We start from the raw sequence: 56,083 nt of genomic DNA on the forward strand, positions 1-56,083 counted from the left end.
GGGCCCCGGCGCGCCCGTCTCCCGGCCGCCGGACCACCGCGGGCCCGCGCGCCCCGGGTCCGCGGCCGCGTACGGCCCGGGACGTCCGAACCCGTCGCCGTCCCCGGCCGCCGGAACACCGGCGGACGACACCCCGCCCGCACCCAGCACCCCCACCGCCACCAGCAGTCCCGTCGCCCCCGCGTCACGCACCCATCGAGTCACGTGACCAGCGTCACACCGCGGCGTCCGCCCGGCATTCCGGAATCCGCCAAACAAACAGAACTCGCTGCACAATCCGGGTATGTCGATACGTCACGGGCTCCTGGCGCTCCTGGAACGCGGCCCCCGCTACGGCTCGCGGCTGCGGACCGAGTTCGAGGAGCGCACGGGGGCGACCTGGCCGCTCAACATCGGGCAGGTCTACACGACGCTCGGCCGGCTGGAGCGGGACGGCATGGTCGTGCAGGAGGGCGAGGACGAGGCCGGGCGGGTGCTGTACGCGCTCACACCGGCCGGGCGGGCCGAGCTGCGGGCCTGGTTCGCCCGGCCCGTGGAGCGGGCCAGTCCGCCGCGCGACGAGCTGGCGATCAAGCTGGCCATGGCGGTGGGGACGCCCGGCGTCGACGTACGGCAGGTCGTCGAGGCGCAGCGCCGGCACGTGACGGACGCGCTGCACGAGTACGTGCGGCAGCGGGCCCATGTGCTGTCGCAGGCGCCCGCCCGGACGGACGAGGTGGCCCGGCTGCTGGTGCTGGAGCAGCTGATCTGCCACACGGAGGCCGAGATCCGCTGGCTGGAGCACTGCGAGACCCGGCTGCTGCGGCTGACGGTCACCAAGGAGGGCGGTGGCCGAACGGAATCCCGCGCACCGTAAACGGTGGATCACCCTTCACGGGGGGCACCACGGTGATGAGATGCACGGGTGCGAGAGAATGGCGGCATGGAGATGCCGAGGAACGAACGGTCGCCGGAGAATCCACAGATCCTGGTCGTGGGCCAGGACGGCATGGCGATTGGCGGCGGAGGCGACGACGACTCCCGCGAGATTCCGGTGACGGAGCAGGTCGAGCAGCCGGCCAAGGTGATGCGGATCGGCAGCATGATCAAGCAGCTCCTGGAGGAGGTGCGCGCGGCTCCTCTGGACGAGGCGAGCCGGGCCCGGCTCAAGGACATCCACCGCAGCTCGGTCAAGGAGTTGGAGGACGGTCTGGCGCCGGAACTCGTCGAGGAGCTGGAGCGGCTGTCCCTGCCGTTCCAGGACGAGGGCACCCCGAGCGACGCCGAACTGCGGATCGCGCAGGCCCAGTTGGTGGGCTGGCTGGAGGGCCTCTTCCACGGCATCCAGACCACGCTGTTCGCCCAGCAGATGGCCGCGCGGGCCCAGCTGGAGCAGATGCGCCGCGCCCTCCCGCCGGGCGTCGGCGGTCAGGAGATGGGCGAGGACGGCCACGCGGGAGGCCGTTCGGGCGGACCGTACCTGTAGGGACGCGCGCGCTGGTTCGGACGTGAAGGAACAGGGCCCGGCAGCCGGTTGGCTGCCGGGCCCCTCGTCCGTACGGGGTCAGGAGGGGTTGCCGGTCGAGACCTGGAGCGTGATCGTCGGCATGTTGTCCGGGTCGACGTCCGAGTCGGCCGCCGGGTCCTGGTCGATGACCGCGCCCTCGCCGAAGGTGTTCTCGTCGTAGTTCTCGATCTTGTACGACCAGCCCGCCGCGTCCAGGCAGGCCTTCACCGAGTCGACGTACTTGAACCGGAAGTCCGGGATCTGGATCTTGTTCTCGTCGGTGTACGACTCCTGCGGGTCCGTGCACTCCGTCTTGTCGATCACCTTGGTCTTGTCCGGTCCGCGGTAGTCCGCCGCGTGCGTGGTCGACGTGGTCGGTTCGGCGCTGGAACCGCCGCTGCCGCCCGTGTTGCCGTGGTTGCCCCCGCCGCTGTTGAGCAGCAGGGCCGCCAGAAGACCGGTGACGGCGACGATCCCGACGATGATCGAGATGACGATCACCGGCTTGTTGCCCCGGTCGCCCGACACGGGGACGTTCGTCGTCGGCTGGGGCGTCAGGTTGTACGGCGGCGGGGTCTGCGGGTGCTGGGCGTAGGGCGCCGGGGTCTGGTAGCCGCCCTGCTGCGGATAGCCGTAGGACGGGGTCGGCGCGGGCGTGCCGTACGGGTTCGGGACCGGCGTCGGCTGGTACGGCGTCTGGACCGGGCCGGGCGGCGGGGTCGCCTGGCTGACCGGCGGGAACACCGCGGCCCCGACACCGGCGCCGCTCGCGCTCGGCGTGCCGGTGACGATGCTCGGCGGGGCGGCCTGGAAGGAGGCGGCCACGCGCAGGCACTCGTCGCGCATGGCGACGGCGTTCGGGAAGCGTTCGTTCGGGTTCTTCTTCAGCGCGCGGGCGATCAGCGCGTCCACCGCGGGCGGCAGGGAGCGGTTGATCGAGGAGGGCGCGACCGGCTCCTCCTGCACGTGCGCGTAGGCGATGGCGAGCGGCGAGTCCGCGTCGAACGGCAGCCGCCCGGTGACCAGTTGGAAGAGCATGATGCCGACCGAGTAAAGGTCGGAGCGGGCGTCGACGCCGCGGCCGAGGGCCTGCTCGGGCGAGAGGTACTGCGGGGTGCCGACGACCATGCCGGTCTGCGTCATGGAGGTGACGCCGGACTGCATGGCGCGGGCGATGCCGAAGTCCATCACCTTGACCACGCCGCGCTTGGTCACCATCACGTTGCCCGGCTTGATGTCCCGGTGGACCAGGCCCATCTCGTGGCTGATCTCCAGCGCGGCCAGCACGTCCGCGGTGACCTTGAGCGCCTTGTCGGCGGGCATCGCGCCGTGCTGCCGTACGTCCTCGTCGAGCACGGAGCCGAGCGGGCGGCCCTCGACGTACTCCATGACGATGTACGGCGTGGTGGCGTCGGAGACGGTGTCCTCGCCGGTGTCGAAGACGGAGACGATGTTGGTGTGCGTGAGCTTGGCCACCGCCTGCGCCTCACGGCGGAAGCGCTCGCGGAAGGCCTGTTCGCGGCCCAGCTCGGTGTGCAGGGTCTTGATCGCGACCTGCCGGTCGAGCACCGAGTCGTAGGCGAGATGCACGGAGGCCATGCCGCCCTGGCCGAGCAAGTCGCGCAGCTGATAGCGGCCGCCGGCGAGCGACTGACCCGCGTACCGGTCCTGTGCGCCGTCCTGGCTCATGTGTCCGTGTCCCCCATCGGCCTTCCGGCGCCGGCCCGCTCGTTGTTGATCGAATGGCTCATTCCCGGCCAAGTCTGCCCCAGGGCACTGACACGTCAAGCGCGGTGCCCGATCCGTGACCGTACGCGAAAGAAGCGTCGCGCGAGCGTTACAGAGGCTGTACGGCCGGTACACAGGATTTGCACGCAGGCATCGGGTGACGGTTTGATGGCCGGTCCGTCTCGTGCCGGTTCCGGTCCCCTTCTCGGACCGGCGGCTTGCGTCGAGGCTGTAGCGTGGCCGACGGAGACCGTAACAACACCGCGCGCACCGCGGGCAGAAACGACGGCGAGGACTGATGGAGCAGCAGCAGCGCGCTCAGGGCCCGTCCGACCCCGAGGCGACTGGCGGCGGTATGTCAGATGCGCCGGAGATGTGGGGCAACGGCGGGCTGGTCGGCGACGGCCGATATCGGCTGACCCGCAGACTCGGGCGGGGCGGCATGGCGGAGGTGTTCGCCGCCGAGGACGTGCGTCTGGGACGCACCGTCGCGGTGAAGCTGCTGCGCGCCGACCTCGCCGAGGATCCGGTCTCCAAGGCCCGCTTCACGCGTGAGGCGCAGTCGGTCGCCGGTCTCAACCACCACTCCATCGTCGCCGTGTACGACTCCGGCGAGGACTACGTGGGCGGGCAGAGCGTCCCCTACATCGTCATGGAGATCGTCGAGGGCCGCACCATCCGCGACCTGCTGCTCAACGCCGAGGCTCCGGGCCCCGAGCAGGCGCTGATCATCGTCTCCGGTGTCCTGGAGGCGCTGGCCTACTCGCACCAGCACGGCATCGTGCACCGCGACATCAAGCCGGCGAACGTCATCATCACCAACAACGGCGCCGTCAAGGTGATGGACTTCGGCATCGCCCGCGCCCTGCACGGCGCCTCGACGACGATGACGCAGACCGGCATGGTCATGGGCACCCCGCAGTACCTCTCCCCGGAGCAGGCGCTCGGCAAGGCCGTCGACCACCGCTCCGACCTGTACGCGACCGGCTGCCTGCTCTATGAACTCCTCGCGCTGCGGCCCCCGTTCGTCGGCGAGACGCCGCTGTCGGTGGTCTACCAGCACGTCCAGGACATCCCGGTGCCGCCGTCGCAGGTCTCCAACGGCGGCTGCCCGCCGGAGCTGGACGGCCTGGTCATGCGCTCCCTCGCCAAGGAGCCCGACGACCGCTTCCAGACCGCGGAGGAGATGCGCGGGCTGGTCCAGTACGGCCTGCAGATGCTCTACGACCAGGGCGGGCACACCGGCACCTGGAACACCGGCCCGGTGGGCATGCACGAGGGCCGCCACACCCCGGCCGCGGGCTTCGCCGGTACGACCGTGATGCCCCACCCCGCCGACTCCGGCGCGGGCACCACGCAGATCCCGCAGCAGATCCTGCCCCAGGGCTACGGCGGCGGGGACGACGGCGGCTTCGAGGGGCACGGCAACCGGGGCAGCGGGCGCGGCAAGCTGTGGATCCTGGCCGTCCTCGCGGTGATCGCGATCGCCGCGGGCGTCGCGCTGGCCCTGCAGAACACCGGCGGCTCGGGCGGCGCGAAGCCCACGAAGTCGCCGACCACCTCGCAGTCCACCAAGGACGACACGGCCTCCGAGACGCCGAGCGACGACTCGACCGACCAGCCCACGGACACGTCCACGGACAACGGCACCTCGGGCAACGGGTCGGGCGACTACACGCCGTCCTACACCCCGTCGTCCACGCCGTCCGCCACCAAGAGCGACGAGCCGACGAACGAGCCGACGACGAGCGACCCGACGCCCTCCGCGCCGACGTCGAGCGCACCTCCGGCGCCGTCCGACACGCCGACGGGTCCGACGGCCGGCACCGACAACGGCGGCACCTCCGGCCTCGGGGGCGGTCTCTGACCGGGGGTCACCCCGCGAACGCCTCGCACACCGCGTCGTACTCCCGCGTCCACCACACGGCGAGCGCCGAAGCCGCCGGGAACTGGGGGTCGGCGCGGGTGTCGCCGCGTTCGTAGTGCCAGCGCAGCATCCAGAAGTCGTTCAGCCGCTCCCACCACACGCGGTGCACGGCCGCCGCGAGCTGGGAGGGCGTGGCCCCGGCGGTGCGCCGGTACGCGCGCGCGTACGCCCGCACCTTCGGCAGGTCGAGCGCGCCGACGGGCCGCACGAAGAAGATCGCGGCGGCCCGTACCGCCTCCTCGGCGCGCGGGCGCAGGCCCAGCCGGTCCCAGTCCACGATCGCGGCGGGGGCGTCACCCTTGTAGAGCAGGTTGAAGGGGTGGAAGTCGCCGTGCACCCAGCCCACCGAGCCGCCGCGCGGGGGACGCCGGTCGGCGTGCTGCTCCAGCAGCGCGCGCCGCTCCAGCAGCCGGTGGCGGGCCAGTTCGTCGAAGGTGTCCGCGGGGCGGTGGCGCCGGACCCGGCCGAGCAGGTCGTCGATGAGGGTGAAGGTGTCCGCGGGATCGGCGCTGTCGGCCGCCGCCTTCTCGCCCGCCCGGGCGGGCGCCGGCATCACCCGCTCCAGGCTCGCGTGCACGACCCCCAGGAGCGACCCCAGCCGCTCGCACTGGCCGGTGGTGAGCTGGCCGCCGTGCCGGTGCCGGCCGTCGATCCACGGGTGCAGGGCGTAGGCGTGCCCGCCGATCACGGCGACCGTGCGCCCGTCCCGGCCGGGCAGCGGGGGCGCGACCGGGACGCCGAGGCCGGCCAGGCGCTCGGTGGCCCGGTGCTGGCGGGCAATGGCGGCCGGGTCGGCGGTTTCGGGGTCGAAGTGGTGCTTGAGGAAGTAGCGGCCGCGGGTCGTGCACAGGCGGTAGCCGCGGTTCAGCAGGCCCTGGTCGACGGGCTCGCAGGCGACGGCGCTGCCGGCGGCGTACTGGCGCAGCAGGGCGCCCAGCGGGGGCGCGTGAGGCACGAGGGGTGGTACATGGGAGCGCGGCACGCGCCAGATGCTAGGGCACGAGCCGGGCCCGTGAGCTGGGCATTGTCACAGGCAGTCGCAATCGGTCACGGGATGTGCTCGAAGTGGCGATCCAGGGCACCGTCGGTGGTGTGCACGGTCCCGAACTGCGGCTCCACGCTCAGGAAGACGGGCTCGTACGGCTCGCCGTCGACGGTGCTCGGTGCGGGCCCGAACCGCCGCAGTTCCTCGGCGGTGGGCTCGTACGCCGCGCACCGGCCGACGACCTGCGCCGACCACACGCCCTCGCCCGGTGCGGCCGAGCCGAGGTTGTCCGAGCCGTACGCGACGACGCCGCCGGCGCACGCCCGGTGGTAGCCGCAGTTCCCGGGCAGCCGCAGCAGCAGCCGGCCGTCGGCCACGATGTGCCGGGCGAAGGCCAGGAAGGGCAGGGCGCGCATGCTGGTGGCGACGCGGCCGTGGTCGGCGCGGGCGAGCAGCGCGACGGCGAGTCGTTCGTCGGAGGGCATGTACTCACTGTGCGTGAGGGAAGCGGGCGGCAACAGAGGCGTTGGTCCCGGTCCGTGGTGACACTCAGTTCTTCTCCGCCTGCATACGGGCCACGAAGACCGCGGCCTGGGAGCGCCGCTGCATACCGAGTTTGGACAGCAGGCTCGACACGTAGTTCTTGACCGTCTTCTCGGCCAGCCCCATGTGCTCGCCGATCTGGCGGTTGGTGAGCCCCTCGCCGACGAGGTCGAGGATTCTGCGCTCCTGGCCGGTGAGGTGCGCCAGCGCGTCGTCCGGCCGCGCGCCGCCTCCGTCGCGCAGCCGCTGCAGCACGCGCGTGGTGGCGACCGGGTCCAGCAGGGACCTGCCGGCCGCCACGTCCCGTACGGCGGACAGCAGCTCGGCGCCGCGGATCGCCTTCAGGACGTAGCCGGCGGCGCCCGCCATGATCGCGTCGAACAGGGCCTCGTCGTCGGCGAACGACGTCAGCATGAGGCACTTGACGTTCTCGTCGCGGGAGCGGATCTCCCGGCACACCTCGACGCCGCTGCCGTCCGGGAGCCGTACGTCGAGCACCGCGACGTCAGGCCGGGCGGCCGGCAGACGCGCCAGCGCGTCGGCCGCCGTACCGGCCTCGCCGACGACCTCGAGGTCGCCCTCCACCGACAGCAGCTCGTGGACGCCACGCCGGACCACTTCGTGGTCGTCGACCAGGAATACCCGGATTTTTCCCTCTTCGCGCACGTTGGCAGTCTCACACAGGGGCGGACGACCCGCTCGAAGTCGGCTCTTCCCGTGACCTGGGTCACCGGGATAACGTGCCGTTGTTCCGGCCCCCTGCAAGGCTGTGACCAGGACTTGTTCCCGCCTTCTGCGATTTACTTGGAAATCCAAGCAAAATCCCAGGTCAGGAGGGGTTTCACAGAAATGTGGAGCACTGGGTAACGTGCCTTTTGCAGGGCGCTCGCCGGGGCACCTGTCACGCCTGTACCCGACCGGGCGCACCCACCCTGTGCGTCCCTGGGCTTCAGGTGAGCCGCTCCCCCGGGCTCCTGAACGGAGCTGGGGGGACCCCAGGCACCCGGCGAACCCGGGTGGCCGGACCGACGGAGGAGCACACGTGACCGTGGAGAGCACTGCCGCGCGCAAGCCGCGACGCAGCGCCGGGACCAAGAGCACGGCCGGCAAGCGAACGACCGCGAGCACCGCGCCGGGCGCCGAGCCCGAGCTGGTACAGCTGCTGACGCCCGAGGGCGAGCGCGTCAAGAACGCCGAGTACGACAAGTACGTCGCCGGCATCACCCCCGATGAGCTGCGCGGGCTGTACCGCGACATGGTGCTCACCCGCCGCTTCGACGCCGAGGCCACCTCGCTGCAGCGCCAGGGCGAGCTCGGGCTGTGGGCCTCGCTGCTCGGCCAGGAGGCCGCCCAGATCGGCTCCGGCCGCGCCACCCGCGAGGACGACTACGTCTTCCCGACCTACCGCGAGCACGGCGTCGCCTGGTGCCGCGGGGTCGACCCGGCCAACCTGCTCGGCATGTTCCGCGGCGTCAACAACGGCGGCTGGGATCCCAACAGCAACAACTTCCAGCTCTACACGATCGTCATCGGCTCCCAGACGCTGCACGCCACCGGCTACGCCATGGGCGTCGCCAAGGACGGCGCGGACAGCGCGGTGATCGCCTACTTCGGCGACGGCGCCTCCAGCCAGGGCGACGTCGCGGAGTCCTTCACCTTCTCCGCGGTCTACAACGCCCCGGTGGTGTTCTTCTGCCAGAACAACCAGTGGGCGATCTCCGAGCCGACCGAGAAGCAGACCCGCGTCCCGCTCTACCAGCGCGCGCAGGGCTACGGCTTCCCGGGCGTGCGCGTCGACGGCAACGACGTCCTGGCCGTCCTGGCCGTCACCAAGTGGGCGCTGGAGCGGGCCCGCAGCGGTGAGGGGCCGACGCTGGTGGAGGCCTACACCTACCGCATGGGCGCCCACACCACCTCCGACGACCCCACCCGCTACCGGGGCGACGAGGAGCGTCTGTCCTGGGAGGCGAAGGACCCGATCCTGCGCCTGCGCCGGTACCTGGAGGCCTCGAACCACACGGACGAGGGATTCTTCACGGAACTGGAGGAGGAGTCCGAGGCGTTGGGCAAGCGAGTGCGCGAGGCGGTCCGTGCCATGCCCGACCCGGACCACTTCGCCATCTTCGAGAACGTGTACGCGGACGGGCACGCGCTCGTCGACGAGGAACGAGCCCAGTTCGCCGCCTACCAGGCGTCGTTCGCCGACGGAGAGGGGGCCTGACATGGCAGCCGAGAAGATGGCTCTGGCCAAGGCGATCAACGAGTCGCTGCGCCGCGCCCTGGAGTCCGACCCCAAGGTCCTCGTCATGGGTGAGGACGTCGGCAAGCTCGGCGGCGTCTTCCGCGTGACGGACGGGCTGCAGAAGGACTTCGGCGAGAGCCGGGTGATCGACACTCCGCTGGCCGAGTCCGGCATCGTCGGCACCGCGATCGGCCTCGCCCTGCGCGGCTACCGCCCGGTCGTGGAGATCCAGTTCGACGGCTTCGTCTTTCCCGCCTACGACCAGATCGTCACCCAGCTCGCGAAGATGCACGCGCGCTCGCTGGGCAAGGTCAAGCTCCCGGTCGTCATCCGCATCCCCTACGGCGGCGGCATCGGCGCGGTCGAGCACCACTCCGAGTCCCCCGAGTCGCTGTTCGCGCACGTGGCGGGCCTGAAGGTGGTCTCGCCCTCGAACGCCTCCGACGCGTACTGGATGATGCAGCAGGCCATCCAGAGCGACGACCCGGTGATCTTCTTCGAGCCCAAGCGGCGCTACTGGGACAAGGCCGAGGTCAACCCCGAGGCGATCCCCGGCCCGCTGCACAGGGCGCAGGTCGTCCGTGCGGGCACGGACCTCACGCTGGTGGCCTACGGCCCCATGGTGAAGCTCTGCCAGGAGGTCGCCGACGCGGCCGCCGAGGAGGGCAAGTCCCTGGAGGTGCTGGACCTGCGCTCGGTCTCGCCGCTGGACTTCGACGCCATCCAGGCGTCGGTGGAGAAGACCCGCCGGCTGGTGGTCGTGCACGAGGCGCCGGTGTTCTTCGGCTCGGGCGCGGAGATCGCCGCCCGGATCACCGAGCGCTGCTTCTACCACCTGGAGGCCCCGGTGCTGCGGGTGGGCGGCTATCACGCCCCGTACCCGCCGGCCCGTCTGGAAGAGGAGTACCTGCCGGGCCTGGACCGGGTACTCGACGCCGTCGACCGCGCCCTGGCGTACTGAGGAGAGGGTCGTGACGACGATGACGGAAGCATCCGTGCGCGAGTTCAAGATGCCGGACGTGGGCGAGGGGCTCACCGAGGCCGAGATCCTCAAGTGGTACGTCCAGGTCGGTGACACGGTCACCGACGGGCAGGTGGTGTGCGAGGTCGAGACCGCCAAGGCGGCCGTCGAACTGCCCATCCCCTACGACGGGGTGGTCAGGGAGCTGCGCTTCCCCGAGGGCACCACGGTCGACGTGGGCACGGCGATCATCACGGTCGACGTGTCCGGCGGTGCCGCGCCCGCGCAGGCGGCTCCGGCCCAGAGCGCCGAGCCCGTCGCCGAGGAGGAGAAGAAGCCCGAGGGCCGCCAGCCGGTCCTCGTCGGCTACGGCGTCGCCACCTCCTCCACCAAGCGCCGCCCGCGCAAGGGCCCGGAGGTCGCGGTCGCCCAGGCGTCCACGGCGATCCAGACCGAGCTGAACGGCCACGGCCCGGCCCCCGTCGCGCCGGCGGTGCCGGACGAGCGGCCGCGCCCGCTGGCCAAGCCGCCGGTGCGCAAGCTGGCCAAGGACCTGGGCGTGGACCTCGCCACGGTGATCCCGTCCGGCCCGGACGGCATCATCACGCGCGACGACGTGCACGCCGCGGTGGCACCGCCGGCTCCCGCGGCCGCGCCCGCCCCGGTGGAGACGCCGGCCGCGGCGGCGCCCGCGCCGGCCGCCTCGTACGACACGGCCCGGGAGACCCGGGTGCCGATCAAGGGCGTGCGCAAGGCGACGGCCCAGGCGATGGTCGGTTCGGCGTTCACGGCGCCGCACGTCACGGAGTTCGTGACGGTGGACGTCACGCGCACCATGAAGCTGGTCGAGGAGCTCAAGCAGGACAAGGAGTTCGCGGGCCTGCGCGTGAACCCCCTGCTGCTGATCGCCAAGGCCCTGCTGGTCGCGGTCAAGCGCAACCCGGACATCAACGCGTCCTGGGACGAGGCGGCCCAGGAGATCGTGGTCAAGCACTACGTCAACCTGGGTATCGCGGCGGCCACCCCCCGTGGGCTGATCGTGCCGAACGTCAAGGACGCCCACGCCAAGACGCTGCCGCAGCTGGCGCAGTCCCTGGGTGAACTGGTGTCGACGGCGCGCGAGGGCAAGACCTCGCCCGCCGCGATGCAGGGCGGCACGGTGACCATCACCAACGTCGGCGTCTTCGGCGTCGACACGGGAACCCCGCTGCTCAACCCCGGTGAGTCCGCGATCCTCGCGGTCGGCGCGATCAAGCTCCAGCCGTGGGTGCACAAGGGCAAGGTGAAGCCGCGTCAGGTCACCACCCTGGCCCTGTCCTTCGACCACCGCCTGGTCGACGGCGAGCTCGGCTCCAAGGTCCTGGCCGACGTGGCGGCGGTCCTGGAACAGCCGAAGCGACTGATCACCTGGGCGTGACACACCGCCCCGCTATACGGTGAACGATGAAGGGACGGCCGCAAGTTACAGTTGCGGCCGCCCCTTCATCTGTCTGTGCTGCCCCCCGGCTCAGGGCCGGTCGAGCACGTACACCGGCGCACCGTCCTCACTCGCACCCCGGGGATGGATGCACGCGTGCTTGCGCAGCAGACGCAGGCACTCGTTGACCCGCTGAACCGTGAGCCCGGTCCGGGCCGCGATCGACTCGAGCGGCTGCCGCAGTTCGCCCTGTTCCACGAGTACCGGTGCGATGACCACGGCCACCGCCCAGACGTCCGACGTCACGGACAGCCGCTGCCGCCAGTCGGCCAGGACGGATTCCGTGGTCGGGTGTGCCGAGAGGCTCGGCGTGGGCGCCGGACGGTCGAGCGTCAGGACGTCGAGCCGGTCGGCGATGCGCTCGATCGCCTGGGCGATGGCCTGCTGGGCGACGAGGTTCTGCCGCTGCATCTCCGCCATCTCCTGCTGCAGGGCGAGGGATTGCTGTTGCACATCGGCGAGCCGTTCGTCCAGCTGGAGATTGTGTGCCTCGAGCCGGACGATGGCCTCCACGACCTGCTCGGGCATCACGTACGCGGTCGGCGCGCCCGGGTCGGACGGCTGCACCTCGGCTTCCTCGAGACTGTACGAACCCTCTCGCTGCACGGTCTCGATCACTTCGGCGACCCACTGCTTGAAGGGCGCACACTCTGGCTTGGTGCAGGCGCTGACGAGAAGGATCAGCCCCTGCAGATCGATGAGATTCAGGTCTCGCCGCCACTCCCTACCTGCGGGAACGCTGAGACCGTAACCTCCAGTTACGGTCTCGAGAATCTCTCGGTGTGCTTCGGGGACATGGTCGGCCAGAGCCTTCCGAGCGTTGGTGTGGCCGAGTTCCTTGCAGACGTCCACTGCCGGGAACCAGTGCGTCCCGTCCGGCATCGTCAGCCTCCGGACGCGGGCTCCGGTGGCCGCGTAGACGAAGTCACTGACGTCGATGGCGTCCTGCTGCGCCCGAGGACTGGGCTGGTGCTTGCTGGGTTCGATCATGTGAACCACCTCCGCTGCGGAACCTAGGGCGGAGGAATTCGAATATGCCAGTCGGCGCAATGATGTTCACTTATGCGAGCGAAGTTCGCCTGTCCGGCTTGAACAGTCGCGGGTTTTCGTGCCAGCAGCGTCACGTATGTGCGCCCGCTGGCCTTTCCCGGGTCCTGTTCGATCCGGGCGGTGACCGTCAGGCCGGCGCGTTGCAGTAGCTCCGTGAGGCGTTCGGCGGGGAGCAGGTGGGACTCGTACGAGACCGGGTGTCCGCCGTAGGCGTGGGTGGGGCGGGTGCGTTCGTTGTCGCCCGCGTGGCCCGACAGCATCAGCAGGCCGCCGGGGGCGAGGGTGCGGTGGAACTCGGCGTAGAGGACGGGGAGTTCCCGCGGCGGGGTGTGGTGGGTGGAGTAGTGGACCAGGATGCCGGCCAGGGCGGCCAGATGGGCCGTCACGTGGCCGGGGCCGCAGCCGAGGTCGGCGAGCGGTCCGAGGCCGGCCTCCCGCACCGTCTCGGCGAACATGCCGAGCACGGCGCGGGACAGCGGATCCAGGTCCGCAGGCCGCGGTACCTGCTCGGCATACGCGTCGGCGACGGTGTCGTAGGACTCCCGGACGGCGGCGAGATAGGAAGGCTCGCTCACTTCGGGGTCCCGCACCGTCGCCGTCGCGGTCACAGCGAAGGGTCAGCTGATCTTGGCGTAGCCGTAGTTGATGAGCTTCTTCACGTCCGACGTGCGGTCGGTCGCGTTGGGGGCGGTCATGACGGCGCCGATGACCGACTCGCCGTTCAGCGTGGCGGCGAAGACCAGGCAGTAGTGGGCGTCGGGGCCCGAGCCGGTCTTGATGCCGAGCGTGCCGTTCCAGCCGAGCAGCGTGTTGGTGTTCGTCCACGCGCCCATCGTCCGGGTGGACCCGGAGCTCGTGATCGTCTTCGCCGTGTACGACTTGGTCTTCACGACGGTCTTGAACGTGGTGCTCTTCATCACGCTGCGGGCGACCTTCGTCAGGTCCCGCGGCGTCGAGTAGTTGTTGCCGTTGCTCAGGCCGTCGAACGAGTCGAAGTGCGTGTTCGTCATGCCGAGGCTCTTGGCCATCGTGTTCATCTTGCCGATGAAGTTCTTGGTGCGGGCCGAGGACGTCGTGCCCGAACCGAACTTGTCGGCCAGGGCGAACGCGGCGTCGCAGCCGGACGGCAGCATCATCCCGTACAGCAGCTGACGGACGGTGACCTTGTCACCGACGATCAGGTGGGCCGAGGAGGGGTAGCCCTTGGCGACCATGTAGTCGCTGACGGCCTTCTTGATCGTGACCTTGGTGTCCAGGTTCAGGTTCGACTGCGAGAGCACGACCTTGGCGGTCATGATCTTCGTCGTGGAGGCCGTGAGCCGCTTCGTGTCGGCGGACTTGGTGAAGAGGGTCTTGCCGGTGGCGCTGTTCATCAGGTAACCGCCCTTGGCGGTGATGGTGGGCGTCGTGACAGCCTGCGCCGGTGCCGCGGTGAGAGCTCCGGTGGCGAGCACTGCGCCGGCCGTGACGGCGACGGCTGCGGCTCTGCGGACGCGGAAGCCCTTGATGGCGGTTTTCAACTCAAATACCCCGATTACGTCGAATGCCCATGAAATGCGGCCGAGTTGGAGGGGGGAGCGGGGCCGCACATGTGTGACACGTAATTAGCACAGATGGTTGTGCGCTTGCTGAGTCGGCTTTGCCTTCTGTGACGACCTTGGTACAGACGGGTCCGCATAATGGACGGAGATCCTCATGCGTACGTGTTGTATCTATGCTGTTCGCATGACCAGCCCGGGGACTCTGACCACCAAGCGACCACCCGCCGCCGACCGCGTGTACGCCCACGTCAAGCAGGGCGTGCTGGAGCGCCGTTACGAGGGCGGGACCCTGCTGACCGAGGGCGAACTCGCCGAGGCCGTGGGGGTCTCGCGCACCCCGGTGCGCGAGGCGCTGCTGCGCCTGGAGGTGGAGGGGCTGATCAGGCTCTACCCGAAGAAGGGCGCGCTGGTCCTGCCCGTCTCCGCCCAGGAGATCGCGGACGTGGTCGAGACCCGGCTGCTGGTCGAGGAGCACGCGGCCCGCAAGGCCGTACCGGCGCCCGCCGGGCTGATCGAACGGCTGGAGGGGCTGCTGGCCCGGCAGAAGGAGCAGGCCGCCGCCGGCGACCTGGCGGGGGCCGCCGTCACCGACCGCTGCTTCCACGCCGAGATCGTCCGCAGCGGCGGCAACGAGATCCTCTCCCGCCTCTACGACCAGCTCCGCGACCGCCAGTTGCGCATGGGCGTGGCGATCATGTACTCCCACCCGGACCGGATCGCCAAGAGCCTCACCGAGCACGAGGAGATCCTCCAGGCCCTGCGGTCGGGGGACCCCGAGGCCGCGGTCGCCGTGGTCCACCGGCACGTCGGCTGGTTCTCGCACCTCGCCCGGGGTGAGGTCCGATGAGCCGCTCCTCCTCGTCCGCCACGATCACCCTCCCGGGTGATCCGCCGGGCGGCCGGCGCGCGATGGCCGTCTGGGCGGTCGGCGTCTCCGTGTACTTCGTCGCCGTCATCTTCCGTACGTCGCTGGGCGTGGCCGGCCTCGACGCCGCCGACCGCTTCCATGTGAACGCCTCCGCGCTGTCGACCTTCTCGATCCTGCAGCTGCTTGTCTACGCGGGCATGCAGATACCGGTCGGCCTGCTGGTGGACCGGCTCGGCACCAAGAAGGTGCTGACCATCGGGGTCGTGCTGTTCACCGCGGGCCAGCTCGGCTTCGCCTTCTCCCCCTCCTACGGCACCGCCCTCGCCTCCCGCGCCCTGCTCGGCTGCGGCGACGCGATGACGTTCATCAGCGTGCTGCGGCTGGGCACCCGCTGGTTCCCGGCCCGGCGCGGCCCGTTGGTCGCCCAGCTCGCGGGCCTGGTCGGCATGGCGGGCAACCTCGTCTCGACCCTGGTCATCGCCCGGCTGCTGCACGGCGTGGGCTGGACCGCGGCCTTCGCGGGCAGCGCCCTCGCCGGCGTCGTCGTCCTCGTGCTGATGCTGCTGTTCCTGAAGGACCACCCCGAGGGCCACGAGCCGGAGCCGGTCCCGCACCAGGGAGCGGCCTACGTCCGCCGTCAGATCGCCGCCTCCTGGCGGGAGCCGGGCACCCGCCTCGGCCTGTGGGTGCACTTCACCACCCAGTTCCCGGCGATGGTGTTCCTGCTGCTGTGGGGCCTGCCGTTCCTGGTCCAGGCGCAGGGCCTGTCCCGGGCCACGGCGGGCGAACTGCTCACCCTGGTCGTGCTGTCGAACATGCTGATCGGGCTCGTCTACGGCCAGGTCGTCGCCCGGCACCACACGGCCCGGCTGCCGCTGGCGCTCGGCACGGTCGGCGCCACGGCGCTGATGTGGGCGGTGACGCTGGCCTGGCCCGGCGAGCACGCCCCGATGTGGCTGCTGGTCGCGCTGTGCACGGTGCTGGGGGCCTGCGGTCCGGCGTCGATGATCGGCTTCGACTTCGCCCGCCCGGCCAACCCGCCCGAGCGGCAGGGCACGGCCTCCGGCATCACCAACATGGGCGGTTTCGTGGCCTCGATGACCACGCTGTTCCTGATCGGCGTCCTGCTGGACGCGACCGGCGACGACTACACCGTCGCCTTCTCCGCGGTGTTCGTGCTCCAGGCGCTGGGGGTCGGTCAGATCCTGCGGCTGCGCGGGCGGGTGGCCCGGCGGGAGCGGGAGCGGCTGGTGGCCAGCCGCGTGGAGACGGTGCACGTGCCCGCCTGACCCGCAACGGTCCACCCGCGGGGTCCTGCCCCCACCGGCCCGGGGAGCGCCCGTGCCGGTGGAGCCGGGCCCCGCGCGCCGTCCTACCGCGTCACCGCGAAGTTCCGCAGGATCGCCGCCGTCAGCTGGGGGTCGCCCTCCGTCTTCACCCGGTCCGCCACCGCGTCCGCCGTCACCCGGCCGCAGGCCAGGCGCACATACGTCTCCCAGTCCAGGGTGAGCGAGGCGGCGGGCCCGAGCGCGGGGGCCGTCTCCAGGGTGCCGCGGCCCTGGATGTCGACCCGGATGGTGCGCAGGAACTCGATGGGACCGTGCACGTCGAAGACGATCGCCGAACTGCGCGGCGCGTCCGCCCGTTCGGCCACGACCGCGGGCAGCTCGCCGAGGAGCCAGTCCCGCGCGATGTGCGCGCCGGGGGAGTCCAGGTTGCCCGGCCGGCCGAGGGCCGCGCGCAGGTCCTGCTCGTGCACCCACACGTTGAACGCGTGGGACCGCATGGACTCCTCCAGCGTCAGCTCGGTGCCGAGCGGACCGCGCACCTTGGTCCCCGGGTCCCGGGACTCGTTGCGCAGCTGGCGGTTGCGGCGGATGATCACGTACTCCAGCTCGGAGGTCATCTCCGGCGCCGTGTGGTGGCGGCGCACGTCGACCTGCATCTCCATGTAGCGCTGGTGGTCGTTGGTGACGTGGAACAGGTCGCGCGGCAGCGTGTGGATGGGCCGGGGGTCGCCGAGCATCTCGCAGTCCAGTCCCATGACATGGGAGACGATGTCGCGGACCGACCAGCCGGGGCACGGCGTCCGCCGGTTCCACTCTCCCTCCACAAGTGGCCCCACCAGCTCGGATATCGCTTCGATGGAATGGGTCCAGGCGTCGGCGTAGGGCTGGAGGGTGGGATGCAGACTCACGGAACGGGACCCCTCGGCGGTCGGTACACGGGCGGTTGGTGGCGGCTTTGCCAGTGGGAGGTGGCTGCACTCGGCGCGGTCTTGAGACTCCCCCCGTTCTCGGCTGCGCTCGAACCGGGGGGACCCCCAAGTTACGCTGCTGTGAGGCACCCCGGCAGTGCTTTCGTGTGACGATCGTAGGCCCGTATCAGCGGCTCGAATGCCAGGACGGTGGTAGTGTGCGCGCCTCTCTCATCCAGATCGCCGTAGAAGAGGGCGAATCGGTCGAAGTACGTCGCAGGCGTGTGGCGTCCCTGGTGCGGGAACAGGCCGGGGCCGACCTGGTCGTGCTGCCGGAGCTGTGGACCACGGGCGCCTTCGCCTACGAGGAGTTCGGCACCGAGGCCGAGCCGCTGGAGGGGCCCACTTGTGAGGCCATGGCCAAGGCGGCGAGCGACGCGGGCGTGTGGCTGCACGCCGGCTCGATCCCCGAACGGGACCCCGAGGGGCCGCTCTACAACACCTCGCTGGTCTTCTCGCCGTCCGGGGACCTGGCCGCCGCCTACCGCAAGATCCACCGGTTCGGCTTCGACAAGGGCGAGGCCGTGCTGATGGGCGCGGGGCGCGAACCGGTGACGGTCCGGCTGCCCGGGACGACGCTCGGCGTCGCCACCTGCTACGACCTCCGTTTCCCCGAGCTGTTCCGTGCCCTCGTCGACGCCGGCGCCGAGACCCTGGTGATCCCGGCGGGCTGGCCGGAGCGCCGCCGGGCGCACTGGACGCTGCTGGCCCGGGCGCGGGCGGTGGAGAACCAGGCGTTCGTGCTCGCCTGCGGGACGGCCGGGACCCACGCGGGAGTTCCGCAGGCGGGTCACTCGATCGTGGTGGACCCCTGGGGCGAGGTGCTGGCCGAGGCCGGAGCCGGCGAGGAGGTCCTCACCGTGGACTTCGACCCCGCGAAGGTCGCCACGACCCGGGAGCTGTTCCCGGCCCTGAAGGACCGCGTGCTGGGCCTGGCGCCCCCGCGCCGGGCCTGACCCGGCCCTTCGGCCGTCAGTCGTCCCGTTCCTTCTCCGCCAGGTGGATCACGCACACCGCCACCGCGATCAGCAGCGCCGGATCGGCGTCGTCGCGGACGATGTCGACGCCGTAGGTCTCCCGGACGTGCAGCCAGCGCCGGGAGACGACCGCGAGCAGCTCACCGTCGTACTCGACGGCGAACTCGCGGTCGAGGATCTTGCCGCTGACGTCGAGTTCGGAGCCGTCGGCCAGGGACACCCGGTAGTGGTTGCGCAGCAGGGACAGGCGCTTGCGCTTGATGGTGGCCAGGGCCTGACCGTCCCGTTCGATCACCATCGTGTCGCGGATGGCCAACATCTTCTGGTGGATGTCGATCAGGACCCGCCCCCGGGTGTCCTTCAGCTCGAAGGTGTCCCGCAGGCGCATGGCCTTGCCGTCGACGAGGAACGCCTTGTCGCCGCGCTCGTCCTCGATCCAGTAGTCCTCGCCGAAGCCGAGGAGCCGGTCGCGTACCTGGAATCTCATGTCCTCACCCCTTCCCCGGCCGCGGGCCCGGAACGCCGGCGGTAGGCCGACGGGCTGACGCCCCCTCGGCGCCGCACGCGGCCGCGCCGGCACCTGACCGGGCCCCGTACCCGACCGGGACGGGGAGTGTCCGGCAGATGAACTTCGCTCGCATGCGCGGCAGTTGTCCAACCAAAGGCAGGATCTCCGAGTCGGACCAGAGGCAGGGCGCACAGCGCCGCACTTTCCTCACGGAGGTCCCGACATGCTCTCTCGTCCCGTCCGCCGCCGGGTGACCCGCACCGTCCCGGCGGCGGCCCTCGTCCTCGGCACGGCCCTGGCCGTCCCGCTGGCCCTCCCCGGCACCGCCGGCGCCGCGGCCGCGTCGGCCGGCGCCTCGGTCAACCAGTACGACTGGCAGCTCACCTACCGGGCCGCCGCCGGCCAGGCGAACAAGGCCGCCGTCACCGCGTCGCTCACCGCCGACAGGACGGGCATCACGTACCTGATCGACGACGTCGTCCCGATCGCCGCGGGCCACGACTGCGTCCACCCCGCCGCCTCGGACCTCACCAAGGTCTCCTGCACCGTCACCTTCGTGGACAGCCAGGACCCCTACCCGGGCGTGATCGTGGACCTCGGCGACGGCAACGACACGCTCAGGTACGCCAACGGCACCGACCAGATCTACACCTACGCCGAGGTCACGCTGGGCGCCGGCAACGACCGCGCGACCGACTCCGGCCGCCTCGACGGGGCGTACGTCTCCGGCGGCACCGGCAACGACACGATCACCGTGGGAGCGGAGGGCCTGGCCTGGGGCGGGGACGGCAAGGACACGATCACCGCGAGCGGCGGCGACAACATCGTGCAGGGCGGCCGCGGTGACGACGTGCTGCACGGCGGGAACGGCGCCCAGTACCTCTCCGGCGACGACGGCAACGACACCGTCACCGGCGGAACCGACGCCGACAGCCTCTACGGCGGCAAGGGCAACGACGCCCTGTACGGAAACAGCGGCAACGACAAGCTGTACGGCAACAGCGGCAACGACCGGCTGTACGGCGGCCCCGGCAACGACGCCCTCTCCGGCGGCCCGGGCAGGGACGTCATCCGGCAGGGCTGAGCGGGGTCCGGTCGGCTGCCCCGGCCGACCGGACCCCTGTCAGACGCCGTGACGGTCGTTCGTCAGACGCCGTAGCCGTCGCTGTAGCCGTCGCGCCGGTGCGTGGCGCGCTCCTCGTCGATGACCGGCGTCGTGGGCGGTACCACCACTCGGCGCCGCCGGGCGATGCTGCTGAAGGTGCTCACGCCGATCAGACCGACGATCATGAGGATGATGCCGACCAGGTCGAGGTTCACCCCCTGCATGTGCCAGTCGGTCGCGAAAGTGAGGATGGCTCCCGCGGCGATGAGGATGATGCATCCGCCGAGGCCCATGAGTGTCGCCTCCCTGTCCGGTCCGGTGGTTCCGGACTTCCGGTCAACTCCGTGTACCCGGACACGCCCTGACCATGCGGAGGCCGTCGTTCACGTCGGGTCTATCCCTCCAGGAACGCCACGAGCGCGTTGGCCAGCAGGAACGGGTCGTCCGCGCCGCACAGTTCGCGCACGCTGTGCATCGACAGGATCGCGACGCCGATGTCGACGGTCCGGATGCCGTGCCGGGCCGCGGTGATCGGGCCGATGGTGGTGCCGCACGGCATGGAGTTGTTGGAGACGAACGACTGGAACGGCACGCCCGCCTTCTCGCAGGCCGCGGCGAACACCGCGCGGCCCGAACCGTCCGTGGCGTAGCGGTTGTTGACGTTGACCTTGAGGATGGGGCCCCCGTTGACCCGCGGGTGGTGCGTCGGGTCGTGCCGCTCCGCGTAGTTGGGGTGCACGGCGTGGCCGGTGTCGGACGACAGGCAGACCGTGCCGGCGAAGGCTCTCGCCCGGTCCTCGAAGGAGCCGCCGCGCGCGAACACCGAGCGCTCCAGCACGTTCCCGAGCAGCGGCCCGTCCGCGCCGGTGTCCGACTGCGAGCCGTTCTCCTCGTGGTCGAAGGCGGCCAGCACGGGCACGAAGGGGAGTTCGGCGCCCTGGGCGGACACGGCGGCAAGCGCGGCGACGCCCGCGTGCACGGACAGCAGGTTGTCCATGCGGGGCCCGGCGAGCAGCTCCTGGTCGCGGCCCAGGTAGGCGGGCGGCTCCACGGAGTGCGTCATCAGGTCCCAGCCGGTGACCTCGCCGGCGCCGAGTCCGGACTCCTCCTCCAGGAAGGCGATCAGGTCCCCGTCGCGCACGTCTCGGCCGAGCCCCCACACGGGCTGCAGATGACGCTGCTTGTCGAGCTTGAGGCCCTCCGCCGAGACCGAACGGTCCAGGTGGATGGCGAGCTGGGGCACCCGCAGCAGCGGGCGGTCGACGTTCACCAGGCGGGTCGAGCCGTCCCGCAGGGTGAGCCGGCCGGCCAGGCCCAGGTCGCGGTCGAGCCAGGAGTTGAGCAGGGGGCCGCCGTAGATCTCCACGGCCACCTGGCGCCAGCCGTGCGCCCCGGTGTCCGGCAGCGGCTTGACCCGCAGGTTGGGGGAGTCGGTGTGGGCGCCGACGATACGGAACGGCGTGTGGGGCGCCGCGCCTTCGGGGACGTACCAGGCGACGATCGCGCCGCCGCGCACCACGTACTTGCCGCCGGTCGTCCCGTCCCAGGCGTCCGTCTCCGCGACCTGCCGGAAACCCGCCTTCTCCAGCCGTTCGGCGGCGCTCGCCACGGCGTGGTACGGCGAGGGGCTCGCCGTCAGGAAGGACATGAGGTCGTCGGTGTGGCCGCGGTCGAAGCGGGGGGATTCGCTCATGGGGTTCACCTTAACGACGTGACAAGGCCCGCTCCGCGCGTACCGGAGTACGGGGAGCGGGCCCTTGTGGGGGGTGGGGGTGACTAGAAGGCGGCCTCGTCCAGCTCCATCAGGTCCAGGTCGACGTTCTCGGCGAGCTTGCGCGCGCCGGTGACGCCCGGCAGGACGTTGGCGGCGAAGAACTTCGCCGCCGCGATCTTGCCCTGGTAGAAGGCCTTGTCCTTGGCGGAGGCGGAGGAGAGCCTCTCGGCGGCGACGGCGGCGCCCTTGAGGAGCAGGTAGCCGACGACCACGTCACCGGAGGCCATGAGCAGGCGGGTGGTGTTCAGGCCCACCTTGTAGATGTTCTTGGTGTCCTGCTCGGTGGCCGCGAGGTCGGTCAGCATCAGGCCGACGATCGCCTCCAGCTCGACGGCCGCCTTCGCCAGGTGCTCGCGGGCGCCCGCCAGCTCCTCGCCGCCGGTGCCGAGGGCGAGGAACTTCTTGATGTCCTCGGCGAGGGAGTTCAGCGCGGCGCCCTGGTTGCGGACGATCTTCCGGAAGAAGAAGTCCTGGCCCTGGATCGCGGTCGTGCCCTCGTACAGGGTGTCGATCTTGGCGTCGCGGATGTACTGCTCGATCGGGTACTCCTGCAGGAAGCCGGAGCCGCCGAAGGTCTGCAGCGACTGGGCGAGCTGCTCGTAGCCCTTCTCCGAGCCGTAGCCCTTGACGATCGGCAGGAGCAGGTCGTTGAGCGCGTGCTCGGTCTTGGCGTCCTCGCCGTTCGCCTCCTTGATCTGGATGGCGTCCTGGATCGAGGCGGTGTACATCACGAGCGCGCGCATGCCCTCCGCGTACGCCTTCTGCGTCATCAGCGAGCGGCGCACGTCGGGGTGGTGGGTGACGGTGACCTTGGGCGCGGTCTTGTCCATGAAGTTCGCCAGGTCCGGACCCTGGACGCGCTCCTTGGCGTACTCCAGCGCGTTCAGGTAGCCCGTCGACAGCGTGGAGATGGCCTTCGTGCCGACCATCATGCGGGCGAACTCGATGATCCGGAACATCTGGCGGATGCCGTCGTGCTTGTCGCCGATCAGCCAGCCCTTGGCGGGGTGCCGGTCGCCGAACGTCATCTCGCAGGTGTTGGAGGCCTTCAGGCCCATCTTGTGCTCGACGTTCGTGGCGTAGACGCCGTTGCGCTCGCCCAGCTCGCCGGTCTCGAAGTCGAAGAGGTACTTCGGGACGAGGAAGAGGGACAGGCCCTTGGTGCCGGGGCCGGCGCCCTCGGGGCGGGCGAGGACGTAGTGGAGGATGTTCTCCTCCATGTCGTGCTCACCGGAGGTGATGAAGCGCTTCACGCCCTCGATGTGCCAGGAGCCGTCCTCCTGCTGCACGGCCTTGGTGCGGCCGGCGCCGACGTCCGAACCGGCGTCGGGCTCGGTGAGCACCATCGTGGAGCCCCACCGCTTGTCCACGGCGATCTTCGCGATGTGCTTCTGCACGTCGTTGCCCTCGTCGAAGAGGATGCCGGCGAACGCCGGGCCGGAGGCGTACATCCACACGGCCGGGTTCGAGCCGAGCAGCAGCTCCGCGTAGGCCCAGATCAGGGAGCGCGGCGAGGTGGTGCCGCCGATCTCCTCGGGCAGGCCCAGGCGCCAGTACTCCGACTCCATGAAGGCGTTGTAGCTCTTCTTGAAGGAGGCCGGGACGGGCGCGGTGTTCGTCTCGGGGTCGAAGACCGGGGGGTTGCGGTCGGCGTCCGCGAAGGACTCCGCCAGCTCGTTCTCCGCGAGCCGGGTCAGCTCCTCGAGGATGCTCTTGGCGGTCTCCGCGTCCATCTCCGCGAACGGGCCGGAGCCGTACACCTGGTCCCGTCCGAGGACTTCGAACAGGTTGAACTCGATGTCGCGGAGATTCGACTTGTAGTGCCCCATGGCGACAGCTCCGTAAGAGAGATCGGCGAGGCACTGACGTGGATCCTCGCGCCTGCTTCTAGTTCACGTACCAACAAGTAGCTCCGATGATGCTACCCGTCGGTAATAAGAAGCAACCCCGTTCCGGACATCTGTGACCGAGCCCTCGTGCGGGGTCAGTAGTCTGTGGGGCATGTACGGCTACGACCAGAACGTTGGGGCCCAGCAGCAGTACGGCGTCCCGCCGCAGCAGCAGATGCCGGGCGGGTACGGCCAGCAGCCGCCGCTGTACCCCGAGCCGTCCCCGCCCTCCCTGGCGGACGCGGTGCGCGCCTTCACCACCGGCCAGATGTCGGCGGAGGACTTCCAGCAGGTCTTCGCCACGTCCAAGGTGTACTGCCCGCGCGGCGACAACCCCGGCTTCCTCGCCCTGCACAACACCCAGCAGCCGGTGATCCCGATGTTCACCTCCCTCAAGGAGCTGCGCCGGTACGCCGGCAAGGAGTCCAAGTACTTCGTGATCACGGGCGCCGAGGTGATCGACCTCCTGCCGACCGGCTACGGCTTCGTCCTGGACATGGAGGGCGAGCACCGGATGGTGTTCGACGCGAAGGCGGTGGAGCAGATGGTGGAGTTCGCGATGAGACGCATGTATGGCTGACGCCATTGCCGCGCGCGGGTGGAGCCCGGAGGGAATGCCCTCCGGGCTTCTTCTGTTGTGGGGTAGCAGAAAGTTCAATGCTCAACTAAACTGGCCGCACAAGGAGGTACCGACATGCCTGCAGTGACCGTCGAGAACCCGCTGACCCTGCCCCGCGTCGCCGCGCCGGCCGACGCCGTGGCGCGTCCCGTGCTCGCCGTCACGACCGCGCCGAGCGGTTTCGAGGGCGAGGGCTTCCCGGTGCGCCGGGCGTTCGCCGGGATCAACTACAAGCACCTCGACCCGTTCATCATGATGGACCAGATGGGCGAGGTGGAGTACGCGCCGGGCGAGCCCAAGGGCACCCCCTGGCACCCGCACCGCGGCTTCGAGACCGTCACCTACATCATCGACGGGATCTTCGACCACCAGGACTCCCAGGGTGGCGGCGGCACCATCACCAACGGCGACACCCAGTGGATGACGGCCGGCTCCGGCCTGCTCCACATCGAGGCCCCGCCGGAGTCGCTGGTGATGTCCGGCGGTCTCTTCCACGGCCTGCAGCTGTGGGTGAACCTCCCGGCCAGGGACAAGATGATGGCGCCGCGCTACCAGGACATCCGCGGCGGCAACGTCCAGCTGCTCACCACCCCCGACGGCGGCGCGCTGCTGCGGGTCATCGCCGGTGAGCTGGACGGCCACCAGGGCCCCGGCATCACCCACACCCCGATCACGATGATCCACGCGACGCTCGCGCCGGGCGCGGAGCTCACCCTGCCGTGGCGGGAGGACTTCAACGGCCTGGCGTACGTCCTGGCCGGGCGGGGCACGGTCGGCACCGAGCGGCGTCCCGTCCACCTCGGCCAGACGGCGGTCTTCGGCGCCGGTTCCTCGCTCACCGTCCGCGCGGACGAGAAGCAGGACAGCCACACCCCGGACCTGGAGGTCGTGCTGCTGGGCGGACAGCCGATCCGTGAGCCCATGGCCCACTACGGCCCGTTCGTCATGAACACCCGCGAGGAACTGCAGCAGGCCTTCGAGGACTTCCAGAAGGGGCGGCTGGGCACCATCCCGGCCGTGCACGGGATGACCGAGGGCGGCCTGTAGGACGGCACGGCCCGCAAGGCGGGTACGCAGGCCACCGAGGAGGCGGACACCCTACGGGGTGACCGCCTCCTCGGCCTCGTAGAGCTCGAACCAGATGCTCTTGCCCTCGCCCCGCGGGTCGACGCCCCACGCCTGGGCGAGCAGTTCCATCAGGACCAGTCCGCGGCCGGAGGAGGCCAGCTCCCCGGGGCGGCGCTTGTGCGGCAGGTCGTCGCTGGTGTCGTTGACCTCCACGCGCATCCGGCGGCTGCCCACCTCGCCGCGGACCTCGGCCAGCAGCAGGGCGTCGGCGTCGGTGTGGACCAGGACGTTCGTCAGCATCTCCGAGAGCAGCAGCACCGCCGAGTCGATCTGGTCCTGCGAGCGCCAGTCGTGCAGCAGCTCGCGCAGATGCTGCCGGGCCACCGCCACCCGCTCCGGCTCGGCCTGGGCGACGGACAGCATCGTGCGCCGGACCTGCGGGGCCGCCGCCGGCACCGGGAAGCCGCAGCCCTCTCCCGGCCGGCACAGCAGCACCACCGCTATGTCGTCCTCGCGGCGGTCGGCGAGCGGGCCCGTGGTGTGGTGCGAGGACGGGCCGTGCACGCCCTGGACCAGGGCGTCGGCGAGTTCCTCCAGGTCCCCCTTGTGGTCCTCCAGGATCTCGCGGATGCGCTGCCAGCCGCTGTCCAGGTCGTGCCCGCCGGTCTCGATGAGGCCGTCGGTGCAGATCAGCATCGTTTCGCCGGGTTCGAGGGCGAAGCGGGTGGTGGGGTAGTCGGCGTCCGGGTCGATGCCGAGCGGCAGCCCGCCCGCGGTCGGGCGGGCCAGCACCGTGCCGTCGGCGAGCCGGATCGCCGGGTCCGGGTGACCGGCCCGGGCGATGTCGAGGGTGCCGGTGGCCGGGTCCGCCTCGACATACAGGCAGGTCGCGAAGCGCGGGTCGAGCAGCTCGCCGTCGCCGTCGGTCATGCCGTGCAGGAAACGGGAGGCGCGGGAGAGGACCGCGTCGGGGCGGTGCCCCTCGGAGGCGTAGGCGCGCAGGGCGATGCGGAGCTGGCCCATGAGCCCGGCGGCGCGCACGTCGTGGCCCTGCACGTCTCCGATGGCCAGCGCGAACCGGCCGCCCGGCAGCGGGATCATGTCGTACCAGTCGCCGCCGACCTGGAGGCCGCCGCCGGTGGGGACGTAGCGGGCGGCGACGGTCATGCCCGGTATCTGCGGGCCGAGCGTCGGCAGCATCGAGCGCTGCAGGCCGTCGGTGAGGGCGCGCTCGGTCTCGGCGGTGCCGGCGCGCGAGAGGGCCTGGGCGAGCATGCGGGCGACGGTGGTCAGGACCGAGCGCTCGTCGGGGGTGAAGGCGACCGGGTAGGCGAAGGACGCCATCCAGGCGCCCATCGTGCGGCCCGCGACGATCAGCGGCAGGAACGCCCAGGACTGCCGGCCGAAGCTCTCCACCAGCTGCCACATCACGGGGTAGCGGGCCTTGTAGTCGGACGGCGTCGACAGATAGACGGCGCGGCCGGTGCGTATGACCTCGGCCGCCGGATGGTCCGTGTCCAGCGGCATCGCGGAGAACGGGGTCTCGTCGCCGGGCTGGTAGCCGTGCAGGCCGACGACGGTCACCCGCTCGCCCTCGGTGCCGAAGACCGCCAGTCCGTCCGGGGAGAAGCCCGGCATCGACAGACCCGCCGCGACCCGCAGCACCTCCTCCGTCGACCGCGCCTCCGCCAGCGCCCGGCCCGCGTCCAGCAGGAACGCCTCCCGGGAGCGCCGCCAGTCACCGGTGACGGCGCTGCGCCCGGCCGGGGTGCCCGGCGTCGGCTCGGTGACCTCCTGCAGGGTGCCGATCAGCTGGAAGGCGTGCCGCTCCTTGTCGTACGACGGTTTGGAACGGGAGCGGACGACGCGCAGCACCCGGCCGTGCTCGTCCATGATCCGGATGCGGACCTCGGCGAGGGTGCGCTCGGCGACGGCGAGACCGACCACGCTGATGATCTCGTTCCAGTCCACGGGGTGCAGCCGGGCCCGGGCCTGCGCCTCGGTGAGCGTGGTCTGCTCCGCGGGCAGCCCGAGCAGCCGTGCCGCCTCGGCGTCGACCGTGACGAGCTCGGAGGCGGTGTCCCAGGTCCACAGGCCGGTCGCGAGGGTGGCGAGGACCTCCCCCACGGGCGGCAAGGGCTCGCCAGTGCGCATTGCCCCACTTTATGGAGAGGTGATCGAGGAGTGCCACCGATCCGACCGAGGAGTGCCGCTCGTCACGCGGATGTCAAGACGGCCTCGAAAGGGTGGGGAGCCGAGCTTGGGGCGGCCGGTACCCTTGGGAGGTCCGGGCCCTGCGCCCGTTCATGCCGGGCGGTCTTCCCGGCGCACACCACCCCACCACGAAGGACGATGAACGACGATGCATCGGTACAGGTCCCACACCTGCGGCGAGCTCCGCTCCTCTGACGTCGGCACCGACGTCCGGCTGAGTGGCTGGCTGCACAATCGGCGCGACCTGGGCGGCATCCTCTTCATCGATCTGCGCGATCACTACGGCATCACGCAGCTCGTCGCCCGTCCCGGCACCCCCGCGTACGAGGCCCTGGACAAGCTCTCCAAGGAGACCGTCGTCCGTGTCGACGGCCGCGTTGTTTCACGTGGAACCGAGAACGTGAACGCCGAGCTGCCCACCGGCGAGATCGAGATCGAGGTCGGCGAGGTCGAGGTGCTGGGCACCGCCGCCCCGCTGCCCTTCACGATCAACGCCGAGGACGGGGTCAACGAGGAGCGGCGCCTGGAGTACCGCTTCCTGGACCTGCGCCGCGAGCGCATGCACAAGAACATCATGCTGCGTACGGCGGTCATCTCGGCGATCCGGCACAAGATGACGGCGCTGGGCTTCAACGAGATGGCGACCCCGATCCTGTCGGCGACCTCCCCCGAGGGCGCCCGCGACTTCGTGGTCCCCTCCCGCCTGAACCCGGGCAAGTTCTACGCCCTGCCGCAGGCGCCGCAGCAGTTCAAGCAGCTGCTGATGATCTCCGGCTTCGACCGCTACTTCCAGATCGCGCCCTGCTTCCGCGACGAGGACGCCCGCGCGGACCGCTCGCCGGGCGAGTTCTACCAGCTCGACGTCGAGATGAGCTTCGTCGAGCAGGAGGACGTCTTCCGCCCCATCGAGCAGCTGATGACCGAGCTGTTCGAGGAGTTCGGCAACGGCCGTCACGTCACCTCGCCGTTCCCCCGCATCCCCTTCCGCGAGGCGATGCTGAAGTACGGCTCCGACAAGCCGGACCTGCGCGCCCAGCTGGAGCTCGTCGACATCACCGACATCTTCGAGGGCTCGGAGTTCAAGGCCTTCGCCGGCAAGCACGTGCGCGCGCTGCCGGTGCCGGACGTCTCCGCGCAGCCCCGCAAGTTCTTCGACCAGCTCGGTGACTTCGCCGTCTCGCAGGGCGCGAAGGGCCTGGCCTGGGTGCGGGTCGCCGAGGACGGTTCGCTCTCCGGCCCGATCGCGAAGTTCCTCACCGAGGAGAACGTCGCCGAGCTGACCAAGCGCCTGTCGCTGGCCGCCGGGCACGCCGTGTTCTTCGGCGCGGGCGAGTTCGACGAGGTCTCCAAGATCATGGGCGCGGTCCGGGTCGAGGCCGCCAAGCGCGCCGGGCACTTCGAGGAGGGCGTCTTCCGGTTCTGCTGGATCGTCGACTTCCCGATGTACGAGAAGGACGAGGAGACCGGCGCGATCGACTTCTCGCACAACCCCTTCTCCATGCCGCAGGGCGGCCTGGAGGCCCTGGAGACCCAGGACCCGCTGGACATCCTGGGCTGGCAGTACGACATCGTCTGCAACGGCGTCGAGCTGTCCTCCGGCGCGATCCGGAACCACGAGCCCGAGATCATGCTGAAGGCCTTCGAGATCGCCGGCTACGACCGCGACACCGTCGAGGAGAAGTTCGCGGGCATGCTGCGCGCCTTCCGCTTCGGCGCCCCGCCGCACGGCGGCATCGCCCCCGGCGTCGACCGCATCGTCATGCTCCTCGCGGACGAGCCGAACATCCGCGAGACCATCGCCTTCCCGCTCAACGGCAACGCCCAGGACCTGATGATGGGCGCGCCGACGGAGCTGGAGGAGGCGCGGCTGAAGGAGCTGCACCTGTCGGTGCGCAAGCCGCAGCCGAAGTAACCCCGAGCGGCCCCGAAGGGCCCGAGGCCGACACCGGTCCCGGGCCCTTTCGCCTGCCCGCCCCCTTGGACGCCGAGGCCGGGGCCTCCTGGGGCGCGGGCACCTAGGTGTCGTAGGAGCCGTCCCAGGGTGGGGAGAAGAACAGGCGGTCCGGGTAGAGCTCGGCCCAGCTGCCCTCCTCGTCCTCGCCGGTCACCAGGCCGAACACCACGTCGTCGACGGTGACCTGGAACGGTCGTATCGCGATGTCCGTGTAGGAGCGGCGGGGCAGGCTGCGCAGGAGTTTCGCCAGATGGACGCGGGCGCGCTGGAGGACCGACGCGTCACCGTCCGGATCCTGCAGCTGCTCGGCCCAGGTGCCCGCACACCAGATCTCCGAGTCGCGGTAGCGGCCCTCGAAGTCGAAGGTGTGCAGGACGGTGTAGAGACGTTTGTGCTCTTCCCAGCCGTGGTCGAGACGGAATCCGGCGGGGAAGGCGTACGTGAGCGACGCCAGGAACTGCCCCTCGGAGTACCGGCCGATGGACTCGGTCCGGCTCCTGGGCTCGTAGGCGATCGGGACGACTTCGGGCACTGCCATGGCGGAACAATACGGGGCTCGGAAAGCTGTTCGGCTTTCCGAGCCCCGTCTCCACGGTTCCTACGCGTGTGTCACTGCCCGGGCTCGCCGCCGAAGCGCTTCTTGTAGGCCTCGAGGTCCTCGTCCGTGAGCTTGGCGAACAGCACCGGCGGGACCGTGAACGGGGTGCCGGCCGGGACGGCGGTGAGGGCACGGGCCTCGTCCGCGGTGACCCAGGACGCGATGTCGCCGTCGAGGGAGAACGCCTGGCGCATGGCGGCCGACGTCGCCGGGATGAACGGCTCCGAGACCACCGCGTACAGGTGGATCAGGTTCATCGCGGTGCGCAGGGTGAGGGCCGCGCCGTCCTTGTCCGTCTTGATCTCCAGCCAGGGGGCCTTCTCCTCCAGGTAGGAGTTGCCGGCCGACCACAGGGCGCGCAGGGCCGCGGCGGCCTTGCGGAACTGGAGGGACTCCATGTGGGACTCGTACTCGGCGAGGAGCTCCGCGATCTGCCCGCCCAGCTTCGTCTCCGCCTCGCCGGGCTCGCCGCCCGCGGGGACCTCGTCGCCGAAACGCTTGCGGGAGAAGGACAGCACGCGGTTGACGAAGTTGCCGAGGGTGTCGGCCAGGTCCTTGTTGACCGTGGCCGTGAAGTGCTCCCACGTGAAGGACGAGTCGTCGGACTCGGGGGCGTTGGCGATGAGGAAGTAGCGCCAGTAGTCGGCCGGGAGGATCTCCAGCGCCTGGTCGGTGAAGACACCGCGCTTCTGGCTGGTGGAGAACTTCCCGCCGTAGTACGTCAGCCAGTTGAAGGCCTTGACGTAGTCGACCTTCTTCCACGGCTCGCGCACGCCCAGCTCGGTGGCCGGGAACATCACGGTGTGGAAGGGGACGTTGTCCTTGGCCATGAACTCCGTGTAGCGGACGTCGGTGTCGACGTCGTACCACCACGACTTCCAGTCGCGGTTCGCCGGGTCGAGGTCCGCCCACTCCTTCGTCGCGCCGATGTACTCGATCGGGGCGTCGAACCACACGTAGAAGACCTTGCCCTCGGCCGCCAGCTCCGGCCAGGTGTCCGCCGGGACCGGCACGCCCCAGTCCAGGTCGCGGGTGATCGCGCGGTCGTGCAGGCCCTCGTTCAGCCATTTGCGGGCGATGGAGGAGGCCAGCTGCGGCCAGTCGTCCTCGTGCCGGGCGACCCAGGCCTCGACCTTGTGCTGCAGCTTGGACTGCAGGAGGAAGAGGTGCTTGGTCTCGCGGACCTCCAGGTCGGTGGAGCCGGAGATCGCCGAGCGCGGGTTGATCAGGTCGGTCGGGTCCAGGACGCGGGTGCAGTTCTCGCACTGGTCGCCGCGGGCCTTGTCGTAGCCGCAGTGCGGGCAGGTGCCCTCCACGTAGCGGTCCGGCAGGAAGCGGCCGTCCGTGGGGCTGTAGACCTGGCGGATCGCCCGCTCCTCGATGAAGCCGTTCTCGTGGAGGCGGCGGGCGAAGTGCTGGGTGATCTCGACGTTCTGCGCGCTGGAGCTGCGGCCGAAGTAGTCGAAGGCGAGCGCGAAGCCGTCGTAGACCGCCTTCTGCGCGTCGTGCGCCTGCGCGCAGAAGTCCGCGACGGGCAGGCCCTGCTCCTTGGCCGCCAGCTCGGCGGGGGTGCCGTGCTCGTCCGTCGCGCAGATGTAGAGGACGTCGTGGCCGCGCTGGCGGAGGTAGCGGGAGTACACGTCCGCCGGGAGCATGGACCCCACCATGTTGCCCAGGTGCTTGATTCCGTTGATGTACGGAAGGGCGCTGGTGATGAGGTGTCGAGCCATCGGGGGCTGCTCCCAGGTCGGTTTCGTTGCTGCGATTGCGAACCTTGAAATCGTAGCCGACATGTGTATGCCGCCCGCTCCTCGTTTTACGGGCTGAGAAGCGGGCGGCAGGGGTTGGGGGAGGGGTGAGGGTGGGGGGCGGGTGCTACGGGCGCCAGTCGATCAGTACGCCGTCGTAGAGCTCGGCGTCCGTGAGCTCCAGGGGGGTCGGGCCCGCGTGGAAGAAGGCCGTGTTGCCGGTCTTCAGCTTGCGCAGGTAGTCGAAGGCCTTGTTGTCGTGGTCGCCGAACGCGACGAAGGAGAAGAACACCGAGGGGTGGGACTTCGCGGCGTCGGTGAGGGACTGGGTGGCCGGGGTCTTCGCGTCCGGGGCGCCGTCGGTCTGGAAGACGACCAGGGCGGGGGTGCCGGGGGTGACGTGCTCGTCGTAGTGGGCGAGGACGGCCTGGACGGCGGCGTGGTAGCTGGTACGGCCCATGCGGCCGAGGCCCGCGTGTGCCTCGTCGATCGCGTTCTCGGAGGAGGCCGGGGTGAGGTCGACGGTGCCGTCCACTTCCGTGGAGAAGAAGACGACGTGGACGGTGGGGGGCTCGTCGTCCGTGAGGTGCTTCGCGAGGGCGAGGGTCTGGTCGGCGAGGGCCTGGGCGGAGCCGTCCTTGTAGTACGGGCGCATGCTCGCGGAGCGGTCGAGGACGAGGTAGAGCTGCGCTCGGGTGCCGGTGAGGTTGGCTTTGGCGAGGGCGGTGGCGGCGGGGGTGGTGGCGGCGGGGGTGGTGTCGGCCTCGGCTTCGCCTTCGGCGGGCTGGTCGTTCCCACCCGCACCACCCGTGACGGTCTCGTCGTCGGGTGCGGGTGCCTCCTGTGGGGCGTCCTCGCCGTCGGCGGCCGCGGCGACATCCGTGGCGGCCTCGGCCTCGGGGACGGTCTCCACGACGGGCTCGGGCTCCGGCTCGTCCTTCGCCGCGGGCTCGTTGGCGACGGGGGCCTCCGGCTCAGGCGCGGTCTCGGCAATGGGCTCAGGCTCGGCCGTCTCCGCGACGGGCTCCGCCTCCGTGACGGGCTCCGGCTCGTCCTTCGCCTCGGGCTCGTTGGCGACGGGGGCCTCCGGCTCAGGGGCGGTCTCGGCAATGGGCTCAGGCTCGGCCGTCTCCGCGACGGGCTCCGACTCCGTGACGGGCTCCGGCTCGTCCTTCGCCTCGGGCTCGTCGGCGACGGCAGCCTCCGGCTCGGGCGCGGGCTCGGTCTCCGCCTCAGCAGCGGCCTCGGCAACGGGCTCAGGCTCGGCCGTCTCGGCGACGGGCTCGGGCTCCGTGACGGGCTCGGGCTCCGGCTCGGCCTTCGCCTCGGGCTCGGTGGCGACGGCGGCCTCCGGCTCGGCGACGGGCTCGGGCTCCGGCTCGGCCTTCGCCTCGGGCTCGGTGGCGACGGCGGCCTCCGGCTCGGCGACGGGCTCGGGCTCCGGCTCGGCCTTCGCCTCGGGCTCGGTGGCGACGGCGGCCTCCGGCTCGGCGACGGGCTCGGGCTCCGTGACGGGCTCGGGCTCCGGCTCGGCCTTCGCCTCGGGCTCGTTGGCGACGGCGGCCTCCGGCTCGGCGACGGGCTCGGGCTCCGGCTCGGGAGCCGTTTCCGCGACGGGCGTGGTCTCCGGCTCGGGAGTGCTCTCCGTGGTCGGGGCGGTCAGCGGCTCGTCCTCGGTGGTGGTCTCCGTGACCGGTTCCTCCGCCGCCGGCTTGTTCTCGGCCTCGGTCTCGGCCACCGGGGCGGTGGGCTCCTGCTCCTCCACCGCCGGCTCGGGTTCCGTTTCGGCAACCGGCTCGTCCGTCACCGCGGCTTCCGGGGCGGTGGTCTCCGCCTCCTCGGCCTGCGGCTCGGCGGGCGTCGTCACGGCAGGCTCCGCCGCCGGCTCGGCCGAGGCCTCCGACGGGCTGCCCTCGGTCTCCGCCTCTGTCGGCTTGGGGACCGAGACGTTGTCGAAGGCGGCCGCGACCAGGTCGTGCTCGTCGGTGCGCGGAGCTTCCGGGGTCGATTCGGTGCGGGGGGACGGGAGCCGGGGGGACGCCGTCGGCTCGGGAGCCGGCTGCGAAGGGGTCTGGTCGGCACCCTCTGCTTCGGCGGCACGCCCCTTGCGTGACCTGCCGAACGCGTTTCGAAGGAGAGTGAGAATGCCCATGCGCGCAACCCTTCGCGTGAGTTGAAACCGTCAATCACTGGCCAGGACGGACACGTAAGGTTAGCGGCCCCGCATGGCGATCTTGGGCAGGGGCACTAGACGGGGCATCCGTCTTTGTCAACGGCCCCACGGTTCCCGGGGGTTCACTCCCCATTCACCCGGTCGCAGTGTCCCCGCGCGGGTATACCCCTACCGTCACGATCACACCAAGGGGTCGTAAGGGGAGAGCAAAGTGCGCAAGCTGCTGCCGATCATCTCGCATCCGGGCGGGCGGTCCGCCCTGACGTGCCGGTTCCGGTGCGGTGACGCCTGTTTCCACGAGGTGCCGAACACCAGCGCCAACCCGTACGTGGGCGACGTCATCGCCGACGCCATCGGCCGCCGCTCGCTGATGCGGGCCGCCGCCGTGGTGACCGTCGCGGCCGCGGCCGGTACGGCCGGTCTGGCGGGGGCCGAGCCGGCCGCCGCGGGCGCGCGGTCGTACGGGAAGCCGAAACCGGGCGGTGCGGGCGCCCGCGGGCTGCGGTTCGGCGCCGTCGCCCCCAACACGGTCGACGCCGTCGTCGTGCCCGACGGCTACGCCCAGAACGTCGTCATCCGCTGGGGCGAGCCCATCCTGCGCGGCGCCCCCGCCTTCGACCCGGAGCACCAGACGGCCGCCGCGCAGGCCGGGCAGTTCGGGTACAACAACGACTTCCTCGCCCTGCTGCCCCTTCCGGGCGAGCGGGGGCGGCAGTTGCTCGTCGCCAACCACGAGTACACGGACGAGATCCTGATGTTCCGCGGCTACGACGCCGCTCGTCCGACGCGGGAGCAGGTCGAGGTCGCCTGGGCCGCGCACGGTCTGTCCGCCGTCGTGGTGGAGGAGGACCGCAGGACCGGGCGGCTGACCGCCGTGGCCCGGCACCACCTCAACCGGCGCGTCACCGCCACCACCGCGTTCCGGCTCACCGGGCCCGCCGCCGGCAGCCCGCTGCTCAGGACGTCCGCCGACCCGACCGGCACGAAGGTTCTCGGCACCCTCAACAACTGCTCCGGCGGGACCACTCCCTGGGGGACCACCCTGCACGGGGAGGAGAACTTCAACCAGTACTTCGCGAACGGATCGCGGGCCACGGACAAGCGCTACGGCGTCGGGACGGGGGCGACCGAGCGCAAGTGGGAGCGCTTCGACCAGCGGTTCGACCTCGCCCAGGAGCCCAACGAGGTGCACCGCTTCGGGTACGTCGTCGAGTTCGACCCCTACGATCCGGCCTCCACGCCCCGCAAGCACACCGCGCTCGGCCGGTTCAAGCACGAGGCGGCGACCGTGCGGCTCACCGCCGACGGGCGGCCCGTCGTGTACTCCGGCGACGACGAGCGGTTCGACTACTTCTACAAGTTCGTCGGCAGCAAGCGCATGCGGCACGGGACGGGCCGGGCCGTGCGCGAGCACAACCTGTCCCTGCTCGACGAGGGCACGCTGTACGTCGCCCGGCTCACCGGTGACTCCCCCGCGGTCGAGATCGACGGCAGCGGCAAGCCGCCCGCCGACGGCGAGTTCGACGGCAGCGGCCGGTGGATCCCGCTCGCCACCGCCACCGCGGACGGCGCCGTCTCGCACGTCGAGGGGATGTCGGCCGAGGAGGTGTTCGTCTTCACCCGGCTCGCGGGGGACAGGGTCGGCGCCACCAAGATGGACCGGCCCGAGGACATCCAGCCCTCCCCGCACACCGGCAGGGTGTACGTCGCCCTCACCAACAACTCCAACCGCGGTGTCGGCGCGAACGCCAAGGCCGACGAGGCCAACCCGCGCAACGCCAACAAGCACGGGCACGTGTTGGAGCTGACTGAGCGTCACAACAGGCCGGAAAGTGTCGAGTTCGCCTGGTCTCTCTTCCTCGTCGCCGGTGATCCCGACGACCCGGCCACCTACTTCGCCGGGTTCCCGAAGGACGCCGTCAGTCCGATCTCCTGCCCGGACAACGTCGCCTTCGATCCGCACGGCAACCTGTGGATCTCCACCGACGGCAACCAACTCGGCTCGCACGACGGCCTGTTCGGCGTCGCCACGCGCGGCGAGCGGCGGGGTGAGCTGAAGCAGTTCCTCACCGTGCCGACCGGTGCGGAGACCTGCGGGCCGGTGATCCAGGAGCGGCGCGTGCTCGTCGCCGTGCAGCACCCGGGCGAGGTCGACGGGGCGTCCGTGGAGAAGCCCGCGAGCACCTGGCCCGACGGGCCCGGCCGGATCACCCGCCCGGCCGTGGTCGCCGTATGGCGCCGGGACGGCCGCGACATCGGCGTCTGAGACGCCTCGGCGTCCGGGGCGCCCGAGCGTTCCGCGGGTGGCCGGAAGTCGTCTACGGCAGGGCGGGAACCGGGGTGCGGTGGTGCGGTGTGCTCCCCGCACCCTCCAGTTCCAGCCAGGCCCGGTACGCCGGCGCCTGCCGCGCCGCCTCCCGGTACGCCTCCTCCAGCGCGGGCAGGGCGCCGTCGAGGTCCGTCTCCGTGCGGGCCGCGAGGAGCAGCCGTACGCCGAGGGGGTCGCCGTGCAGGCGGCGCACCGCCATGTCCGGGCGGGAGAGCGCGGTCGGCTGGCAGACGGTGACGACCTCGCCGGTCGCCACCAGGGCGGCCGCCGTGTGGTAGTCGCCGTGCAGGACGTGCGGGCTGATGCCGGCCGCGCGGAACATGCGCTGCACGGCCTCCCACTCGCCGTCCACCGTGGGGTCGATCATCCAGCGGTCGTGGGCGAGTTCGCCGACGTGGACGGCCGGGCGGGCGGCGGCCGGGTGGTCGACGGGCAGCAGGACGAACTGCGGTTCGCGGTCCACGAGGACGCGTACGCGCAGGCCGTCGGGGACCCGCAGCGGGCTGCCCTCGACCTCGTGCACGAAGGCGACGTCGAGCTGTCCGTCGGCGACCATGCGCAGCAGGGCGTTCGGCGAGACGTTCATGTGCAGGGTCGGCTCCTGCCCGCGGGCGCGCAGCCGGCGCAGCCAGCCCGCCAGGGCCTTGCTGGCGGTGGAGCCGACGCGGAACTCCTGGCCGCCGGCGGCCGCCGCCCTGGCCTCGGTGACCAGGGAGCGCATCTCGGCCACCAGCGGGCGGGCGCGGCTGAGCACCAGGCTGCCCAGCGGGGTGGGCCGGCATCCGGTGCGGGCGCGGACGAACAGGGCGCCGCCCAGCTCCTGTTCGATGCGGCGCAGTTGGGTGCTCAACGACGGCTGGGCAACGCCCAGTTGGCGCGCGGCGCGGTGCAGGCTGCCGGTGTCGGCTATGGCGCACAGCGCGCGGAGGTGTCTCACCTCAAGCTCCATGCCGTCGGAGCGTAAAGCGGAATCAAAGGTTTCACCAGACGCACAAATCCCGCCGTGCACAGGTGAATCGGGCCCGGACCGGGGCGGTGATACGGCCGTGCTATCGCCGGTTGCCATCATCACAGCCGCCCCACAGGCGCCGACACTCACATCGAGACTCACCCCCCACCAAGGAGTCCTCGATGACTTTGTCATTCTCCCGTACGGCGGCCGCGGCCGCTCTCGGCCTCGCGGTCCTCGGCCTCGGCACGGCGGTCCCGGCCTCCGCCGCACCGGCCCCCGCCCCGTACTCCGGCTACACCGGTTCCCCCGCCGAGGCGAAGGCGAACCGGGCCTTCTTCGACGCCGTGCTGAAGTCGGTCGCCGAGAAGCGCGCCGCCCACCCGGACAGCGCCGCCGCCGTCACCGTCGTCTACGACGCCTCCCGCGCGCCGTCGTTCAGCGCGCAGATATCCCGCAGCGCCCAGATCTGGAACAGCGCGGTGTCGAACGTGAAGCTGCAGTCGGGCTCGTCCTCGAACGCCGACTTCAGCTACCGCGAGGGCAACGACTCCAGAGGCTCGTACGCCTCCACCGACGGGCACGGCAGCGGCTACGTCTTCCTCGACTACGCGCAGAACCGGCAGTACGACTCCACGCGCGTGACCGCCCACGAGACCGGCCATGTGCTGGGGCTGCCGGACCACTACTCGGGCCCGTGCAGCGAGCTGATGTCGGGCGGCGGCCCGGGGACGTCGTGCACCAACGCCCAGCCGAACGCCAACGAGCGGGCCCGTGTGAACCAGTTGTGGGCGAACGGCCTCGCCGCCGCCCTGGACAAGGCCCTGAGCAAGGGCTGACCTCCGCCGAGACCTGACCCCACCCCCCACACGGTGCGGGCCGCCTCTCCTGCACGAGGCGGCCCGCACCCGTCTGTGCCGCCCCCGGGCCCGCCTCAGCCGGGCCGGTGGAGGGTGATGTCCACGAGCAGCGCGCGATGGTCGGTGCCGGCGAGCTTCAGGAAGCGGGCGCCGTTCGCGGAGAAGTCCTTGGTCACGAGGACGTGGTCGATCTGGGCGCCGAAGGCGGGCGTGGTGCGCGACGGCCAGCTGGGCGTGCGGTCGTGGCCGGCGAGCCGGGCCGTGTCGCGCAGGCCGGTGTCCAGGATGCGGCGGAAGGCGGCGTGGTCCTGGGAGGAGTTGAAGTCGCCGGCCAGGATCATCGGCGTACCGGAGCGGGCGGCGGCCGCCTCGCGCAGCCGGCCGAGTTCGCGGCGCCACACCCCGACCTGGCCGGGCAGCGGGGGCATGGGGTGCGCGAGCTGGAGCCGTACGGCGTGGCCGCGCACGTCGGCGACGGCGCCGGGCATGCCCATCTCGCCGCGCACCCCGGCGGCGCCGGTCAGGGGCAGCCGGCTCAGGACGAGCGACCCCTTGGACCCACCCGCCACGACGGCCTGCCGGTAGGGGTAGCCGGTGCCGAACTCCCGGCGGAGCGTGGCCTGGCAGGTGTACTCGCACTCCTCGACGAACACGATGTCCGGCCGGTGCCGCCGGATCTCGGGGACCAGGGCCGGCGTGCCCCGCCCGAACTCGACGTTCGACGTCAGCACCGTGAGCTCGGCGAGGGGGGCGCCGCCGGGTTCGTCGACCCTGCCGTACGGCTCGATGAACCAGGCCAGGAACGCGAGGACGAGCAGCGCCCACACCATGCCGGGCCGCCAGCGGGCGAGCAGGGCGAGGAGCAGGGCGAGCGCGGTGGGGACGAGCAGCCAGGGCAGGAAGGCCAGGAGCTGGGTGACGGGGGTGAGGGCGTCGGTGCCGGCGGCGCGGCAGGCGACGACGGTGCTGGTGGCTGCCAGCAGGGCGCCGGATGTCCAGGCACCGAGTCTCCTGGCGGGCGCCCGGCGTCCGCGCGGGCCTCGCTGGGGGCTGCCGCCCCCAGGCCCCCGCTTCGGCCCTGAAGGGGCCTCGTCCTCAAACTCCCCCACTCTCGACTTCGCTCGATCGGGGGGACCCCCATGACGGGCTGGTTGATCCACGCATCCCGAGCCTACGCTTGCGCGCTCATCCCCGTCACGGACGGGTGATCGGCTGCGCTCAGGTCGGGGAGCGGTGACACGGCTGTCGGCGGACCGGGTCTGGGCGGGCGCGGGTGCAGGTGGCGGCTGAGCCAGGCGGCGAGGGCCACCGCCAGGCCGATGGTGACCAGCAGCCAGGAGGCCTCGCGCAGGGTCGTGGTGAGGGCGTCGTAGACCGCGCCCGCGGCCGGTCGGTGCACCGCCTCGGGCAGGTCGGCCAGGGTGAGACGGCGGCCGACGGCGACGGCGAGGGCGAGGCAGGCGCCGCCGAGCGCGGTGCCGAGGCCGGTCGCGGTCAGCGCGCGCCGGCGGCACGCGGCGACCGCGAGCCCGGCGACGGCGAAGACCACGGCCGCCAAGGGGAGCCAGAAACCGGCGACTTCCAGCACGTGGAACCCTTTCCGGAGCCGGTCCAGGTCCTGGGCCGGGAGGACGTCTACCGCCGTGTGCTCGACCGGGATGCGGGCGGCGAGCGGCATGTGCTGATCGGTGAGACGGCGCTTGACCTGGGCGGTGACCGGCGCGAGGTCGACCCGTACCGCGCGTTCGCGGTCGTCGCGCAGGGCGTGCAGGACGGCGTCGTGCAGGGCGCGGTTGGCGGAGTCCCAGGCCGCGCGGAAGGTCTCGGTGCGGGTGAAGGAGCGGACCGCGTCGTGCACGTAGGGGCCGACGGCGGAGCGCATCGGGCGGACCTCGGGGCGGTCCCCGACCTCGTCCATGACCTGGGCGCCCACGGTGTCCGCGACCGCGCCCTGCACCGCCGGGTCACCGGCGAGCGGCGCCATGGTGCTGACGTAGCGGCCGGTGTCGGCGAGGTCGTACGCCGCCCAGGCCGCCAGCGCGCCGCAGGGCGCGAGGAGGCAGGCGAGGGCGAGGAGGGCGGCCGACAGGGCGCTCCTGAGGCGTATGGACACCCTCTCAGGCAAGGCCCCGCGGGCCCGGCGCGCGAGCGGTGCGCCCGCATCCGGGTGCATCCGCGCGGCATTCGGGTGCACGCGGGCGGCCGAACGGGCGCTGTGCGAGGGAAAGCAGGCCGGAACTGGGGGTTCCGCTCTCCGGTGGAGGGTTCACCCGAACGGGTGTCTCATGGTGCTGGGGAGAAGGAGGCCGATCATGCGCACCACTCCGGCCCTGCGGACCCTGACCGCTGCCCTGTTGGCCGGTGGCACCCTCGTCGCCGCCGCGACGGGCACGGCAGCGGCGGCCCGGACCTCGCAAGTACGGGGCGGCGGCGGTCCGATCTGGGGCACCGTCGTCTCCCGTACCGCGCTGAACGTCCGGGCGGGACCCAGCGTCGACTCGCCGCTCGTCGACCGGCTGTCGCCCGGCAGCCAGGACCGTGTCCTGTGCATGGTCCGCGGCCAGAGCGTCGACCGCAATCCGTACTGGTACTGGCTCGTCGGCGCGCGGGGCTGGGCCAGCGCCGAGTTCGTGGACACCGGTGGCCGCCGGGTGCCGACCTGCGCGGACCCCTGTCCGCGGTGGCGGGACGGGCACTGGGCCAACGCCGACCACAACGACCCGAGCTGGAGCGCCACCTGGGCGGTGACCACCACCGTCACCGTCACCGTGACCACCGGAAGGTGAGGGAGCGGGTGGGCCCCGGCCGTCATGGCCGGGGCCCACCCGTGTCCGTGTCCGCCCGTCAGCGGATGCGGTGCCCCTCGGCGTCCTCGCGCGTGTAGTAGCGGTAGAAGAACACCAGGAAGACGGCCGCCGTCACCCCGACGCCCAGCGCCACCGACCGCAGGATCGAGTCCCCGGTCTGGCTGTACAGGAAGCCGACGGCCGCGCCGGCGAAGGCCGACTTCACCAGCGAGTGCAACTCCCGCTTCAGCAGCGGCGCGAAGGTCGCGACGGCGATGCACAGCACGATGAACACGACCGCGGTCACAAGGCCGAACAGGATGTTCCAGCCGGTGATCTCGCCGCCGTGGCGGCGGTTGGTGGCCGCCCAGAACCCGTAGACGAGCCCGAGGACCACGGGGATCGCGTACCGGGCCACCGTGTGGACACGCTCGTCGAACAGGTCGGGTGTGCGGGTGGGCCGGTCGGCACGATTGGCCCGGACCTTCCCCATCATTCCGCCGCCGCGCGCGGGTGCCGCATGAGCCATGAGAGGACTCCTCTCTCTCCTCGCCCCTGCCTTCCAGGGCACACCTGGGCGGGGGCCCTGGCAAGTCGGCGGGAGGGGAGGAAGCGGACGTTCGCGGTCCTGCGGTGACGGCGCGGCGGTCGCAGCGGTTACGGTGCTGACGTACGTGATCGACGGGGGATGGGGAGGGAACGATGCCCGGAACCGTGCTGCTGCTCGCCGCCGCCCCGGCGGGCAGGGGCTGCCTGGTGGACGCGGCGTCCGTGCTTCCCGTCCTCGCGGCCGTCCCGCCCGCCGTCCTGTCCGGCGCGGACACCGCGAACGTCGTCGAGCTCGCCGACCCCCTGGAACCGCAGGCCGTGCTGACCCGGCTGCGTGCCGCCGCCGGCGCGCCCGGGCCGCTCACCGTCTTCGTCACCGGCCAGCTCCAGCTCGACCGCCGCCAGCGGCTGCCGCATCTGGCGCTGGCCCGCACCACCCCCTCCACCGTCCGCTACACCGGCCTGCCCTGGCACTGGCTCAAGGAGGAGCTGCGCCTGCGCCCGCCCGGCTCCACGACGCTCTTCGCCGACCTGCACGCCGACGCCGAGACCTGGCAGTGGCTGGCGGCGAACCGTCTCGACTCCGGTCACAACAACGCCGTCTACGGCCGTGTCGCGCCGCCCGCGGCCCGGCGGGCGGTGGCGGTGCCGACGTACATGAAGGCCGTGGCGACCATCCTGCGCAGCGGATGGCGGCCGCCGGTGGAACAGCTGCACCAGCAGGCCCTCGCACGCATCGCCGAGGAGGGTCCGGGCATCGTGCTCACGGCCGCGCGGCCACCGGTCGCGAGCGTCCCCCCGCTCCCCGCGACCCGGCCGGACCCGCACGCCGCCATCACCGCCGCCGTCCAGGCCGGCCGGCACCCCGACGCCGACTCTCTCGCCGCCGACCACGAGCGGGCCGCCGTACAGGCCCATGGCGCCGGCTCCGAACAGGCCCTGCACTGGGCGGAGGTGCGCGCGGACCTGGCCATGCTGGCCGGGGATCCGGTGCGCAGCTGCCGGGCCTGGATGCTGGTGGCGCTGGCCCGGCTGTCGGCCGGGCAGGCCGTGGACGCGCCGGCGGTCGAGGCGGCCGTGGACCGGGCGCACCACCAGTGGGGGCAGATCCGCGACGCGCAGGAGGCACGCCGGATCGGGCCCGCGCTGGCCGACCTGCGCGCCCGGGTGCCGGGGCGCCGGCAGGGTGCGCTGGACCATGTCCAGCGCCAGCTAAGGCAGTTGCAGACGCAGAGCTGACAACTCCCCTGCGACGTACGGTGACGACCCCTGTCCCCTGAGCAACCGTGGTGTCATGATGGTGACTTATGGCTGAGGGGGATGGAGTGGCCGACCAGGAGATACGCGTACGCCTGGACCGCACCGCCGGTGACCGGGACGTCGTGGCGCTGCGGCAGTGGCTGGAGCGGGAGGAGCCGCTCGCCGAGGGGCTGCGGCGCGGCGAGTTGCAGATCGAACTGCGCGACCGCAGGAACGAGGACCCCGGTACGCCGATGGGCTTCGGCACGGAGGTCGTCGTCGTGCTGATCGGCGGGGCCGCCTCCGCCGCCTTCAAGGAACTGATGGTGGCGGTCCGGCTCGCGGTCGTGGCCTGGCGGGAGAACCGCCGCAGCGTGGAGGCCGGCGATCCGCCCGAGGCACAGGTCGGCGGTGCGGCCGACGACAGGTAGTGCCGTGAACCGCTTCGACCCGCGGGGCAAGGCGAACCGGGCACTGCTGGTCGGCGTCGGCGAGTACGACCACGTCGATCCGCCGCACGGCGTGCCCGGGCCGCTGCCGGCCGTGGCACACAACCTGACCGGGCTTCAGGAGGCGCTGCGCGGCGGGCGGGTCTTCGGCGCCGACCAGATCACCGCTCTCGCCTCGCCCGACCTCGGCACCTTCCACAACGCCCTGCGCGAGGCCACGCACGACGCCGAGGGCCTGCTGCTGGTGTACTTCGCCGGGCACGCGGCGGTGCCCAGCGCCGCCGAACCGCTGTTCCTGCAGCTGCGCGGAGCGGAGATCTACCGCGGCGAGGCGTCCGTCTTCCCCGGCGCCGAGGCCTTCGACACGGTCCTGGGCATGCTGGCCGCGAGCCGGGCCGAGCGGATCGTGGTGATCCTCGACTGCTGCTACGCGGGCAACGCCTCCCACGTCTGGGAGCAGTGGGAGCCCTTCGAGGACCGTCGGCGCGTGCTGCTGCTGATGAGCGTGCAGCCCAACCACCGCATCGACGCGGGCGACGACACCACCCCGACCCCGTTCACCGCCGAACTCGTGCGCCTCCTCGGCCGGGACGGCGAGGTCGGCTTCGCCCGGCTCGCCGCGGACGTGCGCGCCCGGATGGAGGCCCTGGACCTGCGGACCCTGCGCGACCGGCCGTGGCGGCCCTTCAGCCGGATGGAGGCCGAGGCGGACGTCCTGCTGTCCGCGCGGGGTGCCCCCGCGCAGCCGCCCGGCAGCCGGCCGACGCTGCCGATTACGCTCCGGCCCGGCGCCCCGACCTCGTCCACCGACACCCCCGGCCCCTCCGACGACCAGTCCAGGCTGCCGCCCGCCCGCCGTCCCCCGCTCCCCCACCGGCTCCGCACCGCCCTCGCCGCCCTGCGCGCACGCACCCGGCGCGTCCTCGACCGGTTCAAAAGGCTGTCCCGCCCCGCCCGGGCCGGCGTCGTCCTCGCCCTGGCCCTCGCCGTCCTCGGCGCCGGCTCCGTCGGCGTCGCCGCCCTGCTGCGCGGCTCCGCCTCCTGCGCCCCGCCGCTCGAACTGCGGGTGCTGACCGACCCCGACCTGGAGCCGACGGTCACCGCGGCGGCCGACGCCTACCTCACCTCGGACGCCGACACCGACGGCCACGGCTGCCGGCGCAGCGGGATCACCGTCTACGGCGCGGGCGCGGCCGACGCGGTCACGGCACTGCGGCGGCAGACCGAGGACTGGCGGGAGCCGCACGACGAGGACCTCAACCCGCAGCGGGACGTCGGACCGCAGCCCGACGTGTGGATCCCCGCCACCCCCGCGGACGTCGACCGCGTCAAGGACGGCCAGGACACCGCGGCCGTGGCCCACCTGGTGCCGGCCGGCGGGCCGCTCGCCTACTCGCCGGTCGTCCTCGCCGTCCCCGACTCCGTTCCCGGCGCCGGACCGCGCACCCGGCGGCCGCTGTCGGCGATGCTGGGCGCCCTGACCGCCCGGACCGCCGACTTACGGGTGCGCCGGCCCGACCCCGAGTACGCCGACGCCGCGCTGCTGGCCACGACGGGCCTGTACGGCACCGGCACCGCGCAGGCGGCCGACCCCGGGCGCGCCGAGCGGCTGGTCGCCCAGGCGGGGCCGCCCTCCCGGACCGCCGCCGACCTGCTGTGCGCGCTGCCCGAGGACCCGTCCGCGGACGCCGCCACCGCCGCCCTGGTGCCGGAGTTCCTGCTGAGGACCGGCGTCGGCTGCGACCGTACGACCCGCGAGCGGCGCACCGCCCGGTACCCGGACGACGTGCCCGCCGTCGAGCCCACCTTCGTGCGGGTGCGCTGGGACCACGGCGACCGGGACGGCGCCGCCCGCGACGAGGCGGCGAAGGCCTTCCGCACCTGGCTGGCCGGGCCCGGCGGCCGGGCGGTGTTCGCCCGCGACGGGTTCCGGGACGCCCGCCACCGGGCCCTGCTCGACGGCGAGAACGCCGCCGACGGGGTGCTGCGCGCCCCGTCCCCGCGCACCGAGGGCGCCGCGAGCGGTGCCATGGACCGGGCGCTGGAGCGGTACCGGGGCGCGGGCGGACCCGGCCGCGTGCTCTACCTGCTCGACGACTCCGGTTCCATGGGCGGCCTCTGGGACGGGCCCAGCGGCGGCCCCGGACTGCTGAGGCAGTCGCTCGGCGGCCTCGGCTCCGGCGACGAGTTCGCTGTGTGGACGGTGTCGGGACTGGGCGAGCGGCCCTACACCACGCTCCTGCGCTACGGCCACCACACGCGCAAGGAGGCCGAACGGGCCGTCCGTGGCGCGAGGGTCCGGGACGCCGAGGCCGACCCGCACGCCGCCCTGGCCGCCGCACTCGACGAGATGCACCGCCGCGGCACCGACGACAACCGCCCCGAGCTGATCGTGTTCATCACCGACGACGAGGACGACGGCCGGCTGACCGGCGCCGCCCTCGACGACGTGCTGAACAAGGCCCGCGCGGGCAAGGGGCGGGTGCCGGTGACCATGGTGTCCCTGGTCAGCGGCGGCTGCGACCGCGGCAGGCCGGACGCGGCGATCTCCGCGGCGAGCGGCGGCCGTTGCCTGGACGCCGACGACGACCTCGGCACGGGCCTGGCCGACGAGGTCGCGCGCACCGGAACGGGGGAGGACTGATGGCTCTACGGCGCCTGGCGGCCGTGGCCGCCCTGCTGCTGCTCACCTCCTGCACCGGCGGGACGGGAGACACCGGCGCGTCCTCCGCGCAGGAGGTGCCCGGCGAGATCGTCATCGCCAGCGGCCGCGACGTCACCGGCAAGAACGGCATCCGCGAGCAGCTCATCGAGGCCTGGAACCGCGCGCAGGACAAGGCGGGGACCGGCTACCACGCCCGCCTGGTCGAACTCTCCGGCAGCGCCGACGAGCAGCGCAGCCAGCTGCTCGGCGCCCTGCAGTCCGGCAGCGCGTCCTACGACGTGGTGAACCTGGACGTCACCTGGGTGCCGGAGTTCGCCGCCGCCCACCTGGTGCGCCCGCTGCCCGGCTCACTGATCCCCGGCGACGTCATCGACTCCGTCGCCAGCACGGCCCGCTGGGACGGCAAGGTGTACGCGGTGCCGTTCAACAGCGACGTCGGGCTGCTGTTCTACCGGCGCGACTGGCTGCGCGACGCCGGCGTCCAGGAGACCGACCTGAGCGCGAAGGACACCTCCTGGACGGACATCGACGCGCTGATCGGCGACGTCGACGACCTCGCCCCCAAGGGCTACCAGAAGGGCTGGACCACACAGCTCGCCGGCTACGAGGGCCGTACCGTCAACGCGATCGAGGCGTTCACGACGGAGGTGCCCGAGCTGAGGCTCACCGACGCCGAGGGCCACTACGACGGTGACGTCGACAAGCTGGCGCAGGGCATCGCGGAGCTGCGCCGGCGCACCGCCTCGCCCTATCTCCTGCCCGCCGCCGTGCACTCCGACGAGCCGGCCTCGATGAGCGACTTCGCGGACGGCCGCACCGCGTTCCTGCGTTTCTGGCCCTACGGCTACCGCAGCCTCTTCCAGACCTTCACCGAGAAACAGCTGGGTGTGGCCCCGCTGCCGGGCGCCGCGGTGCTGGGCGGGCAGAACCTCGCGGTGACCGCCTCCTCCCCGCGGGCGCACAAGGCGGCCGAGCTGATCTCCTACCTGACCAGCGCCGAGAGCGAACGCTGCCTGCTCGACGCGGGGTTCGCGGCCACCCGCACCTCCGCCTACCGGGATCCGGACCTGCACTGCACCACGGGCACCGCGGCACCGTCCGCCTCGCCCACGGGCGAGCGCACCGACCCGATGCCCCGCGACGCCGACGGCCGCCCGAAGTACGCCCGCGGGATCCTGCTGCCCGCCCTGCAGAAGGCCGTTCAGCGCCCCCGCACGCCGCTGTACGGCGCCTTCACCCAGACGTTCATCGCGCAGCTCGGCGCCCTGTTCGGCGACAGCCCGCCGACCGACGAGAAACTGGCGAGCGCCCTCGACCAGGCCCTGCGCAAGGCCCTGCCCGACTAGGGGCTAGCTCTCCAGGCAGGCCAGGGCGCCCGACACCAGGGTGCGCACGCCCGGGGCGACCGTGGCGAGGTCCGGGGCGAACTGCGGGCTGTGGTTGCTGGGGACGGCCAGGAACTTCTCCATCAGGTCCGCCCCCTCGGCGGCCTCCCACACGTCGGCCCGGGTCGTCGTGACGAACCAGTACGAGTACGGGATGCCGCCCTGGGCCAGGTGCGAGAAGTCCTCGCTGCCCATCACCGGCCCGAAGTCGAGGACCGTCCCCGCCCCGAGCACCTCCTCGTGCACGGCCGCGACCAGGCGGTCGGTCTCCGCGTCGTTCACGGTCACCGGGAAGGTCGCGCCCACCGTGATCTCCGGCTCCCGCGGGCATCCGGCGGCCAGCGCCTCGCCGGCCGCGATCCGGCGGATCGCCGCGAGCATCCGCGTCCGCACCTCCTCGGACTGGGTGCGCAGGTTCAGGGCGATGCGCGCCTCGGACGGGATGATGTTGTGCCGGGTGCCCGCCTCGATCCGGCCCACGGTCAGCACCGCCGAGTCCTTCGCGGGGATCTCGCGGGAGACGACGGTCTGCAGCCGGGTGACGAGATGGGCGGCCGTGACGACGGGGTCGACGGTCGTCTCGGGCCGCGAACCGTGCCCGCCCCGCCCGTGCACGACGATGTCGACGTCCGTCGACGCCGACATGATCAGGCCGGGGGAGTGGGCGTAGAACCCGACCGGGCCCGGCGCCGCGTGCTGACCGAGCAGCACGTCCGGCCGCGCGAACCGCTCGTAGAGGCCGTCCGCGACCATCCGCTCGGCGCCCTGCCCGGACTCCTCCGCGGGCTGTCCCACCACCAGCAGCGTGCCGTTCCAGGTCTCCCGCCCCGCCGCCAGCGCCCGGGCCGCGCCCGCGAGCCAGGTGACGTGCAGGTCGTGCCCGCAGGCGTGCATCACACCGGGGGTCTCGGAGGCGTACGGCAGCCCGGTGTCCTCCACGACCGGCAGCGCGTCCATGTCGGCGCGCAGCAGGACGGTCGGCCCGTCCCCGTTGCGCAGCAGCCCGGCGACCCCGGTGCCGCCGACGCCCTCGGCGGTCTCGTAGCCCGCCTCGCGCAGTTGCTCGGCCAGCCGTCCGGCCGTGCGGTGCTCCCGGAGGGAGAGCTCGGGGTGGCGGTGCAGGTCCCGGTAGAGGTCCTCCAGGGCGGTCACCGGCAGGTCGGCGGTCAGGTCGAGGGCGGTGCGGGCGGCGGCAGAGGTCATCCCCGCAGCGTACGCACGGCGGCCGCCGACGTCAGGGGCTTGCGACGGCGTGTGCTGCCTGCTGGACCCGGGCCGCCGGCTGCTGATCGTCCGCCGCTCTCGCCGGTCCCGCGTTCGCCGCCAGGACCAGGGTCGCCACGGCGATCAGCGCGGCGGCGAAACCTCTTGCGTAGCGCTCGGTGGGGCTGGTGCGTTCCTGCACGGCGACCTCGCGACAGCGGTGATTACAGCAACGGGTTAAGCATGTTTAATCCGTGGCTTAACCTAGGGGCGGGCGGGGGCTAACAGCAAGAGGGCCAGGGGGAGTTGGGATGACAGACCGCGACGAACCGGAGGTCATCGGCAGACGGGTGCAGCAGCTGCGGGCCGCCCGCGGGCTGACGCAGAAGCAGCTCGCCGAACCCGCCTACACCCCCGCCTACATCTCCACCCTCGAAGCCGGCCGGGTGCGCGCCTCCGACGAGGCGCTCCGGCACATCGCCGAGCGGCTCGGAGTGGCGTACGAGGAACTCGCCACCGGGCGCCCTGCCCGGCTCGCCACCGACCTCAGGCTCCGGCTCACCGAGGCCCAGCGCACGCTCGCCGGCGGCGAGGCCGAGCAGGCCGCCGAGCTGTACGCCGCGCTGCTCGCCGAGGCCGAGCGGCACGACCTCGTCGACGTCCAGGCCGCCGCCCAGCTGGGGCTCGGCGAGTCGGCCCTCGACACCGGTGAACTCACCGACGCCCGACGGCACTTCGAGCGGGCGGAGAAGACCCTCGCCGACGCCCCGCTGCCCGCCCGCGTCCCGGCCCTGCGCGGACGCGCCGTCTCCCACTACCTGGCGGGCGAACTCCGCTACGCCGTCTACCTGCTGGAGTCCACCCTCGACGAACTCAACCGGGGCGGGCTGCACGACCCCGACGCCCTGCTCCTGCTCTACGCCAGCATCATCGGCCCTTACATGGACATGGGCGCCCACGCCCGCGCCGCCCAGGCCGCCGAACTCGCCCTCGCCCTCGCGCCGCAGTCCGGCGACCCCGCCCTCGTCGCCCGGATGCACCGCTCGGTCGCCCGTACCCTGCTCGCCGAGGGCCGTATCGCCGAGGCCGACGCCTCGCTGGCCAAGGCGTCCGAGCTGTACCGCACCCTGCAGATCCGCACCGAACTCGCCAACTGCCACTGGATGCGCGGGTACGTGTGCGCCCAGAACGGCGAACTGGAGCGCGCCGAGGCGGAGTTGCGGCAGGCCCTGGAGATGCTCACCGCCAAGCGGGCCGCCCTCTACAGCAGCCAGGTCGCCGTCGAGCTCGCCGACGTCCTGCACCGCCGCGGCAAGTCCGAGCAGGCCGCCGCCCTTCTCCACGACACCCTGAACGACCTGAACTCCGAGCGTGGCGCGCTGCACTCCGCCGCCGCCCACCGCCTCCTCGGCATCATCGCCGAGGACGCCCGCGACACCGAGACCGCCGAGGAGCACTACGTACGGGCGCTCAGCCTGCTGGAGCGGGCCGGGGCGGCCGGCGACCTGGCCGACCTGTGCCGGCTGCTGGGGGACCTGCTGCGCCGGACCGGGCGGGTGGAGGCGGCCCTGGACGCCTACCGGACCGGGCTGGGCCACCGTACGGCGCCGGGCACCACCACCCTCGGCCCGGCCCCGGCGCAGCCGCCGCTGTGACCGTGCGACGGCCGCGGTGGCCTCGTGCGGGGGCGGGCGGCCGGGTTTCGGGCGTGCTCACACGGGTAGTGCGGAAAGTCCCGAGTGGGCGTGTCACGAGTCCGGGCCCCTGATTCGGCCCGTCCGCCGCGAGGAGACGAGGACGGTCGCAGTACGGCTGTGACCGAAGGAGGCGGTGGCCGTGCGGTCCGGCGACGACCGCGAAGGGTTCTTCGACGGTGCTCCTGGTCCCGGGGACGACCGCGCCCCGGCCGAGGCCGTGATCGCCGAAGGGCTGCGCGGGGCCCGGCCCGAGGAGGTCCCCGACCGGCTGTGCGCCGCGCTCGTGGACCTGCTGCCGGTCAGCGGCGCGAGCGTCTGCCTGCGGTCCGAGGGGCTGCCCGTACGCATCAGCGCCAGCGACGACGCGGCCTCCTACCTCGCGGAACTCCAGGCCACCGTCGGCGAGGGCCCGGGGATGCTGGCCGCCCGGCTCGGCGCCACCGTGCTCGCCTGCGACCTCACCGCCGGGCACGACACACAGCGCTGGCCGATGTTCGCGCACCAGGCGACGGCCGCCGGGGTCGCCGCCGTGTACGCGCTTCCGCTGGGCGTCGACGCGCTGTGCGTCGGCACGCTCGAGCTCTACCGGGGCACCCCCGGAGAGCTGACCGAACGGCAGCTGCGCACCGCGCGGCGAGCGGCCTGGCTCCTCACCGAGGCCCTGGTGACACTCCCGTGGAAGGAGAACGCCGAGCGGGGCGACGAGCCCTGGGTGTCCGGGCTGGCCGCCGACCACGACGAGATCAACCAGGCCGTCGGCATGATCATGGCGCAGCTCGGAGTCGACGCGGCGGAGGCGCTGGACCGGCTGCGCGGCCACGCGTTCGTCCTCGGCCGTACGGTCCTGGACGTGGCGCGGGACGTGGTGGCGCGCAGGACGAGGTTCGACGGCGACCTCTAGGATCGGCCCATGGACATAGTGGGTTACTCCCTGGCCGCCCTCATCCTCGTCGTCGGCGTCGCCGGCATCGAGAGCCGGATCTCCCGCGCGGACAGGCGAGTCGCCCGCGTCGAGCGCAAACTCGACCTGATCATCGCCCACTTGGGGATCGACGCCTCGGAACCCTGGAACGACGAGGTGGCCGCGCTGGTGCGCGACGGCAAGAAGATCCAGGCGATCAAGGTCTACCGGGAGGCCACCGGGGCCGATCTGCGCGAGGCCAAGGAAGCCGTGGATCGGCTGGGCTAGGTGGTGGGGTGCGCCTTGTGCGCTAGATCTGGGCTCGGCCCGACTTTCTGACCTCCGCCAGTCGGCGTACGCCCGTCTCCACCGCCGCTCGCGTCGCGTCCGGTGAGACGTCGCCCAAACCGCCCAGGCTGACCGCGATCGTGTCGTCGCCGACCCGGACCGCGGCGACGTCCATCGTGAGCACCGTCGTGTCGCCGTCCGCCGTCTCGCTGCTCAGCGTCACCCGCAGGCCCTGCCGGGCGTCGCCGATCCGCGGCAGGTCGGCCTCCCTGACGGTCACGCCCTGCACGGCGCCGTGCGCGGTGACCGCCGTGAACGTCCCGCAGTCGCGCGGCAGCGACTGCAGCCAGCCCAGCGTGCGGTCCACGTCCGGGGTGCTCAGGGCGAGGACCTGATACCGCAGCTGGGTCTGGTCCAGCGGGTCGTCCAGCCCCGTCACCGCCCGGGCTCCGGTGTCCCCGCCGAACAGGTCGTCGGCGTACAGGGCGTCCAGGAGGCGCCGGCACGCGGGCGACTCGGTCGTGGCCTTCAGCAGCCCGTCCCGCCAGGTCGCCGCCCCCTGCGTCGGCGCCCACGGCTCCCCGAGGTCGGCCGCGGTGACGAGGGCCGCCTGGGCCTCGGCCTGGGTGAGGACCCGGGGGGCCGGCGGCGAGGTGGCGGCGGACGGTCGCGCGGAGGCGGGGGTCTTGTGCGCCGTGGGGGTGCCCGCCGTGCAGGCGGTCGCGGTGAGCAGCGCGGCCGCGCCGAGCACGGACAGGGCGGAGGGGGTGAGGAGGCGGGCGGGGGTGCGGGGCATCGGGGGCCTCCCGGGAGGGCGGGCAAGATCGGCTGCCTCTCCAAGGGACCACTCCGTGGCCGGTGCCACCAGCGCGACGGTCCGTACGGGCTACCTGGAAAACGGCTCGCGTCGTGGATTCGGCGGGCGCTACGGTCTTCTCATGCAGCGCGCCTTCTCGTGTTCCACGACGACGCCGGAGAGTGTCCCGGCGCGCTGATCGACGTCCGAAGCCCCGGGGTGAGCCCCGGGGCTTCTTCGTCGGCCGGTCGCTCGCCCTCCCGTGCTGAAGTGAGGAGAGCGACCATGTACGACCACCGCCGTCTCGGCCGTGAACTGGACCTGTTCGACACCGACCCGTTGATGGGCGCGGGACTGCCGTACTGGCTGCCCGACGGGGCGATCGTGCGGCACGAGCTGGAGGAGTACGTGCGCGGCGTCGAGCGCGACGCCGGCTACCGGCACGTGTACTCGCCCGTGCTGGGCAAACGGGAGCTGTACGAGATCTCCGGGCACTGGTCCCACTACAGCGACGACATGTTCCCGCCGATGCGCCTGGGCGGCGAGGAGGTCGTGCTGCGGCCCAGTCTGTGTCCCCATCACGCGCTGATCTACCGGTCCCGGTCGCACAGTTACCGCGAACTGCCGCTGCGGATGGCCGAGGTGGGGGGCATGTATCGCGCCGAGCTGTCGGGCGTGCTCGGGGGGCTCACCCGGGTGCGGGCCGTCCAGCTCAACGACGCGCACATCTTCTGCACCGCGGATCAGGCCGTCGGGGAGGCGCGGGACGCTCTGCGGCTCATCCGGCGGGCCTATGACGATTCGGGTCTTCGGGCAGCTCGTTTTCGGCTCTCCCTGCCGGGTGAGGGCGGCAAGTACGTTGCCGGGGAGGGGATGTGGGAGCGGGCCGGCGGGCTGCTGCGGGACGTGCTGGACGCCGAGGGTCTTTCGTACGAGGCCGTCGCTGGTGAAGCCGCTTTTTACGGGCCGAAGATCGATGTGCAGGTCGTCGACTCCGCGGGGCGTGAGGCCACTCTGTCCACCGTGCAGATCGACTTCCATCAGCCCGAACGATTCGGGCTGTTCTACGTCGGCGCCGACGGGGTCAAGCACCGGCCCGTGATGGTGCACCGCAGCGTCATCGGCAGTGTGGAGCGGGCGGTCGCGCAGCTCGTCGAGGAACACGGCGGCGCGTTCCCGGTGTGGCTGGCGCCCGTGCAGCTCGTGGTGCTGCCGGTCGCGGAGGAGCAGCGGGCGCAGGCGGAGGCGCTGGTGCGGCGGGCGCTGGCGCTGGGGCTGCGGGTGGAGTCGGTGGGGCCGGAGGGCGGGAGCCTGGGGGCCCGGATCCGGGGCGCTCGGCTGGTGCCGTACCAGGCCGTGATCGGTGCCCGCGAGGCCGATGGCGGGCAGGTGGCGGTACGGCTGCGGGACGGGCGGCGGGTGGGGGTGATGCCCGGCGAGGAGCTGCTGCGGCGGATCGGGGAGCGGGTCGTGGCGCGGGGTGGGGCGTTGTGGGAAGGCGGCGCTTAGCGTCGGTGGGTGGGGCGGGGCCGCGGCGGGGGGTGTCCGTCCTCGGTCGGGCGGGGCTGTGGATGCAGATGTGCTGGTGCTTGACGCCCGACACTGCGGGCGGGCACCCCCCGCCGCGGCCCCTTCTCGCCGTCCGCGGCTGCTGCCTTCTCGGGGGCGGGCGTCGTACAGTCGCGGGTGTGGGCGGTTGTCGAGAGGAGTCGTCGTGAGCGTTCCGGTGATCATCGACTGTGACACCGGTGTCGACGACGCCCTGGCGCTGTTGTTCGCCGTGCGGCATCCCGGGCTCGATCTGCGGGCGGTGACCTGTGTCGCCGGGAACACGGACGTGGACGGTGTGGTGCGCAATACGTTGACCGTGCTGGAGCAGGCCGGGGCGCCCGACATTCCGGTCGCCCGGGGTGCCGAGCGGCCGTTGATCGAGCCCGCGCGGCCGGCCCCGGTGCACGGGGTCGACGGCATGGGCGATCTCGGGTTGCCCGTGCCCGGGCGGCGGCCGGTCGACGTCGATGCGGTGACGCTGCTGCACAGGGAGATCCTTGCCTCGCCGCGGCCGGTGACGCTGATTCCCACCGCTCCGTTGACCAACATCGCGCTGCTGCTGCGGACCCATCCCGAGGTCACCCGCAACATCGAGCGGATCGTGTTCATGGGCGGCGCGGTGGCGACCGGAAATGCCACGCCCGTCGCCGAGTTCAACGTCTGGCACGACCCCGAGGCGGCCGCGGTGCTGCTGACCGCCGGGGTGCCGATCACCATGTACGGGCTCGATGTCTTCACCCAGGTCGTCGTGCCGAGTGCGGATGTGCATCGGCTGCGGGCGAGTGAGGAGCCCGGGACCCGGCTCGCCGGTGAGCTGCTCGCCCATCGGCCCGCCCATCCCGGTGAGGCGCCCGAGGCCGAGGAGGCCGGTGGGCTCGGGGACGCCGGTGCCGTGTGCGCGGTCGTCGACCCCGCGGGGATCGGCACGCGGCTGCTTCCGGTCGAGGTCTCCCTCGCGCCGGGGCCGACGCGAGGGCAGACCGTGGTGGACCGGCGTCCGCGGCCCGGTGAGGCCGAGCACCATGAGGGCGCCCGTGAACAGGCGCTCGTGGATGTGGCGTTGGACGTGGACGTGGAGCGGTTCGTGAAGCTTTATCTGGCGACTGTGGAGCGGGGCTAGTCCGCTTCGGCCGTGCGGGCCGTCCAGCGCTGTTCCACCTTCGCCAGGCGCCAGTACGCCAGTGCGGCCGCCCATACGAGGATGAACAGCCCGACGATGACGTAGCCGATGTTGCCGACGTCGAGGCCCACCAGTTCCATCGTGCCGATGAAGAAGGCGACCACGATGGACAGGCCGGTGATGGTCAGGTTGTAGAAGACCTTGCGGACCGGGTGGGAGAACGCCCACTGGTAGGCGAAGTTCATGAACGTGCCGTCGAGGGTGTCGAACAGGCACATGCCCGCGGTGAAGAGCAGGGGCAGGCAGAGGATCGCGTACCAGGGCAGGCCCGCCGCCGCTCCGGAGCCGGCCATGACCATGAGGGTGACCTCGGTGGCCGTCTCGAAGCCGAGCCCGAACAGGAAGCCGACCGGGTACATCTGGCCGGGGCGGCTGATGGACCGGGTGAGACGGCCGAGGAAGCGGTTCATGAAACCGCGGGAGTCCAGGTGGCGTTGGAGCTCGTTCTCGTCGTACGTGCCCGCCCGCATCGCCCGGAAGACGCGCACGATGCCGACCAGGGCCACCAGGTTGAGCGCGGCGATGAGGTAGAGGAAGGCGCCCGCGACGGTCGTTCCGAGGAAGCCGAGCACCTGGTGGGTGCCGGAGTCCTGGTTGGTCACCTTGTCGGCGAGCTGCGTGCCCGCCGCGATCATCACGGCCAGCACGATCACCACGCTGGAGTGCCCCAGCGCGAACCAGAACCCGACGGACACCGGCCGTTTGCCGTCGGCCATCAGCTTGCGGGTGGTGTTGTCGATCGCGGCGATGTGGTCGGCGTCGAAGGCGTGCCGCACGCCCAGGGTGTAGGCGGTGATGCCCAGGCCGATGCCGAAGGCCTTGGAACCGACCTCGTAGTGGCCGGGAACCACCAGGAGGAAGAGGATTCCGAAGGCGACGATGTGAAGGGCGGCGATCACCGCCACCAGTCCTGCGGTCTTGACGGTGTCCTCGCGCCGCCAGCGGAAGGAGACGTCCTTGCTCTCGGGCAGGGTCATGCGATCAGCTCCAGCACCTCGTGGATCTTTCGTGAGCTGCCGTGGCCGGTCTCCTGGCTTACGGGTCGTGCGTTCCCGGATCCGCCTTCCCGGCCGTCGTACGACGGCCAGTGGCTGTCCCCTGCGGGACGTGGACCGGCAACTCCCCGATTCACAGTGGCGAGGGCCGCGTCGGCATCGCACCGACTTCCCGAGCACCACGGCCCGCCCACCGTAGGGGGTTGTCTGTATTCCTGCATAGCTGCACAGCTGGGCAGGTATGCAAGATCACACGGGGGGCTGCGAAAATGGCCTCATGCATCTCGTCCCGGCCGATCGCGCAGACCGCCGCACCATCGACGGCCACCGGGTGTGCGACGCCATCGCCGCCATCGGTGACGAGGCCCATGTCCGTGCCTGGGCCGACCGCTTCTCCCTGCTCGCCGACCCCAAGCGGCTGGCTCTGCTGCTCGCGCTGCACCGCACCGGGCCGCTGGCCGTGTCCGATCTGGCGATCGCGACGGGCATGAACGACCCGGCCGTCTCCCAGGCGCTGCGGCTGCTGCGCGCCGCCGGTGTGGTCGCCGGGGAGAAGGAGGGGCGGGTCG

General features: G+C 72.0%; 51 protein-coding genes and 1 riboswitch (1 of these 52 cut by a window edge). Of the genes, 26 read left to right on the forward strand and 25 right to left on the reverse strand.

What is annotated here, in order from left to right:
* Window positions 1-204, reverse strand: a 204-nt coding sequence (locus tag M8J74_RS09565; RefSeq protein ID WP_372500142.1) for a hypothetical protein, incomplete at its 3' end; no start/stop codon positions are given.
* Window positions 205-283: 79 nt separating this feature from the next.
* Here M8J74_RS09565 and M8J74_RS09570 point away from each other — a divergent pair.
* Window positions 284-856 carry a PadR family transcriptional regulator gene (locus tag M8J74_RS09570; RefSeq protein WP_249835962.1) on the forward strand — a complete coding sequence of 191 codons (573 nt, stop codon included), beginning with the start codon at window positions 284-286 and terminating at the stop codon, window positions 854-856.
* Window positions 857-922: 66 nt separating this feature from the next.
* The gene (locus M8J74_RS09575) at window positions 923-1,465 is read left to right on the forward strand and encodes a bacterial proteasome activator family protein (protein WP_058924247.1); all 543 of its coding nucleotides are present in this window, start codon (window positions 923-925) and stop codon (window positions 1,463-1,465) included.
* Between the two features lie 78 nt (window positions 1,466-1,543).
* Here the strand turns inward: M8J74_RS09575 and M8J74_RS09580 are convergent, their stop codons facing one another.
* Window positions 1,544-3,175 (reverse strand): protein kinase domain-containing protein, encoded by a 1,632-nt coding sequence (locus M8J74_RS09580; protein ID WP_249835963.1) that lies wholly within the window; start codon window positions 3,173-3,175, stop codon window positions 1,544-1,546.
* A gap of 337 nt (window positions 3,176-3,512) precedes the next feature.
* Here M8J74_RS09580 and M8J74_RS09585 point away from each other — a divergent pair, with 337 nt between their 5' ends.
* On the forward strand, window positions 3,513-5,081 hold the full coding sequence (locus M8J74_RS09585; RefSeq protein ID WP_249835964.1) for a protein kinase domain-containing protein: 1,569 nt from the start codon (window positions 3,513-3,515) through the stop codon (window positions 5,079-5,081).
* Window positions 5,082-5,088: 7 nt separating this feature from the next.
* Here the strand turns inward: M8J74_RS09585 and M8J74_RS09590 are convergent, their stop codons facing one another.
* The 3 genes from M8J74_RS09590 to M8J74_RS09600 form a co-directional block, all read right to left on the reverse strand.
* Entirely contained in the window at window positions 5,089-6,096 is a 1,008-nt protein-coding gene (locus M8J74_RS09590; RefSeq protein WP_249836102.1) for a phosphotransferase, read from the reverse strand.
* 92 nt (window positions 6,097-6,188) lie between these two features.
* Complete coding sequence (locus tag M8J74_RS09595; protein ID WP_249835965.1) at window positions 6,189-6,611, reverse strand: pyridoxamine 5'-phosphate oxidase family protein; 423 nt, start codon at window positions 6,609-6,611, stop codon at window positions 6,189-6,191.
* A gap of 64 nt (window positions 6,612-6,675) precedes the next feature.
* Complete coding sequence (locus M8J74_RS09600) at window positions 6,676-7,335, reverse strand: response regulator (RefSeq protein ID WP_249835966.1); 660 nt, start codon at window positions 7,333-7,335, stop codon at window positions 6,676-6,678.
* A gap of 376 nt (window positions 7,336-7,711) precedes the next feature.
* Here M8J74_RS09600 and pdhA point away from each other — a divergent pair, with 376 nt between their 5' ends.
* From pdhA to M8J74_RS09615, 3 genes are read left to right on the forward strand one after another with little or no spacing between them, the layout of a single operon-like run.
* Complete coding sequence (gene pdhA, locus M8J74_RS09605; protein WP_249835967.1) at window positions 7,712-8,890, forward strand: pyruvate dehydrogenase (acetyl-transferring) E1 component subunit alpha; 1,179 nt, start codon at window positions 7,712-7,714, stop codon at window positions 8,888-8,890.
* A 1-nt stretch (window position 8,891) separates the two neighbouring features.
* Entirely contained in the window at window positions 8,892-9,872 is a 981-nt protein-coding gene (locus M8J74_RS09610; RefSeq protein WP_142153727.1) for an alpha-ketoacid dehydrogenase subunit beta, read from the forward strand.
* Between the two features lie 10 nt (window positions 9,873-9,882).
* Window positions 9,883-11,289: a dihydrolipoamide acetyltransferase family protein gene (locus M8J74_RS09615; RefSeq protein ID WP_249835968.1), complete on the forward strand. Its 1,407-nt coding sequence runs from the start codon at window positions 9,883-9,885 to the stop codon at window positions 11,287-11,289.
* A 90-nt stretch (window positions 11,290-11,379) separates the two neighbouring features.
* Here the strand turns inward: M8J74_RS09615 and M8J74_RS09620 are convergent, their stop codons facing one another.
* The 3 genes from M8J74_RS09620 to M8J74_RS09630 are packed head-to-tail and all read right to left on the reverse strand — an operon-like array spanning window position 11,380 to window position 13,919.
* The gene (locus M8J74_RS09620) at window positions 11,380-12,339 is read right to left on the reverse strand and encodes a BRO-N domain-containing protein (protein WP_249835969.1); all 960 of its coding nucleotides are present in this window, start codon (window positions 12,337-12,339) and stop codon (window positions 11,380-11,382) included.
* 23 nt (window positions 12,340-12,362) lie between these two features.
* Complete coding sequence (locus M8J74_RS09625) at window positions 12,363-12,974, reverse strand: class I SAM-dependent methyltransferase (RefSeq protein WP_249835970.1); 612 nt, start codon at window positions 12,972-12,974, stop codon at window positions 12,363-12,365.
* A gap of 42 nt (window positions 12,975-13,016) precedes the next feature.
* Window positions 13,017-13,919, reverse strand: a complete 903-nt coding sequence (locus M8J74_RS09630; RefSeq protein ID WP_249835971.1) for a D-alanyl-D-alanine carboxypeptidase family protein — start codon at window positions 13,917-13,919, stop codon at window positions 13,017-13,019.
* Window positions 13,920-14,124: 205 nt separating this feature from the next.
* Here M8J74_RS09630 and M8J74_RS09635 point away from each other — a divergent pair, with 205 nt between their 5' ends.
* Both M8J74_RS09635 and M8J74_RS09640 read left to right on the forward strand, forming a co-directional pair.
* The gene (locus tag M8J74_RS09635) at window positions 14,125-14,787 is read left to right on the forward strand and encodes a GntR family transcriptional regulator (protein ID WP_249835972.1); all 663 of its coding nucleotides are present in this window, start codon (window positions 14,125-14,127) and stop codon (window positions 14,785-14,787) included.
* A complete protein-coding gene (locus M8J74_RS09640) occupies window positions 14,784-16,097 on the forward strand; it encodes an MFS transporter (protein WP_249835973.1) in 1,314 nt (437 codons plus the stop codon). Before M8J74_RS09635 ends, M8J74_RS09640 begins: the two co-directional genes overlap by 4 nt.
* A gap of 83 nt (window positions 16,098-16,180) precedes the next feature.
* Here M8J74_RS09640 and M8J74_RS09645 read toward each other — a convergent pair whose 3' ends face one another.
* Window positions 16,181-17,005, reverse strand: coding sequence for a maleylpyruvate isomerase family mycothiol-dependent enzyme (locus tag M8J74_RS09645; protein WP_058924235.1), 825 nt, complete (start codon window positions 17,003-17,005; stop codon window positions 16,181-16,183).
* 218 nt (window positions 17,006-17,223) lie between these two features.
* On the opposite strand from M8J74_RS09645, the gene M8J74_RS09650 reads away from it, so the two are divergent.
* Window positions 17,224-18,021, forward strand: coding sequence for a carbon-nitrogen family hydrolase (locus tag M8J74_RS09650; protein ID WP_249835974.1), 798 nt, complete (start codon window positions 17,224-17,226; stop codon window positions 18,019-18,021).
* A gap of 16 nt (window positions 18,022-18,037) precedes the next feature.
* On the opposite strand, the gene M8J74_RS09655 is transcribed toward M8J74_RS09650, so the two are convergent.
* Window positions 18,038-18,529: an LURP-one-related/scramblase family protein gene (locus tag M8J74_RS09655; RefSeq protein ID WP_249835975.1), complete on the reverse strand. Its 492-nt coding sequence runs from the start codon at window positions 18,527-18,529 to the stop codon at window positions 18,038-18,040.
* A gap of 244 nt (window positions 18,530-18,773) precedes the next feature.
* On the opposite strand from M8J74_RS09655, the gene M8J74_RS09660 reads away from it, so the two are divergent.
* Window positions 18,774-19,634 (forward strand): calcium-binding protein, encoded by an 861-nt coding sequence (locus M8J74_RS09660; RefSeq protein ID WP_249835976.1) that lies wholly within the window; start codon window positions 18,774-18,776, stop codon window positions 19,632-19,634.
* Between the two features lie 62 nt (window positions 19,635-19,696).
* Here the strand turns inward: M8J74_RS09660 and M8J74_RS09665 are convergent, their stop codons facing one another.
* From M8J74_RS09665 to M8J74_RS09675, 3 genes are all read right to left on the reverse strand, one after another.
* Window positions 19,697-19,948, reverse strand: coding sequence for a DUF6458 family protein (locus M8J74_RS09665; protein ID WP_058924231.1), 252 nt, complete (start codon window positions 19,946-19,948; stop codon window positions 19,697-19,699).
* A 101-nt stretch (window positions 19,949-20,049) separates the two neighbouring features.
* Window positions 20,050-21,348, reverse strand: coding sequence for a M18 family aminopeptidase (locus M8J74_RS09670; RefSeq protein WP_249835977.1), 1,299 nt, complete (start codon window positions 21,346-21,348; stop codon window positions 20,050-20,052).
* Window positions 21,349-21,431: 83 nt separating this feature from the next.
* A complete protein-coding gene (locus M8J74_RS09675) occupies window positions 21,432-23,258 on the reverse strand; it encodes an acyl-CoA dehydrogenase (protein WP_249835978.1) in 1,827 nt (608 codons plus the stop codon).
* 172 nt (window positions 23,259-23,430) lie between these two features.
* Between M8J74_RS09675 and M8J74_RS09680 the strand changes: the two genes are divergently transcribed.
* Window positions 23,431-23,898 carry an SseB family protein gene (locus M8J74_RS09680; protein WP_058924228.1) on the forward strand — a complete coding sequence of 156 codons (468 nt, stop codon included), beginning with the start codon at window positions 23,431-23,433 and terminating at the stop codon, window positions 23,896-23,898.
* A gap of 114 nt (window positions 23,899-24,012) precedes the next feature.
* Complete coding sequence (locus M8J74_RS09685; RefSeq protein ID WP_058924227.1) at window positions 24,013-24,984, forward strand: pirin family protein; 972 nt, start codon at window positions 24,013-24,015, stop codon at window positions 24,982-24,984.
* Window positions 24,985-25,035: 51 nt separating this feature from the next.
* On the opposite strand, the gene M8J74_RS09690 is transcribed toward M8J74_RS09685, so the two are convergent.
* Window positions 25,036-27,159 (reverse strand): SpoIIE family protein phosphatase, encoded by a 2,124-nt coding sequence (locus M8J74_RS09690; protein ID WP_249835979.1) that lies wholly within the window; start codon window positions 27,157-27,159, stop codon window positions 25,036-25,038.
* 208 nt (window positions 27,160-27,367) lie between these two features.
* Here M8J74_RS09690 and aspS point away from each other — a divergent pair, with 208 nt between their 5' ends.
* Window positions 27,368-29,131 (forward strand): aspartate--tRNA ligase, encoded by a 1,764-nt coding sequence (gene aspS / locus M8J74_RS09695; RefSeq protein WP_249835980.1) that lies wholly within the window; start codon window positions 27,368-27,370, stop codon window positions 29,129-29,131.
* 103 nt (window positions 29,132-29,234) lie between these two features.
* Here the strand turns inward: aspS and M8J74_RS09700 are convergent, their stop codons facing one another.
* The 3 genes from M8J74_RS09700 to M8J74_RS09710 form a co-directional block, all read right to left on the reverse strand.
* Window positions 29,235-29,711 carry a hypothetical protein gene (locus M8J74_RS09700; protein ID WP_249835981.1) on the reverse strand — a complete coding sequence of 159 codons (477 nt, stop codon included), beginning with the start codon at window positions 29,709-29,711 and terminating at the stop codon, window positions 29,235-29,237.
* Between the two features lie 71 nt (window positions 29,712-29,782).
* Entirely contained in the window at window positions 29,783-31,501 is a 1,719-nt protein-coding gene (metG, locus tag M8J74_RS09705) for a methionine--tRNA ligase (RefSeq protein ID WP_249835982.1), read from the reverse strand.
* A 145-nt stretch (window positions 31,502-31,646) separates the two neighbouring features.
* On the reverse strand, window positions 31,647-33,671 hold the full coding sequence (locus tag M8J74_RS09710) for a VWA domain-containing protein (RefSeq protein ID WP_249835983.1): 2,025 nt from the start codon (window positions 33,669-33,671) through the stop codon (window positions 31,647-31,649).
* Window positions 33,672-33,903: 232 nt separating this feature from the next.
* On the opposite strand from M8J74_RS09710, the gene M8J74_RS09715 reads away from it, so the two are divergent.
* Entirely contained in the window at window positions 33,904-35,958 is a 2,055-nt protein-coding gene (locus M8J74_RS09715; RefSeq protein ID WP_249835984.1) for a PhoX family protein, read from the forward strand.
* Between the two features lie 52 nt (window positions 35,959-36,010).
* On the opposite strand, the gene M8J74_RS09720 is transcribed toward M8J74_RS09715, so the two are convergent.
* On the reverse strand, window positions 36,011-36,970 hold the full coding sequence (locus M8J74_RS09720; RefSeq protein WP_249835985.1) for a LysR family transcriptional regulator: 960 nt from the start codon (window positions 36,968-36,970) through the stop codon (window positions 36,011-36,013).
* Window positions 36,971-37,152: 182 nt separating this feature from the next.
* Here M8J74_RS09720 and snpA point away from each other — a divergent pair, with 182 nt between their 5' ends.
* Window positions 37,153-37,809 (forward strand): snapalysin, encoded by a 657-nt coding sequence (gene snpA / locus M8J74_RS09725; RefSeq protein WP_249835986.1) that lies wholly within the window; start codon window positions 37,153-37,155, stop codon window positions 37,807-37,809.
* Window positions 37,810-37,904: 95 nt separating this feature from the next.
* Here the strand turns inward: snpA and M8J74_RS09730 are convergent, their stop codons facing one another.
* The gene (locus M8J74_RS09730; RefSeq protein ID WP_249836103.1) at window positions 37,905-38,813 is read right to left on the reverse strand and encodes an endonuclease/exonuclease/phosphatase family protein; all 909 of its coding nucleotides are present in this window, start codon (window positions 38,811-38,813) and stop codon (window positions 37,905-37,907) included.
* A 188-nt stretch (window positions 38,814-39,001) separates the two neighbouring features.
* Window positions 39,002-39,943 (reverse strand): hypothetical protein, encoded by a 942-nt coding sequence (locus M8J74_RS09735; RefSeq protein WP_249835987.1) that lies wholly within the window; start codon window positions 39,941-39,943, stop codon window positions 39,002-39,004.
* A gap of 199 nt (window positions 39,944-40,142) precedes the next feature.
* Here M8J74_RS09735 and M8J74_RS09740 point away from each other — a divergent pair, with 199 nt between their 5' ends.
* Entirely contained in the window at window positions 40,143-40,616 is a 474-nt protein-coding gene (locus M8J74_RS09740) for an SH3 domain-containing protein (protein ID WP_249835988.1), read from the forward strand.
* A gap of 58 nt (window positions 40,617-40,674) precedes the next feature.
* Here M8J74_RS09740 and M8J74_RS09745 read toward each other — a convergent pair whose 3' ends face one another.
* Window positions 40,675-41,145, reverse strand: a complete 471-nt coding sequence (locus M8J74_RS09745; RefSeq protein WP_249835989.1) for a hypothetical protein — start codon at window positions 41,143-41,145, stop codon at window positions 40,675-40,677.
* Window positions 41,146-41,318: 173 nt separating this feature from the next.
* On the opposite strand from M8J74_RS09745, the gene M8J74_RS09750 reads away from it, so the two are divergent.
* From M8J74_RS09750 to M8J74_RS09765, 4 genes are all read left to right on the forward strand, one after another.
* On the forward strand, window positions 41,319-42,404 hold the full coding sequence (locus tag M8J74_RS09750; RefSeq protein ID WP_249835990.1) for a hypothetical protein: 1,086 nt from the start codon (window positions 41,319-41,321) through the stop codon (window positions 42,402-42,404).
* A 68-nt stretch (window positions 42,405-42,472) separates the two neighbouring features.
* Entirely contained in the window at window positions 42,473-42,835 is a 363-nt protein-coding gene (locus M8J74_RS09755; RefSeq protein WP_249835991.1) for a hypothetical protein, read from the forward strand.
* Between the two features lie 4 nt (window positions 42,836-42,839).
* Window positions 42,840-45,497 (forward strand): substrate-binding domain-containing protein, encoded by a 2,658-nt coding sequence (locus M8J74_RS09760; protein WP_249835992.1) that lies wholly within the window; start codon window positions 42,840-42,842, stop codon window positions 45,495-45,497.
* Window positions 45,497-46,864, forward strand: a complete 1,368-nt coding sequence (locus M8J74_RS09765; protein WP_249835993.1) for an extracellular solute-binding protein — start codon at window positions 45,497-45,499, stop codon at window positions 46,862-46,864. The genes M8J74_RS09760 and M8J74_RS09765 overlap by 1 nt, the downstream gene beginning before the upstream one ends.
* A gap of 3 nt (window positions 46,865-46,867) precedes the next feature.
* Here the strand turns inward: M8J74_RS09765 and M8J74_RS09770 are convergent, their stop codons facing one another.
* Together M8J74_RS09770 and M8J74_RS09775 are read right to left on the reverse strand one after the other, a co-directional pair.
* Complete coding sequence (locus tag M8J74_RS09770; RefSeq protein WP_249835994.1) at window positions 46,868-48,106, reverse strand: amidohydrolase; 1,239 nt, start codon at window positions 48,104-48,106, stop codon at window positions 46,868-46,870.
* A gap of 31 nt (window positions 48,107-48,137) precedes the next feature.
* The gene (locus M8J74_RS09775) at window positions 48,138-48,308 is read right to left on the reverse strand and encodes a hypothetical protein (RefSeq protein ID WP_249835995.1); all 171 of its coding nucleotides are present in this window, start codon (window positions 48,306-48,308) and stop codon (window positions 48,138-48,140) included.
* A 109-nt stretch (window positions 48,309-48,417) separates the two neighbouring features.
* Here M8J74_RS09775 and M8J74_RS09780 point away from each other — a divergent pair, with 109 nt between their 5' ends.
* From M8J74_RS09780 to M8J74_RS09790, 3 genes are all read left to right on the forward strand, one after another.
* Window positions 48,418-49,761, forward strand: a complete 1,344-nt coding sequence (locus M8J74_RS09780; protein ID WP_249835996.1) for a helix-turn-helix domain-containing protein — start codon at window positions 48,418-48,420, stop codon at window positions 49,759-49,761.
* A gap of 181 nt (window positions 49,762-49,942) precedes the next feature.
* Window positions 49,943-50,704 carry a GAF and ANTAR domain-containing protein gene (locus M8J74_RS09785; protein WP_249835997.1) on the forward strand — a complete coding sequence of 254 codons (762 nt, stop codon included), beginning with the start codon at window positions 49,943-49,945 and terminating at the stop codon, window positions 50,702-50,704.
* 9 nt (window positions 50,705-50,713) lie between these two features.
* A complete protein-coding gene (locus tag M8J74_RS09790; RefSeq protein ID WP_249835998.1) occupies window positions 50,714-50,992 on the forward strand; it encodes a ribosomal protein L7/L12 in 279 nt (92 codons plus the stop codon).
* Between the two features lie 22 nt (window positions 50,993-51,014).
* Here M8J74_RS09790 and M8J74_RS09795 read toward each other — a convergent pair whose 3' ends face one another.
* The gene (locus tag M8J74_RS09795; protein WP_249835999.1) at window positions 51,015-51,788 is read right to left on the reverse strand and encodes a hypothetical protein; all 774 of its coding nucleotides are present in this window, start codon (window positions 51,786-51,788) and stop codon (window positions 51,015-51,017) included.
* 270 nt (window positions 51,789-52,058) lie between these two features.
* Between M8J74_RS09795 and thrS the strand changes: the two genes are divergently transcribed.
* Both thrS and M8J74_RS09805 read left to right on the forward strand, forming a co-directional pair.
* On the forward strand, window positions 52,059-53,297 hold the full coding sequence (gene thrS / locus M8J74_RS09800; protein ID WP_308406029.1) for a threonine--tRNA ligase: 1,239 nt from the start codon (window positions 52,059-52,061) through the stop codon (window positions 53,295-53,297).
* Between the two features lie 205 nt (window positions 53,298-53,502).
* A complete protein-coding gene (locus M8J74_RS09805) occupies window positions 53,503-54,459 on the forward strand; it encodes a nucleoside hydrolase (protein ID WP_249836001.1) in 957 nt (318 codons plus the stop codon).
* On the opposite strand, the gene nicT is transcribed toward M8J74_RS09805, so the two are convergent.
* On the reverse strand, window positions 54,456-55,496 hold the full coding sequence (gene nicT, locus M8J74_RS09810; protein WP_249836002.1) for a Nickel transporter NicT: 1,041 nt from the start codon (window positions 55,494-55,496) through the stop codon (window positions 54,456-54,458). The genes M8J74_RS09805 and nicT overlap by 4 nt on opposite strands.
* 26 nt (window positions 55,497-55,522) lie before the next feature.
* Window positions 55,523-55,713: riboswitch (cobalamin riboswitch) on the reverse strand.
* Between the two features lie 78 nt (window positions 55,714-55,791).
* On the opposite strand from nicT, the gene M8J74_RS09815 reads away from it, so the two are divergent.
* Window positions 55,792-56,083 carry the 5' portion of an ArsR/SmtB family transcription factor gene (locus tag M8J74_RS09815; protein WP_249836003.1) on the forward strand. The gene runs 68 nt beyond the window's last position, so the window shows 292 of its 360 coding nt (coding positions 1-292); its start codon is at window positions 55,792-55,794; the stop codon falls past the right edge of the window.

Origin of the sequence: Streptomyces panaciradicis (assembly GCF_023516615.1) — a bacterium.
GTDB classification, from domain to species: Bacteria; Actinomycetota; Actinomycetes; order Streptomycetales; family Streptomycetaceae; genus Streptomyces; species Streptomyces panaciradicis.

Coding starts and splice junctions, on each gene's coding strand:
- M8J74_RS09570 (WP_249835962.1), top strand. CDS start 284: ATGTCGATACGTCACGGGCTCCTGGCGCTCCTGGAACGCGGCCCCCGC.
- M8J74_RS09790 (WP_249835998.1), top strand. CDS start 50,714: ATGGACATAGTGGGTTACTCCCTGGCCGCCCTCATCCTCGTCGTCGGC.
- M8J74_RS09700 (WP_249835981.1), bottom strand. CDS start 29,711: ATGGCAGTGCCCGAAGTCGTCCCGATCGCCTACGAGCCCAGGAGCCGG.
- M8J74_RS09575 (WP_058924247.1), top strand. CDS start 923: ATGGAGATGCCGAGGAACGAACGGTCGCCGGAGAATCCACAGATCCTG.
- M8J74_RS09675 (WP_249835978.1), bottom strand. CDS start 23,258: ATGGGGCACTACAAGTCGAATCTCCGCGACATCGAGTTCAACCTGTTC.
- M8J74_RS09585 (WP_249835964.1), top strand. CDS start 3,513: ATGGAGCAGCAGCAGCGCGCTCAGGGCCCGTCCGACCCCGAGGCGACT.
- M8J74_RS09795 (WP_249835999.1), bottom strand. CDS start 51,788: ATGCCCCGCACCCCCGCCCGCCTCCTCACCCCCTCCGCCCTGTCCGTG.
- aspS (WP_249835980.1), top strand. CDS start 27,368: ATGCATCGGTACAGGTCCCACACCTGCGGCGAGCTCCGCTCCTCTGAC.
- M8J74_RS09770 (WP_249835994.1), bottom strand. CDS start 48,106: ATGACCTCTGCCGCCGCCCGCACCGCCCTCGACCTGACCGCCGACCTG.
- snpA (WP_249835986.1), top strand. CDS start 37,153: ATGACTTTGTCATTCTCCCGTACGGCGGCCGCGGCCGCTCTCGGCCTC.
- M8J74_RS09580 (WP_249835963.1), bottom strand. CDS start 3,175: ATGAGCCAGGACGGCGCACAGGACCGGTACGCGGGTCAGTCGCTCGCC.
- M8J74_RS09635 (WP_249835972.1), top strand. CDS start 14,125: ATGACCAGCCCGGGGACTCTGACCACCAAGCGACCACCCGCCGCCGAC.
- M8J74_RS09665 (WP_058924231.1), bottom strand. CDS start 19,948: ATGGGCCTCGGCGGATGCATCATCCTCATCGCCGCGGGAGCCATCCTC.
- nicT (WP_249836002.1), bottom strand. CDS start 55,496: ATGACCCTGCCCGAGAGCAAGGACGTCTCCTTCCGCTGGCGGCGCGAG.
- M8J74_RS09620 (WP_249835969.1), bottom strand. CDS start 12,339: ATGATCGAACCCAGCAAGCACCAGCCCAGTCCTCGGGCGCAGCAGGAC.
- M8J74_RS09720 (WP_249835985.1), bottom strand. CDS start 36,970: ATGGAGCTTGAGGTGAGACACCTCCGCGCGCTGTGCGCCATAGCCGAC.
- M8J74_RS09750 (WP_249835990.1), top strand. CDS start 41,319: ATGCCCGGAACCGTGCTGCTGCTCGCCGCCGCCCCGGCGGGCAGGGGC.
- M8J74_RS09670 (WP_249835977.1), bottom strand. CDS start 21,348: ATGAGCGAATCCCCCCGCTTCGACCGCGGCCACACCGACGACCTCATG.
- M8J74_RS09710 (WP_249835983.1), bottom strand. CDS start 33,671: ATGGGCATTCTCACTCTCCTTCGAAACGCGTTCGGCAGGTCACGCAAG.
- M8J74_RS09680 (WP_058924228.1), top strand. CDS start 23,431: ATGTACGGCTACGACCAGAACGTTGGGGCCCAGCAGCAGTACGGCGTC.
- M8J74_RS09610 (WP_142153727.1), top strand. CDS start 8,892: ATGGCAGCCGAGAAGATGGCTCTGGCCAAGGCGATCAACGAGTCGCTG.
- M8J74_RS09655 (WP_249835975.1), bottom strand. CDS start 18,529: ATGAGATTCCAGGTACGCGACCGGCTCCTCGGCTTCGGCGAGGACTAC.
- M8J74_RS09780 (WP_249835996.1), top strand. CDS start 48,418: ATGACAGACCGCGACGAACCGGAGGTCATCGGCAGACGGGTGCAGCAG.
- M8J74_RS09690 (WP_249835979.1), bottom strand. CDS start 27,159: ATGCGCACTGGCGAGCCCTTGCCGCCCGTGGGGGAGGTCCTCGCCACC.
- M8J74_RS09765 (WP_249835993.1), top strand. CDS start 45,497: ATGGCTCTACGGCGCCTGGCGGCCGTGGCCGCCCTGCTGCTGCTCACC.
- M8J74_RS09660 (WP_249835976.1), top strand. CDS start 18,774: ATGCTCTCTCGTCCCGTCCGCCGCCGGGTGACCCGCACCGTCCCGGCG.
- M8J74_RS09740 (WP_249835988.1), top strand. CDS start 40,143: ATGCGCACCACTCCGGCCCTGCGGACCCTGACCGCTGCCCTGTTGGCC.
- metG (WP_249835982.1), bottom strand. CDS start 31,501: ATGGCTCGACACCTCATCACCAGCGCCCTTCCGTACATCAACGGAATC.
- M8J74_RS09745 (WP_249835989.1), bottom strand. CDS start 41,145: ATGGCTCATGCGGCACCCGCGCGCGGCGGCGGAATGATGGGGAAGGTC.
- M8J74_RS09640 (WP_249835973.1), top strand. CDS start 14,784: ATGAGCCGCTCCTCCTCGTCCGCCACGATCACCCTCCCGGGTGATCCG.
- M8J74_RS09685 (WP_058924227.1), top strand. CDS start 24,013: ATGCCTGCAGTGACCGTCGAGAACCCGCTGACCCTGCCCCGCGTCGCC.
- M8J74_RS09755 (WP_249835991.1), top strand. CDS start 42,473: ATGGCTGAGGGGGATGGAGTGGCCGACCAGGAGATACGCGTACGCCTG.
- M8J74_RS09595 (WP_249835965.1), bottom strand. CDS start 6,611: ATGCCCTCCGACGAACGACTCGCCGTCGCGCTGCTCGCCCGCGCCGAC.